This window comes from Shimia biformata (assembly GCF_016888515.1).
Lineage (GTDB): Bacteria > Pseudomonadota > Alphaproteobacteria > Rhodobacterales > Rhodobacteraceae > Shimia_A > Shimia_A biformata.
In genome coordinates this window covers 1304626-1362028 of record NZ_JAFEJK010000001.1, presented here as the reverse complement: position 1 = coordinate 1362028, position 57403 = coordinate 1304626, and the positions used below count along the sequence as shown (strand labels likewise).

Sequence of the window (57403 nt, the reverse complement as noted above, 5' to 3'; positions counted from 1 at the left end):
ATCATCATGATCGGTGAGATCGGTGGTTCGGCGGAAGAAGAAGCCGCTGAATTCCTGGCGAACGAGCGCAAGAAGGGCCGCTGGAAGCCGACCGCTGGCTTTATCGCGGGCCGCACAGCGCCTCCGGGCCGCCGCATGGGTCACGCAGGCGCGATTGTTGCCGGTGGCAAAGGTGGCGCCGAAGACAAGATCGCCGCGATGAAAGAAGCCGGCATCGTCGTCGCCGACAGCCCCGCCACGCTGGGCGAAGCGGTCCAGAAAGCGATTGAGCTGGGCTGATGAAACTGAACCGACCCGTCACAGGCGCTGAGGGCAGCGCCGGACCCGAGGGGGGGCGTGAAGCGCCCGCCCTGGGGGGCGGGTCGGGCGCTGCCCGGCGTTGCCGCCGGGCGGTGATCAAAACCAATTGCTGCCCTCTCAATTCTGACGACAACGGTTGACCTGAATTTTTCGGGATCGGGAGTCCGCCATGACCGACCAAAGCCCCAACGACATCTTCCACGCCTCGTCCTTCATGCAGGGCCACAACGCGGAATACCTCGAACAGATGTATGCCCGCTATGCTGCCGACCCGGGTGCGGTCGATGCGGCGTGGCAGGAGTTCTTCCGCCAGCTTGGTGATGCCGAGCTTGACGTGAAGGCCGAGGCCACCGGCCCCAGTTGGCTGCGCAATGACTGGCCGCCGCAACCCGCCGATGACTGGACCAGCGCCCTGACAGGCGAATGGCCCGCCCCGCCCGAAGAGGCAAAAGGCGCAGCCGACAAGATCAAGGCGAAAGCCGCCGACAAGGGTGTCGAAGTGTCGGACGCGCAGATCCGTACCGCGGTTCTGGACTCGATCCGCGCGCTGATGATCATCCGCGCCTACCGGATCCGGGGCCACCTGATCGCCGACCTCGACCCCCTGGACATGCGCGACAAGACCCCGCATCCCGAGCTGGACCCGGCGTCTTACGGGTTCTCGGGCGCGGACATGGACCGGCCGATCTTTATCGACAAGGTGCTGGGGCTGGAAATCGCCACGATGCGCCAGATCATGGACATCGTGAAGCGCACCTATTGCGGCACGTTTGCGCTGCAATACATGCATATTTCCGATCCCGAGCAGGCTGGCTGGCTGAAAGAGCGGATCGAGGGCTATGGCAAGGAAATCGCCTTCACCCGCGAGGGCCGCAAGGCGATCCTGAACAAGCTGGTCGAGGCCGAAGGTTTCGAGAAGTTCCTGCATGTGAAATACATGGGCACCAAACGGTTCGGCCTTGACGGTGGCGAAGCGCTGATCCCGGCGATGGAACAGATCATCAAGCGCGGCGGCGCGCTGGGTCTGAAGGAAATCGTCATCGGCATGCCCCACCGGGGCCGCCTTTCGGTTCTGGCCAACGTGATGGCAAAACCCTATCGCGCGATCTTCAACGAATTCCAGGGCGGCAGCTTCAAACCCGAGGATGTCGACGGCTCGGGCGACGTGAAATACCACCTCGGCGCCTCGTCCGACCGCGAGTTTGACGGCAACACCGTCCACCTGTCGCTGACGGCGAACCCTTCGCACCTTGAGGCGGTGAACCCGGTGGTGCTGGGCAAGGTGCGCGCCAAGCAGGACCAGTTGGGCGACAAGGAACGCACCGCCGTTCTGCCGATCCTTCTGCACGGCGACGCGGCCTTTGCCGGTCAGGGTGTCGTGGCCGAGTGTTTTGCACTTTCCGGCCTGCGCGGTCACCGCACCGGCGGCACGATCCACATCGTGGTGAACAACCAGATCGGCTTTACCACCGCGCCGCACTTCTCGCGCTCGTCGCCCTACCCGACCGATAACGCGCTGGTGGTCGAGGCCCCGATCTTCCACGTCAATGGTGACGACCCGGAAGCGGTTGTCCATGCCGCCAAGGTCGCCACCGAGTTCCGCCAGAAATTCGGCAAGGACGTGGTGATCGATATGTTCTGCTATCGCCGCTTTGGTCACAACGAGGGTGATGAACCGATGTTCACCAACCCGATCATGTACAAGCGGATTAAGAAACACAAAACCACGCTGACGCTCTACACGGAGCGCCTCGTCAAGGACGGGCTGATCCCCGAAGGCGAGATCGAGGACATGAAGGCCGCGTTCCAGGCCCACCTAAACGAAGAGTTCGAGGCCGGCAAGGAATACAAGCCCAACAAGGCCGACTGGCTGGATGGTCGCTGGAAGCACCTCGACAAGGAAGATGGCGAATACCAGCGCGGCCAGACTGCGATCAAGGAAGAGACCCTGCAAGAGGTCGGTAAATCCCTGTCGTCGGTCCCCGAGGGCTACCCGATCCACAAGACGGTTGCGCGGCTTCTGGAAAGCAAGGCCGAGATGTTCAAGTCCGGTCAGGGGTTTGACTGGGCCACCGCCGAAGCCCTGGCTTTCGGCAGCCTTCTGACCGAAGGCTACCCGGTCCGCCTGTCCGGGCAGGACGCCACGCGCGGCACCTTCTCGCAGCGCCATTCCGGGATCGTGAACCAGGACACGGAAGAGCGGTACTATCCGCTGAACCACATCCGCAATGGTCAGGCCCAGTACGAGGTGATCGACTCGGCGCTGTCGGAATACGCGGTGTCCGGCTTTGAATACGGCTATTCGCTGGCGGAACCCAACGCGCTGACCCTGTGGGAAGCGCAGTTCGGTGACTTTGCCAACGGCGCGCAGATCATGTTCGACCAGTTCATCAGTTCCGGTGAATCGAAATGGCTGCGGATGTCCGGCCTTGTCTGCCTGCTGCCGCACGGGTTCGAGGGCCAGGGCCCGGAACACTCGTCGGCACGGCTGGAACGGTTCCTGCAGATGTGCGGCGGTGACAACTGGATCGTGGCAAACTGCACGACCCCGGCAAACTATTTCCACATCCTGCGGCGCCAGATCCACCGTTCGTTCCGCAAACCGCTGATCCTGATGACGCCGAAATCGCTTCTGCGGCACAAGCTGTGCATCTCGAATGCAGAAGATTTCACCACCGGGTCGAGCTTCCACAGGGTTCTGTGGGACGACGCCCAGAAGGGTCACTCGGAAACCAAGCTCAAGGCGGATGACAAGATCAAGCGCGTCGTCATGTGTTCCGGCAAGGTCTATTTCGACCTGCTGGAAGAGCGCGACAAGCGCGGGATCGACGACATCTACCTGCTGCGGTTCGAACAGTTCTATCCCTTCCCGGCGCTTGCGGCGGTGAAGGAACTGGAACGGTTCAAAAACGCCGAGATGGTCTGGTGCCAGGAAGAGCCCAAGAACCAGGGGGCCTGGACCTTCATCGAACCCAATATCGAATGGGTGCTGCAGCGCATTGGCGCCAAGCATACCCGCCCTGTCTATGCCGGTCGTCCGGCTTCGGCGTCGCCGGCCACGGGTCTGGCAAGCCAACACAAAGCTCAACAAGAGGCGCTGGTCGATGCCGCGCTGACCATGGAAGGAAAATAAGCGATGACGACCGAAGTTCGCGTCCCCACCCTTGGCGAATCCGTCACCGAAGCGACCGTGGCCACATGGTTCAAGAAGCCCGGCGATGCCGTCGCGGTGGATGAAATGCTGTGCGAGTTGGAAACCGACAAGGTGACCGTGGAAGTGCCCGCGCCCGCCGCTGGCGTCATGGGATCCATCGTTGCCGCCGAAGGTGAAACGGTTGGTGTCGACGCGCTGCTTGCCACCATTGAGGCCGGCGAAGGCGCCGCCCCTGCCCCCGCCGCATCCGAGGCCAAACCCGCTGCGGCCCCCGCCGCGTCGGGTGACGACAGCGTTGATGTGATGGTGCCCACCCTTGGCGAAAGCGTCACCGAAGCCACCGTCTCGACCTGGTTCAAGGCCGTTGGCGACAGCGTCTCGCAGGACGAGATGCTGTGCGAGCTGGAAACCGACAAAGTCTCGGTCGAGGTGCCTGCGCCCGCATCCGGCGTGCTGGCCGAAATCACCGCGCCGGAAGGCACCACGGTGGATGCCAGCGCCAAGCTTGCCGTGATCTCGGCATCGGGTGCGGTTGCTGCCGCCCCCGCCGCTGCCGCCGCAGCACCTGCTGCCGCGACCACGGGCAAAGACGTGGAAAACGCACCCTCGGCCAACAAGCTGATGGCGGAAAAGGGCATCGACCCGGCTTCGGTACAGGGATCGGGCCGTGACGGGCGCGTCATGAAGGAAGACGTGCTGAAAGCCGCGATTGCCCCGGCCCAGCCCGCCGCCGCCGCGCCTGCCCCGGCTGCCGCACCCCGCGCGCCTGTCGCCGCCGAGGATGCCGCGCGTGAGGAGCGGGTCAAGATGACCCGCCTGCGCCAGACCATCGCCAAGCGCCTGAAGGACGCCCAGAACACCGCCGCGATCCTGACCACCTACAACGAGGTGGACATGACCGAGGTCATGGCGATCCGCAACCAGTACAAGGACCAGTTCGAGAAGAAGCACGGCGTCCGCATGGGCTTCATGTCCTTCTTCACCAAGGCCTGCTGCCATGCGCTGAAAGAGGTGCCCGAGGTCAACGCCGAGATCGACGGGAACGAGATCGTCTACAAGAACTTCGTCCACATGGGCGTCGCGGCTGGCACGCCGCAGGGTCTTGTGGTGCCGGTCATCCGCGATGCCGACAAGATGTCCTTTGCCGAGATCGAGAAAGCGATTGGCGAAAAAGGCCGCCGTGCCCGCGATGGCAAACTGTCGATGGCGGAAATGCAGGGCGGCACCTTCACCATCTCGAACGGTGGCGTCTATGGCTCACTGATGTCCTCGCCGATCCTGAACCCGCCGCAATCGGGTATCCTCGGCATGCACAAGATCCAGGAACGTCCCATGGTCATCAACGGCGAGATCAAGATTCGCCCGATGATGTACCTGGCGCTGTCCTATGACCACCGCATCGTCGACGGCAAAGGCGCCGTGACCTTCCTTGTCCGCGTCAAGGAAGCACTGGAAGACCCGCGCCGGTTGCTGATGGATCTGTAAGGCGTCATGCGCGCGGCTTTCCAAATCACGGAAAAGGGGCGCGCGGCCGATGGCCGCCGCCTCGCATCGCGCGCCGTTCTTGTCCAACTGATCCTTCTCTGGGTGCTTTTGGCTTTTGCAGGGGCGATTGAAATCAATGCAGGGCGGAATTTTGAACAAGCCACCCAAACCGCAGTGCTAACGGCCGTACTGTATTTGTTCATACTTTACGCCTTGGCACGCGAATGGATCATCGTTTGCGGAACCTACTGCCTCTTCGTTGTCTTCGACCTCGTGTTTGGCCAAAGCTTGTTTTCCAACGGAGCCTTCTCGATTCTGGTTGGCTTTTTGTCGAAAATTCTCGGATTTGTTTCGATCTGCGGCATTGTGATTTGGTTGCGCAACAGGAAGCTTCCTTCACCGGTGGTCGAGTAGTTCTGATATGAAGATTGCAGCGGCCAGCCAAATACCACACCCCAAAACCGCCCTCGTGGCGTCGATGCGGAACGAGGGTATCTTCATTCTCGAATGGGTGGCCTATCACCTTGAGATCGGTTTCGACCGCGTGGTGATCTGCTCCAACAATTGCACCGACGGATCGGACAGGTTGCTGGACGCGCTGGACGCAGCCGGGTTTGTCACCCATCTGCGCGCTGATCCCGCATCGGGTCAATCGCCGCAGGATGCGGGCATGGCTGCGGCGATGGAGTTTCTGGCGGAAACCGACACCGAATGGCTGTGTCATCTCGACAGTGACGAGTTTCTGCACGTCCGCATGGGTGGCGGCCATGTCGACGACCTGCTGGACCGCGCCGGAGAGGGCGACGTGATCGCTCTGGCATGGCGGAATTTCGGCGATAGTGGCCAGTTGGAATGGGCCGGCGCGGTGCTGCCGGTTTTCACCCAATGCGAGGGCCACCCCGACCCCGAGACGGTCAAGTTCAAGTCGATGTTCCGCTTTCGCAAGTTCGAACATGCCAATGAACACATGCCCCTGCGCCCGAAGGTTGACGACATCGCCGTCCTGAATGCCGTGGGCAACGCACTGACCTCGCGCGGCATCACCGGCCCCAGACGCAGCCGCTATGTCCCGGTTGGCCGCGCTATGAAGCCGAACCGCGCCTGCATCAACCACTATGCGGTGAAATCGGTTGACGTCTTTCTGATGAAAAACGACCGGGGTGATGGACAGGGCAAGACCTCGGACAAATACCACCTCGGCTCGTCATGGCATCACCGCGCGAACCGGAACGATGTCGAGAATCGCAGGATCTTGCGCCACTGGAATGGCACAGAGGCCCGGATCGCAGCGATGCGACAAAACCCGGACATCGCCCGCACCGAACAGGATTGCATCACCTGGTTCCGCACCCGCCGCGAGGCGGTTCTGACCGACAAGAACCTTGCCGCATGGACGGCAAAATAACGAAACAGCATACGTTTGACGAAAATACCGACGCCTCCTCGTCGAAACCCGAAAAGGAACTGAAACATGGCACAATATGACGTCATCATCATCGGAGCAGGCCCCGGCGGGTATGTCTCTGCCATCCGCTGCGCGCAACTGGGTCTGAAGACGGCTGTTGTCGAAGGCCGCGAGACGCTGGGCGGCACCTGCCTGAACGTTGGCTGTATCCCGTCGAAAGCGCTGCTGCATGCCAGCCACATGCTGCACGAGGCGGAACACAATTTTGCGTCGATGGGGCTGAAGGGCAAGGCGCCCTCGGTCGACTGGAAGCAGATGAAATCCTACAAGGATGACGTCATCGGCCAGAACACCAGCGGCATCGAGTTCCTGTTCAAGAAAAACAAGATCGACTGGATCAAGGGCTGGGCCACCATTCCCGCCGCGGGCAAGGTGCAGGTTGGCGACGAAACCCACGACGCCAAGAATATCGTGATCGCGTCCGGGTCCGTTGCATCCTCCATTCCAGGTGTCGAGGTCGACAATGACGGCAAGGTCGTGGTCGACTCGACCGGTGCGCTGGACCTGCCGAAAGTGCCGAAGAAGCTGGTGGTCATCGGCGCCGGTGTGATCGGGCTGGAACTGGGCTCGGTCTATGCCCGTCTGGGCTCCGAGGTCACGGTGGTCGAATACATGGACGCTGTCTGCCCCGGCATGGATGCCGACGTGCAGCGCAGCTTCAAGCGCATCCTTGAAAAGCAGGGGCTGAACATCATCACCGGCGCGGCCGTGAAAGGCGTCGAGGCGACCAAATCAAAGGCCAAGGTCAGCTATGCGCTGAACAAGAAACCCGACGATGTCGAGGTTCTGGACGCCGATGTGGTGCTGGTCGCCACCGGCCGCAAACCATTCACCGACGGGCTGGGGCTTGAGGCGCTGGGGGTCCAGATGACCCAGCGCGGTCAGATCGCCACCGATGCCCACTGGAAGACCTCGGTCGACGGCATCTATGCCATCGGCGACGTGATCGAAGGCCCGATGCTGGCGCATAAGGCGGAAGACGAAGGCATGGCCGTGGCCGAAGTGATCGCGGGCAAGCATGGCCACGTGAACTATGGCGTGATCCCCGGTGTGGTCTACACCACCCCCGAGGTCGCGACCGTTGGCCAGACCGAGGCCGCGCTAAAGGCCGAAGGCCGCAAGATCAAGACCGGCAAGTTCATGTTCATGGGCAACGCCCGTGCCAAAGCCGTGCATCAGGCCGAAGGCGGCTTTGTCAAGCTGATCGTCGATGCCGAAACCGACCGCATCCTTGGCGCAGCGATCATCGGCCCGGCGGCAGGCGACATGATCCACGAGATCTGTGTGAGCATGGAGTTCGGCGCGTCGGCGCAGGACATCGCCCTGACCTGCCACGCCCACCCGACCTATTCCGAAGCCGTGCGCGAAGCGGCGCTGGCCTGTGGCGACGGTCCGATCCACAGCTGATCCAGCCTTGCTCAGAACGGCAAAGGGCGGCTTCTCGGCCGCCCTTTTTTCTTTGCTCGGCCTGTGAAACAGTGCCCCGACAATCGAGGGAGACAAGCTATGCGCATTCTTTTCACCGGAGGTTCGGGCAAGGCCGGGCGTCATGTCTGCCGTTACCTGCGCGATCAGGGGCATCGGGTGGTGAATGTCGATCTGACCCCGCTGGATGAACCCGGCATCGACAACCTGACCGCCGACATCACTGACTCTGGTGCAATGTTCAACGTCCTGACCAGCTATGCCAATTTCGACGAGTTGGAACCGGGAACCGGTGTGCCGTCATTTGACGCCGTGGTGCATTTCGCCGCTGTCCCGCGCATCCTGATCCAGCCGGATCACGAAACCTTCCGCGTGAATACGGTTGGCACCTACAACGTGATCGAGGCTGCGACCAAGCTGGGTATCGGCAAGATCATCTTTGCTTCGTCCGAGACCACCTATGGCGTCTGTTTCGCCGATGGTGAGGTGATGCCCGACTATCTGCCGGTGGACGAGGATCACGACACCAACCCGATGGATTCCTACGGGCTGTCCAAGGTGGTGAACGAAAAGACAGGCCGGGCGTTTCAGCGTCGGTCGGGTGCGGATATCTACGGGCTGAGGATCGGCAACGTGATCGAACCGGATGAATATGACCGTTTCCCCGGATTCTTTACCGACCCCAAGACACGGCTGCGCAATATCTTCTGCTATATCGACGCACGCGATCTGGGCCAGATCGTCGATCTATGTCTGAAAACCGACAGTCTGGGCTATCAGGTGTTCAACGCGGGAAATGACACCAATTCAGTAGACCTGCCGAATGATGAAATCATCAGGCGGTTCTATTCCGGCGTGCCTGTCACTCGTGAACTTGAGCCGCAAGAGGCACTGTTTTCAAACCGCAAGATCCGCGAGGTTCTGGGGTTCAAGGAACAGCACAACTGGCGCAACTACGTCCGCCAGTAACCCCTACCACATGGAGTTTCTGGCCCGTTCCAGCCAGTCCGCGTCATAGGTCGCGCCGCCTTCTTCGCCATCGGTCAGAGCGGCCAGAAACTCACCCGCTGTCGGCAATCCGGCGCTTTCGTCGCCCGAAGTCCACAGGCGCGCCCGCATCGGAGCGCGGGCACATTGGAAATAGACTTCTCCGATGCGGATCACGATGACCGAGCGGGGCGGTTTGCCATCGGTGGCGAAGCTGTCGCAAAGCGCCGGGTCTGTCGTGACCCGCGCAAAACCGTTCACCCGCACCACGGTATTGGACCCCGGCACCATGAAAAGAAGCGATATCCGCCCATCGGCGACGATATTGCGCAACGTGTCCATGCGGTTGTTGCCGCGCCAGTCAGGCATGGCCAGCGTCTGCGGGTCCAGTTCCCGCACCACCGGGCCATCGTCCCCGCGCGGGCTGCCGTCTGTCCCGTCCGGCCCGACGGTCGAGACGACGCAGAAACGTGAGGCCATGATCCAGCGGCGATACTCGGGCGTCAGTTCCTGCGCCACCTTGCGCAGGGATGCCGCGCCGGGTGTGCCATAAGCCGCCTCAAGCGCGGCAATATCAGTGATGAACTCCATCCGGATCGAACCCCGCTTCGCGCATCAGCGCCTTGGATTGCCCTTCGACCACCTCTTCCAGTCTGGCCATGAAGGGTTTTTGCTGAAGTCCGGGTTCGATCGGGTCAAGAAACTCGACCACGGCCAGCCCGGGCCGGCGATAGATGCCGTGACGCGGCCAGAACACCCCGACATTGGTGGCGGCAGGGATACAGGTCTGACCAGTCTCGCGATAAAGGACGAATGTGCCGACCTTGTAGGGTTTCCTGGCATCCCATGCGACGCGGGTGCCCTGCGGATAGATAATCAGCTGCCCGGCAGGGGCCGAACCGTCATTCACGTCGGCCACCATCTTGCGGATCGCGCGGGCACGGTCACCGCGATTGACCGGAACGCAGCCCAGCCGCAGCGCATACCAGCCCAGGATTGGCGCAAAACGTAACGAGCTTTTCATGATGAATTTCGGCTTCGGCACCGCGCTGACGATCAGGATGATGTCGAAAAAACTCTGGTGTTTGGCCGCGATCAGAACTTCGTCGGTTGGCACGGCGCCGCGGATCTCGGACCGCAACCCGACCAGCCACCGCGCCGAGAACCGCACCCAGCGGCAATAGGTGTGGACCGCGTTATAGACGGCCTGCCGACTGAAGATGGCAAACGGGGTGAAGATGATCGCCAGAACCAGCATCGCCAGGTACATCTGGACGATGAAGATCAGCGACAGAACCCATTGCACGGCGTATCGCATCACGGCAACTCCGAAAGAACGCGGTTGGCGGCGGTGCGCGTGGCAAGGAAGGCCACCAGCGCGGCAAGTGGCGGGATCACGAAGGGCACCAGCCACCCCGCCCCGGTAAAGCCCAGCCCGGTCAGGAAGCCGCCAGCATCCTGTGCCGGCGGCAGCAGAAGGACCGCACCGAGCCCCAACACCATGCCTGCTGCGGCGCCGGACAAGGCCCGCAGGGTAAATCGGCGCACGAAGGCGCGGGCGATGTAACCGTCCTGCGCGCCGACCAGCCGCAGCACCTGGATCACCTGCGCATTCGCCGCCAGCGCCGCATTTGCCGCCAGCGTGATGATCGCGGCGGTGGTCGCGGCAATCAACGCGATTGCCACCCACCCCAACAGCCGCAACCGCCCTGCCGCCTGTTCCAACGGCTTGCGCCAGCGGGTGTGGTCATCCAGAACGGCACCCGGAACCTCGGCCTGAAGCCGCAGTCTGAGGCCCGCTCCATCGTAACCCTCTTCCGTCTCGACGATCTCGATCAATTGCGGCACGGGTAGGCTGTCAATCGGCAGGTCAGGCCCGAACCACGGGGCCAGAAGCGCCTTTTGCTCGTCCGCGGTCAGCGCCCGCGCCAGCGCGACGCCCGGTGTCGTATCCAGAACCCGCAGCGCGGTCTGGACCTGCTCGGCCATCTGCTCGGCCGGAGCCGAGATGCGCAGGGTCGAACTATGCGCCAGCTCGTCCCCCCAACGCGACGCCAACCGTCCCGAAGCCAGCGACAGCGCCAAGGCAAAAACCGTCAGGAAGGCCATCGCCCCCGAAGCAAACACGGTCAGCCGCGCAGTAAAACCCGACGGCGGCACCACCCGGTCGGACTGGTTGTCACTGCTGAACAGGGATTTGAAAAGAATGGCCAAATTGCTCACAGGTCCGCCCCCGCCAGTTGCAACCGCCGCCCGGCGATGCGCAAAACCCGCGCCTGGACCTGGCTTTTTGCCGTGCGGATCAGGTTCAGATCGTGGGTCGCGATCATGATGGTCTTGCCCATGCGATTCAACTCGATCAGCAATTGCAACAGGCGCTGTGACATGTCCCAGTCCACGTTGCCTGTCGGTTCATCCGCCAGGACAACATCGGGCGACATGATCACCGCCCGCGCCAGCGCTGCTCGCTGCCGCTCGCCGCCCGAAAGCTCCGGGGGATAGGCGCTGGCGCGCTTGCCAAGCCCGACCCAGTCCAGCAATTCCTTCAGGTTCGCAACCTCTTCCAGGCTGTCGCGGCCCGAAACGGTCAGCGGAAGGGCGACGTTGTCGGCGATCGGCAGATGGTCCAGAAACTGGCAGTCCTGATGCACCACCCCGATCCGTCGCCGCGTCATCGCCATGTCGTCGCGGCTCATGTGGCGCACGTCCTGATCGAACAGCCGCGCATGGCCCGCCGTTGGTTGCAGCGCGCCGTAGCACAGCTTGAGAAACGTGGTCTTCCCCGAGCCCGACGGTCCGGTCAGAAAATGGAACGATCCCGGCGCCAGCTTGAGTGAAATGTCACTCAGCATTTCACCTTCGCCATAACTGAAACCAAGGTTTTCAAGTTCGATCACGGTCCCGTCCCTCGTGGTTTGCCCTGTTGTGCCCAAAGCGCGCCACTTGTGCAATCCGCCTCGGCAAGGCTTTGCTCTTTATCGACAGAATGTTACAGCCTATGCTTGACACCGAAGGATGGGGCTTACGAGGTCAGGGGAACAAAAAATGAGGCTGAATTGCCCGAATTGCGGTGCCCAGTACGAGGTTCCGGATGACGTCATCCCAAAAGCGGGACGGGACGTGGAATGCTCCAACTGCGGCAACACATGGTTTCAGGTTCATCCTGACGAGGATGTGGAACTGGCAACCGAAGTCGGCGGATCGATCCCCGATGACGGTTGGGTGCCGGATGCCGGTCAGGACGAACACGTCGCGGATACCGACGACGGCAGTGACGAAGGCGACCAATTCGAGGACGGGCTGGACGAAATCGTTGCCGCGGGTCATGCAGCAACCTTCAGTCGGTCCGAATATCCGGAACCGCAGGCAGCGCCCCCGCAGGTCGCGGACGACCATGGCCAGGAAGCTGACGCGGACGACGTCGATACGGACGAAGATCACCAATCCGAAGAGCGGCTGCCCGAAGACCACTGGCCCGAAGACCGCAGCGAAGACCCTGCGCCGGAAACCAGCGACGACGACCACTGGCCCGAGGATGACGCCGCCCCCGACGAGCCGGACCATGACGATGACCGCGACGATTGGAATGACGGCACCGGCGAAGACGAGGACAAGGAACTTTCCGACGCACCGGCCGCTCAGCCCCGACGCCGGTCACTTGACCCGGCAATTGCCGAGTTGCTCCGTCAGGAAGCCCAGCACGAGGCCGAAGCACGCAAGGCGGAAAGCAGTGACCTTGAGACTCAGCCCGATCTCGGGTTGGAAGGCGGGATCGCCGCTGCCGCAGCGCCACACAGTCGCGAGACACGTGTCGCACAACTGCGCGGACAAGAGGGCGAAGCGCAATCCTCTGCACGCCCCAACACCGCGTCCGGCGCACGGTCGGAAACCCGGCGTGAACTGTTGCCCGACATCGAGGACATCAACGCCACGCTTCGATCCGCCGAGGACCGCCAACCCGAAGAGCGGGTCGGTGTCGGCCCTTCGAACATGGAGAAGCGGCGGCGCGGCTTCCGGTTGGGCTTTGGCCTGGTCTTTCTGACAGCTGCACTCGGGCTGCTGGTCTACCTCTACCACGCCAGGATTTCCGCCCAGGTGCCGCAGGCCGCCCCATATGTCGAGGCATACATGGCCTGGATCAATGACACGCGGCTGTGGCTGGATTCCAAAGTGACCGAGATGATGCTGTATCTCGACAATATGGCCAATCAGGAACCGCCTGCCGACAGCTAAACGTGGCCCGGATCAGAAACGGTCCAACAATCGTTTGAGATAGTCCAACTCGGCCTCGGGCCGTTCGCCCTCACCTGCGCGGCGGCGGATTTCGTCCAGCAGTCGGCGGGCCTGGCGATAGACGTCCTCACCCTGAAGCAGGTCTTCCTCTGTGCCGGTTGCGCCGCGTCCGCCTTGGCTGCGACCCAACGGATCGCGGTTTTGGGCACGGTCGTTCTGCGCTGTCCCCTGCTGGCCGTCGCGCTGTTGCTGGGTCATCGCTTCGCCCAGGTTTCGCATGCCTTCACGCAGGGCTTCGATGGCCTCGGCCTGACGATCAATCGCTTCTGCCAGATCGTCCTCGCGCAGCGCGTCTTCGGCTTGATCCATGGCACGCCCAGCCCGGCCCAGCGCATCGCGGGCGGCGTCGCCTTCGGGTGTGCCCTGCCCCGGCAGCGCGTTTTCCTGCCGTTGCAACTCGTCTCTCAACGCCTGTTGCCGGTCGGCCAGTTCGCCGGGGGTCTGACCGGATTGCCCGTCCTGACCGTCTTCGCCGGTTCCCTGCCCGGTGCCGTCATGGGCCTGCCCGCGCCCCTCGCCGCCGCTGAAGCCTTCGTTGCCCTGGCTTTGCCCGGCATTGGCGCCCGGATTGAACTGTTCCTGCAGTTCCCGGAAGGCCTGATCGGAAAGGCCTTGCTGATTGCGCAGGGTTTCAGCAAGCCCTTCCATCGCCTGATCCCCCTCGGACGGGCTACCTTGCCCTTGGCCTTGGGTGACCTGCATGTTCTCCATCATTTGTTGAAGTTCCTGCAACGCCTGCTGCGCTTCGGCCATGCGGCCCTGTTCCATCAGTTCCTGAATACGGTCCATCATCCGCTGCAGATCGTCCTGCGTCATCTGCATCGAGTTTTCGGCCATTTGCTGGTCGGCGCCGTCCTGACCGTTTTCGCGGTTCTGCTGGGCCAGTTGACGCATGTAATCCTGCGTTGCGTCCCGCAATTCCTGCATCAGCTGTGCAATCTCGGCATCACTGGCGCCGTTCTTCATCGCCTCGGCCAGCCGTTCCTGCGCCCGTCGCAACCGTTCCAGCGCATCGCCCAGATCACCTTCTTCCAACTCGATCGCCAGAGACCAGAGCGCCTCGGCCAGTTCGTCACGCCGCGTGTCTTCCAGCCCGATGCGGTTCGCCGCCTCAAGCCGGCGCAGGATCGTGCGCAGACGAAGATAATGAGTTTCCTTCTGGAACAACCCTTCCTCGGGCCGATGAGAGATCGCGCGGATCATCTGCGCCACACGCGGCCCATTGGCCTTGGACCAAAGAAGGTCTCGGCGCTGCTCGATCAACGCCGCCGCCAGCGGGTCAAAGAAGCGGCGGGCCGGAAGCGGCATGCTCTCGGGCACCGATTGCCCGGTCTGACCGGCGGCGTCCTCGGCCGAAAGGGTGACGATCACGGGAAGATGCGCCCAGACGTGTTTGGAATAGTCTTCGATCAGGGTTTCCTGGAACGCACTACGGTCCCCCGAGATCGGCAGGGGAAGATCGGCGGACAATTCGGCACGTGGGTCAGGGTCGATCGCCAGACCATGCCGCCGGTCCAGCCCCCCCAGATCCAACGCAATCACCGCCTGCCCACCGATAATCCCGTAGTCGTCGCTGGCCTCGAACGGCAGACTCATCTCACCCCGCCCCGAGACATCCGGCACCCCGCTCAAGGCAATCTGGGGGGCGTTGTCGGGGATTGCGGTGATCCGCCACGACCGCCCGCCGGGGCCACCGATTTCAATCGTGCCATCCTGAGAAAGCTTGAATTCCTGCTCGGGATCTGTGGCGGGTGGAATATCACCGACACGCCCCGACACGGTTTCCGCCACCGTCAGCGCGCCCACCTCGCCATAAAGCCGCAGCACGACGCGGCTGTTGACCGGCAGCGACACGGCGCCCTCGGCCAGGTCATTGAGATAGATCGCAGGCTTGCCAGTATAGGCCGGCGGTTCGATCCAACCTTCCCAGCTGGGTCCGGTCATCGGGGTCGCCGTGGTTCCGGCGGCAACGTCGGTCACGCTTGTCATCCGTGCAAACGAGCCAAACAAAAGTGCGACCGCGAGGAGCAGGACCGCGATGTAGCGCAGGCCAAAGGGGTCCAGCCGCGCGATCTTCAGATCCGGCGGCACGCGCCGCGCCTGTGCGACGGCCTTGGCCATGCGGGACTGATGAACCTGCCAGATCGCTTCGGATGCGGCGTCGCCTGCGCCGATGGCGGGATGATCCTGCAGGGTTTCGATCGGACGCCCCGGCAGGGTCGCGTCCAACCGATTCAGGGCATCCTGACGGGACGGCAGGTGGAATCGCCGCGCGCCGCGGACAATGAACCAAAGTGACAATGAGGCAAAAGTCAGGGTCGCAAACCAGAACGCTTCCAGGGGCAGCGTGTCCTGCACCCCGAACATCAACACCGCGACAACCGCAAAAACCAGCGACCACAGCGGCCAGAAGGCACGGGTCACCTGCTCGGCGATCATGCCAAGCCGGGTCAGCGTGATGACAAGCCTCAGACGATCCAGAACGCCCTCAGCGGAAGGTGGGTGCGACCCCATGCAAATCTCCGACAGCGCCTGACGCGAAATGCGTCAGAGCCACGGGGGAATGGTATCCCGATTTATCATTTCGTCAAAGGTCGGGCGTCGGCGGATAACCGCGAATTGATCGCCATTGACCAGCACTTCGGGGATCAGGGGGCGCGAGTTGTATTCGCTGGCCATCACCGCACCATAGGCCCCGGCGGAGCGGAAGGCGATCAGGTCGCTTGCCTCGAGCGGCGGCAGATCGCGTTGACGGGCGAATGTGTCGCCGGTTTCGCAGACCGGACCAACGATGTCATATCGCGCCTGCTCGATCCCGGCGGTGGGTTCGACCACCGGCACGATGTCGTGATGGGCCTCGTACATGGCGGGTCGGATCAGGTCGTTCATTGCCGCGTCCACGATCAGGAAATCACGTCCCTCACCGGATTTCACATAGATGACCTGGCTGACCAGGACGCCCGCGTTCCCGGCAATCAGGCGTCCCGGCTCGATCTCGATCTCGCAGCCCAGATGCCCCAGCGTTTCCTTGATCAACGCGCCGTATTCAATCGGCAGCGGCGGGGCGCTGTTGGACCGCTCATAGGGAATGCCAAGCCCACCGCCCAGATCAAGCCGGCGGATGTCATGGCCGTCTGCACGCAGGGTCTCAGTCAAGTCGGCAACCTTCTGATAGGCAAGGCGGAAGGGTTCCAATTCGGTCAGCTGGCTGCCGATATGGACATCGATGCCAATGACCTTCAGCCCCGGCAGAGACGCGGCATGGGCGTAAACCTCGCGGGCGCGGGAAATCGGGATGCCAAACTTGTTCTCGGATTTGCCAGTGGCGATCTTGGCATGGGTCTTGGCATCGACATCGGGGTTCACCCGCACCGTGATCGGCGCCACGACGCCGAGCGATTGCGCCACCTCGTCGATCACCGCCATCTCGGGTTCGCTCTCGACGTTGAACTGGCGGATACCGCCAACCAGCGCCGCACGGATTTCCTCATGCGTCTTGCCGACGCCCGAGAACACGATCCGGTCCCCCGGAACACCCGCCGCCACCGCGCGGGCATATTCCCCGCCCGATACCACGTCCATCCCCGCGCCCAGATCGGCCAGCGTCTTCAGGATCGCCTGGTTCGACGCCGCCTTCATCGCGTAGCAGACAAGGTGGTCCATGCCATCAAGCGCCTCGTCGAACAGCCGGAAATGGCGTGTCAGCGTCGCGGTCGAATAACAATAAAACGGAGTGCCGACCTGTGCCGCGATCTCGGTCAGGGCAACATCTTCGGCGTGAAGCACACCGTCACGGTAGAGAAAGTGGTCCATCGGTGACTCCTGAAAATATCCGCCGCGCCCCTCATAGCCATTGCATCGCGGCGGTTCAATCGAACAGTCGCACTTCCAATCAATGTCACCGTCGGTTTCACGGGTTGCGCAGGGGGTATTTGTGACCAGCAAAAAGCCACAGGCCATCGCCGCCTTTTTTCTGGTCGGAAATACCCCGGGGTGAAGGTTGGAAATCCCTGGGATTTCCGACCGAGGGGCAGCGCCCCTAACCGGTTTCGTGGCGGCGATGGACCTCGATCATCCACCCCAGCATGATCGCGTTCAACACGTGCCACAGAAAATGGGTCCCCAAGGGGAAACCGGCGCAAACGGTTTCGTCCAGACTGCGGAAGACCAGCGACACCACCAGAATTGCCGCCCCGATCGCCAATCCGCGCGCGACATCGGGCAGGCGGCGGCGCAGCAGGGCCGCATAGATCAGGATCAGGGCTGGCACCGGCGCGTATCCTGCAGAAGGCCCGATACCGGGGATCAGTTGAAACAGCGGCAGGGTCGCGGCGGTGAAGGGAAAGAACAATGCCGTTGCGCCCAGCGCAGGCCACGGCGACAGCCCCCAGAAGCTGCGGTTGGCGGTGTAGATATAAAGCAGGACAAAGCACAGGATCGGCAGCGTGTCGGCGATGGCGGCCCAGACCTGTCCGTGGGTGTGAAACAGGAAGCTGCCAAGGCCGATCACACCAAGGATGACTGCCAGCGCCCGCGCCAGTGGCAGCTTTTCACCGCCGATCCTCTGCCAGATCACCAGCGCAGCTACCAGAAAGGCCAGATTTGTCAGCGCATTGACCGGTTCGGACCAGTATTCCGGCCCCGTTCTTTCGCAATAGCTGTCAATGGCGCGTGTCAGGTCCATGAAACTCTTTTCCAAATCTGTTACCGTGTTAGGCTTCCTCAAACATGACATCAGATAGGGAGGTTGCCATGAAAATCATATGGCTGGGGCATGGATCGTTTCGGATCGAGACCGGGGACAAGGTGCTGCTGATCGACCCCTGGCTAACCGGCAACCCGGTATTGCCGGAAGACCGGCACGACGAGGCCGTCCAGGGCGGCACTCATCTGATCCTGACCCATGCCCATTTTGACCATGTCGCCGACATGCTGCCGCTGGCGCGCAAGCTGAAGATCCCGGCGGTCGGCCAGTATGACCTGATGGGCTATTGGGCCGAGCATGAACACATTCAGACCATCGGGTTCAACAAGGGCGGCACGGTGGATTTTGGCGGCGTGACGCTGTCGATGGTGCCAGCTTCGCATAGTTCCTCTTTCGGCACGCCCGATGGCCCCAAGGTGGCGGGGACCGAGGTTGGCTATATGCTGCGCGCGGAAGGCCACACCGTCTATATCTCGGGCGACACCGACATCATGGCCGACATGGACTGGATGGGAGACTATTACAAACCCGATATCGGTATCCTGTCGGCGGGCGGGCACTTCACCATGGACATGAAAGGCGCGGCCTACGCGGCAAAACGCTATTTCAACTTCAAGACGGTGATCCCCTGTCATTACGGGACCTTCCCGATCCTCGAACAATCGGCCGAGGCGCTGAAAGCTGGTTTGCCCGGCGTCGATGTGATCGAACCCCAGTTGTTGCAGGCGATCGAGCTTTAAAAAGGAAGCCATCGTGGCCGGTTCCATGCCCTCTGTTCCGTTGAATGCACCCGCGTCCCGCCCCGGTGCGCGGGTCCGACGGTTGGCGGCACGGTGCGACCGGTCTCGACCGCAAGCAGCGTCATGACCGGTGTGCGTCCCTCGCCCGAGTTGCTGGCCGTGGCGCGGCGCTGGATCGACGCTATCCCGAACCATCGCCCGAATGATCTGCGCAACCTCATGACCGAAGAAGGCCACCTGCAATTCGTCGGCACCGCAGATGATGAGCTGTGGACCGGTCAGCAAGTGCGCGAGGGCGTTGCAGCGTTCTTCGATGTTATTCCGGAGCTTCTGAAACATGAAGAAACCTTTGCCGAGGCTTATGAACACGAAGGCACTGGCTGGGCCTGCCTGAACCATCAGCTGATTTTCGCCAACCAGCCGGGCCGCCTGTTCAATGTACGCACGACACTGATCTTTGTTCTGGAGGACGGCGCATGGAAAATCGTGCATCGGCACGGATCGGTCCCGATCCCGAATATCGAAATGACCGGCACGGAACAAACTGCCATCGCCGATCTGGTTGCCGCTGCACGAAGCGGCCTGAGTTTTGATCAGCACGAGGGGTTCGCATCGGTGATGTTCACCGACATCGTCAATTCGTCGGGAATGGCGGCGGTGATGGGCGACAGGCTCTGGTCCTCAGAGGTGACGCGCCATTTTGCCCAGCTGCGCGACAAGATCGAAGCAAATGGCGGTCAATTCGTGAAATCTCTGGGCGATGGCACAATGTCCAGCTTCGCATCCCCTGCCGATGCCCTGTCTGCGGCCCGGGCCATCCTTCGCGCGCTGAACACGCCCGGCGGCCCAGCTATCGCGCTTCGCATTGGGGTGCATACAGGGGACGTCATCTGTTCCGACGACGATTTCTTTGGCAGCGTCGTCAACAAGGCGGCGCGGATCACAGACACCGCCGAACCGGGGCAGATCAGGGTGTCCGGCGCGACGCAAGCCATGCTGTCCGACAGATCAGAAATCAGTTTTGCGGGGCCGATGATTCTAGCCCTGAAAGGCTTTGAAAACCCCGAACCGGTTTATGTGGTAACGGAAGCCTAACTCCGCCGGTCGGCAAAAAACGACTTCAACAGTGCCTCGGCCTGATCCGCGCCAATTCCGTCATAGACGTCCGGCACATGATGGCTTTGTGGATGGCTGAAGACACGCGGGCCTTGGGCGATACCGCCGGATTTCGGATCGGCAGCGCCATAGTAGAGCCGGGCGATCCGGGCCTGGCTGATTACGCTGGCGCACATCGGACAGGGTTCCAGGGTCACGTAAAGATCGTGCCCCGGCAGGCGTTCCGACCCCAGCGCGGCACAGGCGGCGCGGATGGCCAGGATCTCGGCATGGGCCGTCGGGTCACTCAGTTCGCGGGTGCGATTTCCGGCTTGCGCGACCACCTCACCCGATGGCGACACGATCACCGCGCCCACCGGCACTTCGCCGCGACCCGCCGCGGCACGCGCCTCGGCCAGCGCGGTTTCCATATGCGATCTGAACACCATGCCCCCTGCTTGCCCTGCCGATTACCCTTTCGCAATCCCCCAATCGCCGCTAGACGTGCGGATATGAGCAACGAGACCCCCAAAGGCGACCGCATCGCCAAGGTTCTGGCCCGTGCCGGCATCGCCAGCCGCCGCGAGGCAGAGCGCGTGATCGAAGCTGGCCGCGTCGCGGTGAACGGCAAGCAAATCGACAGCCCGGCCCTGAACGTGACGGCCAAGGACCGGATCACCGTCGACGGCAAACCGCTTGGCGAGCCTGACCCGGAACGGCTGTGGCTATACCACAAGCCGACTGGACTAGTGACGACGCACAAGGATGAGCAGGGACGCGAGACGATCTTCGACAGGCTGCCCGAAACCATGCCAAGGGTGATGAGTGTCGGGCGGCTTGACCTCAATTCCGAAGGGTTGCTGCTGCTGACCAATGACGGGGCGATCAAGCGCAGGCTTGAGCTGCCCTCGACCGGCTGGCTACGCAAATACCGCGTGCGTGTACATGGCCGGGCCGAAGACGCGACGTTTGAGCCGCTGCGCAAAGGGGTCACTGTCGAGGGTGAGCGGTTCCAGCCGATGATTGTCCAGTTCGACCGGCAACAGGGGGCCAATGCCTGGGTGACGGTGTCGCTGCGCGAGGGCAAGAACCGCGAAATTCGCCGCGCGATGGAGTCGGTCGGCCTGTCCGTGACCCGGCTGATCCGGGTGTCCTATGGCCCGTTCCAGCTGGGCAACCTCAAGCCCGGCGAGGTCGAAGAGGTCCGCCGCAAGGTGATGCGCGACCAACTGGGGCTGGACGCCGCTTCCGATGACGAGGCTCGGACAAGCGGCAAACCCGGTGGCAAATCAGGTCGCAAGTTCGGTCAAAAACCGGGGCAAAAGCCGGGGCGCAGACCAGCCGGGAAAAGCGCCGGTTCACAGGCCGATGCGCCATGGGGCAATCAGGCGGGCAAACCGGCTGGCAAGATGGTTGCGCGATCTTCGGGAAAACCGGCAGGTGCGCAGGGCCGCAAACATGGCGCCAAGCCCGGTGGCAAGCCGTCGCGCGCATCGGCCGACAACGCGGCTCGCAAACCGGTCCGCAAAGGCAATCTCGCAGGAAACCGCGGGAAAAGTCCGGGCAATGGACCGAAACGCGGCTGATTGCCCCTGACGTCTGCAAATGCCTCTGGATTGCGCAAGCCCCGGCCCGTGACGCAGCCCCGACGATCTTCCCCCTAGCAAGCGGTCGCAAAACTACCTAAGTTTCCCGTAGACTTAGCGCGTTTCGGAGGGCGGCATGAGCAATGCGGGGATGCAGAAACTGGCCTACGGGCTGTTGGTCATCCTGATGGTCTATGTCGGTATCTGGGGGGGCGTCTGATCATGGCACAGCGCTATGGCGGCAAGTTCAGCCCCGACGGATCACCGGACAATGCCGGTGGCAAACCGACCAATGGCGGCTTCAAGGGCGCCACCCGCAGTCGCGTCGGCGGACGGGTCAACCTGTTGTTCTTCCTGCCGCTTCTTCTGCTTTTCCGCACGTTCGGGAACGGTGCGGCGAATATGGCGATGACCCTTGTCGCGCTTGGCATGCTGCTGCTGGCGGCCTTCATGACGCGCGAGGGGCTTTTGGCAGAAGAAGCCTATGACGCGCGAAAAGTCGCGCGGCGGCCTGCGTTTCCGCGCAAAATGCTGGGCAGCGTCCTGACCGGCGCAGGACTGGCGCTGGCTGCATTTTCGGCAACCGGCGAGGTGATCTCGCCCGCGATCATCGGTATTGTCGGCACCGTGTTGCACGGCATGGCCTTCGGTCTGGACCCGATGCGCGACAAGGGCATGGAAGGTATTGACCAGTTCCAGACCGACCGCGTCGCCCGCGCCGTGGACGAGGCCGAAAAGCACCTTGCGGCGATGACGGATGCGATCAAGCGCGCCAGCGACCGGACGCTGGAAACCCGTGTCGAGCGCTTCCAGACCACCGCCCGCGACCTGTTTCGCACGGTCGAGAACGATCCGCGCGACCTGACAGCGGCGCGCAAGTATCTGGGCGTTTACCTGCTGGGCGCGCGCGATGCGACGGTCAAGTTCGCCGATATCTATGGCCGCAGCCGCGACGCCAAGGCACGCACCGATTACGAGGCGCTTCTGGATGACCTCGAAAAGAATTTCGACAGCCGCAACCGCAAGCTTCTGCTCGATGACAACTCGGACCTGACGGTCGAGATCGAAGTCCTGCGCGAACGGCTGCAACGTGAAGGTGTTCGCGACGACGCCCTTTGAATTCATCCCAAACCCTTGAAAGGGGAGATTTCCAATGTCTGATACTGTCCGCAAGAAAGCCGAGGCAACGCTGGCCGAGGTCGAAGAGGTGAACGCCGTGATCCTGCCCGAACCAACCGAGGCCACGGCCATCGTGTCGCTGGAAGAGGCCGACGCACCGCTCAGCGCCGAAATCACCCGGCGCATGGGCGAGCTGGACATGTCCGACACAAACTCGATCGTGACCTTCGGGTCCGGTGCGCAGGCCGAACTGCAGGAAATCAGCCAGGCCATGCTTCAGGACGTGCGCAACAAGGATGTCGGCCCGGCCGGGGACAGCCTGCGGGACATCGTGACCACCATCCGGGGCTTTTCGGTCAGTGAGCTGGATGTGCGGCGCGAACGGTCGTTCTGGGAAAAACTGCTGGGCCGCGCTGCGCCCTTTGCCAAGTTCACTGCCCGTTTCGAAGAGGTTCAGGGCCAGATCGACAGGATCACCGACAATCTTCTGACCCACGAACACAAGCTCATGAAGGACATCAAGTCGCTTGATATTCTCTATGACAAAACCTTGAATTTCTACGACGAACTGGCGCTTTACATCGCCGCCGGGGAAGCCAAGATCAAGGCGCTGGATACAGATGACATCCCAGCCAAGGAAGCCGAGGTTCAGGCCGCGCCGGAAGGCGAACAGGTGATGAAGGCGCAGGAGTTGCGTGACCTGCGCGCCGCCCGCGACGACCTTGAACGCCGGGTGCATGACCTGAAACTGACCCGGCAGGTGACGATGCAGTCCCTGCCCTCGATCCGGCTGGTGCAGGAAAACGACAAAAGCCTCGTGACCAAGATCAACTCGACGCTGGTCAACACCGTGCCGCTTTGGGAAACCCAGCTGGCGCAGGCGGTGACCATCCAGCGGTCTGCCGAAGCCGCCGCCGCGGTACGTGACGCAAATGACCTCACGAATGAGCTTCTGACGGCCAATGCCAAGAACCTGCGGGAAAGCAACAAGATGATCCGCGAGGAAATGGAACGGGGCGTCTTTGACATCGAGGCGGTGAAACAGGCCAATGCCGACCTGATCGGCACCATTCAGGAATCGCTTCAGATCGCCGACGAGGGCAAGGCCAAGCGCGCCGCCGCGGAGGAAGACCTGAAGAAGATGGAAGCCGAACTGCGCGACACGCTTGCCGCAGCCAAGGCGAAACAGACAGGGCTTGGCGACACCGCATCAACCTCGGTGCCAAACGCGTGACACGGACCTGGGTGGCAAAGGCGGCGGCGCTGGGGCTGGGCCTGTTGGCACTGGCTGCGTGCGACCTTCCGACCGGTGCAAACCGGCCGGAGCCGCCCTCGGTCACCCCTCCGACCGTGTCCGAGAAATCTCAATCGCTGCGCAATTACTATGCCGCCTTGCAAGCCGACGAACTTGCCCGAGGTCTGCTGCGCACGGACGGCGGCGGGCCGGACACGCCCTATACCGCCGACATGCTGGCCCGCAACTTCGAGCGGATCGCCTTCTACGGCGAATATGCCGAAGGTGCGAACCTGCAAAAACCCGGCGGGCAATCAGGTGGGTTGAGACGCTGGGCCAAACCGGTGCGCTTTCACGCAGAGTTCGGGGCGTCGGTGCCAGATGCAATGCGTACTCAAGACCTTGCCGACATACGCGCCTATGCCAGTCGGTTGGCCGCTGCGACAGGGCATTCGATTAGCTATTCGGGGATCGGGGCAAATTTCCATGTTCTGGTTATGAGCGAGGACGACAAGGACCAGCTGACCACCCGAATCCGTCAATTGGTGCCGAATGCCGATCCGCGCTCGGCAGCGTTGCTGCGTGACCTGCCCCGGTCGATCCAATGTATCGTGATGACGACTTCTGATCCCGCGAACCCCTATGAATATACGGCCGCCGTCGCCGTGGTGCGCGCCGAGCATCCCGACCTCTTGCGCAAATCCTGCTATCACGAGGAAATGGCACAGGGTCTTGGGCTGGCAAATGACAGCCCAAACGCCCGCCCCTCGATCTTCAATGACGACGACGAGTTTGCATTGCTGACCACGCATGATGAGGCACTTCTGGCCATGCTCTATGACCCGCGCCTGTCCATTGGCATGCCACTGGATCAGGCCCGCCCCATCCTTTCCATCCTCGCCCGCGAACAGACCGGGCAGGCTTTCTGATTACGACGAAGGAGACCCGACATGGGCATTTTCGATTTTCTTTCCGGCGAATTCATCGACGTCATCCACTGGGTGGACGATACCCGCGACACCATGGTCTGGCGGTTCGAGCGTGAAGGCCACGAGATCAAGTATGGCGCCAAGCTGACCGTGCGCGAAGGTCAGGCCGCAGTTTTTGTGCATGAGGGACAATTGGCGGATGTGTTCACGCCCGGGCTCTACATGCTCGAGACCAACAACATGCCGATCATGACCACGCTTCAGCACTGGGATCACGGGTTCAAGAGCCCGTTCAAATCCGAGGTCTATTTCGTCAACACCACCCGGTTCAACGACCTGAAATGGGGCACCAAGAACCCGATCATGGCGCGCGACCCGGAATTCGGCCCGGTCCGCCTGCGCGCCTATGGCACCTATTCGATCCGCGTCAGCGACCCGGCGCGTTTCCTGACCGAGGTCGTCGGGACGGATGGCGAATTCACCATGGACGAGATCTCTTACCAGATCCGCAATATCATCGTGCAAGAGTTCAGCCGCGTGATCGCGGGCTGCGGCATTCCGGTTCTGGACATGGCCGCCAATACTGCCGATCTGGGCAAGCTGGTGGCGGCGGAAATCACCCCGACGCTGGCGGAATACGGGCTGTCGATGCCCGAACTTTATGTCGAGAACATCTCACTTCCCCCCGCCGTCGAACAGGCCATGGACAAGCGCACCTCGATGGGGATCGTCGGTGACCTTGGCCGCTATACCCAGTTCTCGGCCGCCGAAGCCATGACCGCGGCGGCGCAGACCCCGAATTCCGGCATGGCCGCCGGACTGGGGGCCGGCATGGGCATGGCGATGGCGCAGCAGATGGCGCAGCCCGGACCCTGGGGCGCGCGCCCAGCCGCACCCCAACCCGCCGCGGCGGTTCCCCCACCACCACCTCCGGTCGAACATGTCTGGCACATCGCCGAAAACGGGCAGACGCGTGGCCCCTTCTCGAAGGCCGCGATGGGGCGCATGGCGACCGCCGGCGAAATCACCCGCGAGACCCATGTCTGGACAGCCGGTCAGGATGGCTGGAAACGGGCCGAGGACGTTGCGGAGCTGGCTCAGCTGTTCACCATCCTGCCGCCTCCGCCGCCGGGAAGCTGATTACATTCTGGCGCGCGCGGCCCAGGCGCGGGCGGTCAACCGTACCGCCCCGCCGCGATCCAGCTGTGCCGCAAGTGCCTGACGCAGGGCCGCCTGCCCGTCCAGGGGCAGCGACGCCAAGTAACCCGGCGCGGGGCCAGCGCCCAGGGTGAAAGGAGAAAAGAAGTCTTCGAAACTGTCAAATACCGTTTCGACTTCAAGCGCGGTCACTTCGGCCTTTATCCCTGCCTCCCTGCACAGGGCAGCAATGCCATCCCTTGTGCAGAACGGAAAACGCACCGCCTCGTCCAGTTCCGCCGCCGCCGGATCAAGCGCGGCCGCCGCCTTCCAGAAAGCATCTATGAACCCCATGCCACCGCCAGGGTAATCCCAGACATAGAAGCCCAACAGCCTGCCGGGACGCAGCACGCGCCGCATTTCGCCCAGCGCCTTCACCCGGTCCGGCACAAAGTTCAGAACCAGGGCCGAGGCCGCCACGTCGCAGCTCGCGTCAGGCAGCGGCAGCGCCTCGGCACCGCCTTCGCAAAACCGCGCCCTGTCATCCGGTGTCAGCGCCCTTGCATGGGCGACAAACCCAGGCGAGGGTTCGATACCGACAACCGATGCAGGGTTGGTCCGGGCAAGGATCGTCCGGCTCAGCGCCCCGGTGCCACACCCGACATCAATCCAGTCCGCGCCCTTGGGCGGGGCAAGCCAATCCAGGAATGTTTCGGCAATCCGGGCGCTCCAGCGGCCCATGTAGGTCTCATAGCTTTGCCCGGCATCCCAGGCGTCGTGTCGTTGTTTTTCGGTCATTGCGTTTGTCCCGAAATGGCGGATGATGCTTACCGTTGCAGAATGAGTGTATCACAATGGCCTATGACCGCGAACTGATCTCGAACGGCAACCCGATGGAGGCGGTTGTCGGCTTCAGCCGGGCTGTTCGGGTGGGCCCATTCATCAGTATCGGCGGCACTGCACCGGTCGGACCGGATGGCAAGACCGTCGGCATCGGAGACGTTGCCGCCCAAACCCGGCAGTGTATCGAGATCATCAAGGCAGCACTCGAACAGGCGGGATCCGGCCTGCACGACGTGGTGCGTACCCGCGTAATCCTGACCAATATCGACAACTGGAAAGCCGCGATCGACGCGCGCAAGGAATATTTCCGCGATGTCCGGCCCGTGGACACAATCATGGCGGTGGATCGTTTCGTAAACCCCGAATGGCTGGTCGAACTTGAGGCCGATGCCGTCATCGCGGGCTGGACACCGTGACCAGCTGCCGCCTTTCAACCGCTTTGACCGATACCATCCAACAGCTTCTTTCTTGACAAAAATACTCTCGCCGAAGGCGCCTTTTGCATGACCGACACACCCCCACCCGCCCCCGAGCAGACCTACCGCTTTCCCTGCGCGCAATGCGGTGCGGACTACCGGTTTGCGCCCGGAACAGGGCAGTTGATCTGCGACCATTGCGGGCATGAAACCACAGTGGCTGAACAGGGCAAAGTGACGCCCATCCGGGAACTGGATTTCAAACAGGCGATGGCGAACCTCCTGCCGCTGCAGGAGATCGAGGAAACGCGGATATCGAAATGCCCCAACTGCGCTGCCGAGGTTTCCTTTGACGCCGACAGCCACGCCACCGAATGCCCGTTTTGCGCAACCCCTGTGGTGGTTGATTCCGGCACCCACCGCCATATCAAGCCGCGCGCCGTCCTGCCTTTTGCGCTGCCCGAACGTGCCGCGCACAAGGCCATGACCGACTGGTTGGGGCGGCTCTGGTTCGCGCCAAACGGGTTGCGGGAATATGCCCGCAAGGGGCGGAAAATGAATGGTATCTATGTCCCTTACTGGACCTATGACGCAGACACGAAATCGCGTTACTCGGGCGAACGGGGCACGGTCTATTACGTGACCCGGACCGTGATGCGGGACGGCAAGCCGGTTCAGCAACAGGTGCAGAAGGTCCGCTGGACCCCGGCCTCGGGCCGGGTCAAACGGTTCTTTGACGACATCCTTGTTCTTGCATCCAGATCGCTGCCAAAGACCTATACCGATGCGCTTCAGCCGTGGGACTTGTCCGCACTTCAGCCCTATCGCCCCGAGTTCCTGGCCGGGTTCGATGCCGAAGGCTATCAGGTCGATCTCGACGCAGGCTTTGACGAAGCGCGCCAGATCATGGACCGGGTGATCGAGCGGGACGTGCGCATGGCCATCGGTGGCGATCGCCAACGTATCCACGATATCGATACCGCGCTCAGCGACATCACCTTCAAGCACATCCTGCTTCCGGTATGGGTGGCGGCCTACAAATATCGCGGAAAGACCTATCGCTTCGTCGTCAATGGCCAGACCGGGCGGGTGCAGGGCGAACGCCCCTATTCGGCGTGGAAGATCGCCATTGCCCTGGTCCTTGGGGCTGCGATTGCGGCCGGGCTGGGTTATGTGATGGCGCAGGGCCAGTAAGGAAAACACCCGTCGCAACGGGACGAAAACGGGACACGCGCAATGAGCAATAGCGACGATACCGCCCAAGAAACCCTGCGGGGTCTTCTTCACGCCCGCCACTCCTGCCGAGCTTTCCGGCCTGACCCGGTGCCGCGCGCCGTGGTCGAACAGATACTGGAGGACGCCTGCCGCGCCCCAAGCTGGTGCAATGCCCAGCCGTGGCAGGTTGTTGTGACCTCGGGAGATGAGACAGAAGCCTTTCGGCAGGCCATGCTGAACGCCTTTGATACCGGCCACCCCAACCCCGACTTCCCTTTCCCGACCGGCTATTCCGGCCCATACAAAGAGCGGCGTTTCACCTGTGGTATGCAGCTTTATGAAGCGGTGGGGATCGAGCGGGGAGACAAGGATGGCCGCGTGCGCCAAATGCGCGAGAACTATCGTTTTTTCGGGGCACCGCATGTTGCGATGATCTCGACCGCGCGCGAATTGGGACCTTATGGCGCGCTGGATTGTGGCGGGTTCATCACCGCCTTCTGCCTGGCGGCGCAGGCGCAGGGGATCGCGACCGTTCCACAGGCGGCGATCGCCTTTTATTCAGATGTTGTGCGCGAACACTTTGACCTTGGCGATGACCGCATGGTGCTATGTGCTATCTCATTTGGCTATGCCGACGACACCCATCCCGCCAACCAGTTCCGCACGTCACGTGCGACGCTGAGTCAGGTGGTGGACTGGCGCGACTGAGCCCAGACCAGATCGCCGGCCAGCCGCCCCCGGAAAGGTCCGTTCTCGACGTGGTCACGAGCCGTGGGGTGGATTGACTCGGACCGGTCCCGCAGGATGACGCGCGGCCGCCGGATCAGGAACATCTTGGCCCAGGCCTGCCAGGTGCCGACCGAAGGCGCATCGACATTGGTCACAAACCGCGCCCGCCAGCCATCGGGCAAAGGCAGTTCACAGCCTTCGGCCCGGTCCAGCATCCAGACCAGCGGGATATTGGCCAATGGCCGCGCCGCGTCGAACCCGCCCAGCTGACCGCCGATGTCGCCGTGGGTTCCGCGGAACCAGACCTGTTCGGCGCGGCCCGACCAGTCGTCGGGGCAAGACCAAAGCACAGGCTCGAAAACCTCTCGGGTCTCGTCCAGCGCCAGCGCGTGAAACCCGTGCCGTATCGACGGGCCAAGGTTGTGGTTGTGAAACCGATGCCGTTCTTCGGTCAACCGCCACAAAAGTGGCAACCGCAGGCCGAGCGCCTTGACCGTGTCAAAGACCCCAACCATTTCGATCTCGACCGCGTCGTGACAGAAAGCGCGCGCAAAGACACGGGCGGCATCGCTGTCCGGCGCGCCCTCGTAATGGCGGTATAGCTGGCGCACATTGCGTTCCGTGGCGTGGCTGGCCTTCAACAAACCGACCTGGTCAATGGCTCCGGCCAATGATCGCACCGCAAAAGCACCACGCGAATAGCCGATGAGGAAAATCCGGTCGCCGGGCCGGTAACGCGAGGCAAGAAACCCATAGGCGCGCCGGATCTGGCGGTTGATCCCCCGCCCCATCATCACATCCGGGGTCGAGCGCCAGTCGTGCCACTGCACACCGCCTTCATACCACAGGGACAACCCGCCGACTTCTTGCAGAAGGCGATAGATAAGACCTGCGTTGGTTTCTTCGCCCGGAGCAAGCGAGGACATGGTCCCATCAAGGATGATCACGTGGGTCTGCGGCCCGCGTCCCCGCGCAGCCGGGCTGTGATCAGACTTGAGCGTTCGTCCGAGCCAGCCAAAAACCTTCTTAGTGATCCGTGTCAGCGACACCTTGCAACAAACTCCAGACTTTCATCGGGGTGAACGGCATATCCGCCTGACGCACCCCTTTGTCCCACAACGCATCCTGCACTGCATTGGCGACGGATGCCATGGACCCGACCGTCCCGGCCTCTCCACAGCCCTTCATGCCCATCGGGTTCATGGTCGAGGGCACGGCCTCGGTCGTGAACCTGAACATAGGCATATCCGACGCCCTTGGCACCGCATAGTCCATGAAACTTGCCGTGAGCAGCTGCCCCTCATCGTCATGAACCACATGTTCCATCAGCGCCTGACCCGCCCCCTGCGCAATCCCGCCATGAACCTGTCCCTCGGCCAGCAAGGGATTGATCAGGTTGCCGAAATCATCGACCACCGTATAGCGATCCAGCCGGACCTGCCCGGTCTCGGGGTCGATCTCGACTTCGGCGACGTGGCCGCCATTGGGGAAGGACCGCCCCGGCAGGGTTGCGCGGGCTTCATGGGTCAGAAGGTCCATCCGCCCATCGGCACGTGCCATGTCCGCCGCCTCGGACAATGTCGGAGTCAGGTTTGACCCCTCGGCGCGAAACCGCTCGGCATCAAACGTCACTGCACTTTCCGCGACCCCCATCTTGTCCGCCAGATAAGGGGTGAAGGCCGCGATCATCGTCTCGACCGTGGCCAGCGTCGCATGTGTCTGCGTCGTGACCGAGCGGGACCCGCCCGTGCCGCCACCCTTGGCAATCAGGTCACTGTCGCCCTGCACCACACGGATCATGTCAGCCGGAATGCCGGTCTGGTCCGACAGGAACTGGGCATAGACGGTTTCATGCCCCTGACCGTTCGACTGGGTGCCGACAAAGATCGTGGCGCCGCCATCTTCTTCCAGCACGACTCGCGCGCCTTCGGAAGGATCACCCAGAATGCTTTCGATATAGTAACAAAGCCCGATCCCGCGCAGATAGCCCGCCTTTTCACTGGCCGCCCTGCGCGCCTCGAAACCCGCGACATCGGCAAATTCCTCAAGACGATCCAGTACCCGGTGGAAATCACCGACGTCATAGGTCTCGCCCACCTGCGTCTTGTAGGGGAAGGCATCGGCGGGGATGAAGTTGCGGCGGCGCAAGTCCCAGCCGCTGACGCCCAATTCGCGCGCGGCGCGGTCCATGACCCGTTCCAGCACATAGATCGCCTCGGGCCGCCCCGCCCCGCGATAGGCATCGACCTGCGTGGTGTTGGTATAGATACCGATATGGTTCATCCAAAGGGTGCGGATGTCATAAGTGCCCGGCATCACCCGCGAAAACAGCTGGGTCTGGATACCCTGCCCGAACTGCGAGTTGTAAGCCCCCAGATTGACATGCGATTTCACCCGATAGGCGGTTATCCTGAGATCCGCATCAAAAGCCAGTTCCGCATGGGAATAGAGGTCACGCGCAGCATGGTCGGCCAATGTCGCCTCGGTCCGTTCGCAGATCCAACGCACCGGGCGGCCAAGCACACGCGCTGCCTGTGCCACGGCAAGGGTTTCGGGGTGGACGATGGCCTTCAGGCCAAAGCCTCCGCCGACATCCGGGTTGGTGACATGCACCTTGTCCTCGGGCAGGTTCAGCGCCGTGGCAATCTGGCCTTTTGGCACCCAGACGCCCTGGGCATTGACCGTCACATGAACCCGGTCCCCGTCCCAATCGGCAAAACAACCGCGCGGCTCCAGCGGGCTGGGCAGAACGCGGTTGTCGGCCACGTCAAGGCGCACCACATGGGCGGCCTCGGAAAAGGCTGCGTCGGTCGCAGCCTCGTCCCCGATGCCCCAGTCAAAGGCAACATTGCCAGGCGCCTCGGAATGAATCTCGGGACCACCCGGCGCCACCGCCAGCGAGACCGGCAGTTCCTCATAGTCAAACTCGATCAGCTCGGCGGCATCACGCGCCTGTTCCAGCGTCTCGGCCACCACAAGGGCCACCGGATCACCGACGAACCGTACCCGGTCACGCGCCAGAATCGGACGCACGGGCGCTGCGGCCTTGGTGCCGTCGCGATTGTCGACAAGAATGGCGAACATGGCGACATTCATGCCCGCCGCCTCAAGATCCGCGCAGGTCAAGACCGCGTGAACCCCGTCTGCGGCGCGGGCCTCGGTCACGTCCAGCCCGCTGATCCGGGCATGGGCCACGGGCGAACGGAACACAACCGCATGCAGCGCACCACGCGGCGCAATGTCGTCCACATACCGCCCTGCCCCGGTCAGAAATCGCCGATCTTCGACCCGCGTGACCGGCTGGCTTTTGCCGAATTTCTCCAAAACCCCGCCCCTTCTGTCCGTGAAACTTCATCGCAACAGGGGCAGAGATTAGCGGCCCGGTCGCCCTTGTCCAGCGAAGGCAGCGTTAAAGTTGGTCGACGGTCACGACCTCTTGCGTGCCATAGCCGTTGAACCGCGTCGAAATCGCGGCGGAATAGGCCCCGGCCCCGGCAAACAGCAGGTGGTCACCTTCTTCAATGCCGTTTGGCAGGGGCACCGGGTCCGGCAAGCGGTCGATGCTGTCACAGGTTGGGCCAAAAACCACACGCGGCGTCATTGCCCCGCCTTTCTCGCTTCCATCCGCGCCAATGACCCGAACACGGTCCGTCAACCCGATATCGCGCAGCTCGGTCAGGGCACCATAGACCCCATCATTGAGGAACACCGCACCATCGCGCCGCACGGTTTTGACCCGCAGCGCCAGCGTAAATGCCTCGGCCACCATCGCACGACCGGGTTCACAAACCAGTTCTGGCCGTGCTGCGCCGAACGCGCGCGTGGTTTCCTGATCGATACGGTCAAAAATCGCCTCAAGATCCGGCGCTTCTCCATTGCGATGCGAGGCAAACCCGCCACCGACATTGAGCCGCGCCAGTTGCACACCGGCGCGCCGCGCAACCTCGGCCGCCTCGACGATATAGACCGCCCAGGCCTGCGGGTCCGCGCATTGCGTGCCCGGGTGAAAGGTGATCGACGGGGTGAAGCCCATCGCCGCCGCCTCGCGCAGCAGGTCAACCGCCTGGTCCGGGTCAGCGCCGAATTTGGCGCCGAAATCATAGGCGGCCCCGCTGACCGGCAAGCGCAGGCGCACTGAGACTTCGGTTCTCTGGACATCGGTCAGCTTGCCCAATTCGCGCGGACAATCCACCGACCAGCTTTGAATGCCGTAACCGGCGGCAATCGCGACTTCGTCCCGCGACCGGACCGGGTTGTGATAATGCAGCACCGCCGAAGGCTGAACCCGGCGCATCGCCGCCATTTCGTGTGGCGAGGCAACGTCAAAGGCGGACATGCCCGCACCAACCAAGTTGTCCAGTACAACCGGCAAATCATTGGCCTTTACCGCATAGGTGACAAGGCCGGGAAAGCCGCGCTGAAACCGCGTCGCCGTCGCCTGAAGCACTCTGGGCGAAAAGAAAAGAACGGGATTGTCCGGGCGAAAACGCTCGACATAGCCAAGGGAAGACGGCCAAAGGGGGGGCTGGTGTTGCATCGCGATACCTCAAGTCCTGTTTCCCCCAGAATCCGGCATTTTCGCGTCGATTTATCAGGTCATCATGCTAGTATTGACCAATCTAGCAAACATATCGACGAGATGACCATACAGTTAGACGATACCGACCGCGCATTGATCAGCCTGCTCAGCGAAAACGCCAGAACGCCTGTGTCGCTTCTGGCACGGCGTCTGAAACTGGCGCGCACCACCGTGCAAGCGCGGATTGAGCGGCTTGAATCCTCGGGCGCCATTTCAGGCTACACCTTGCGCCTTGGCGAAATCGCCCGCCCCCGCATCCGCGCAACCGCGCTTGTGTCGATCGAACTGAGAACAGGACCCACCGTGCTGGCACGGCTCAAGTCCCTGCCGGCGGTCGAGGCGGTGCATACGGTGTCCGGGCGGTTCGACCTTCTGGTGCAGATCGCCGCCGACACCACCGCCGAGCTTGACGACACGCTCGACAGGATCGGCGAAGCGAAAGGCGTGAAAAGTTCAGAAAGCCTGATCCACCTGTCCACCAAGCTGGATCGCGTCAGACCGTGACCAACGCGCATGTGGGTGACGTCGGGAATTGGGTATTTTGGACCAGCAAAAAGGCCATTGACCGGATGCGCCCCCGCCTTGCCCGTCCATCCTCAAAGGGACACTCATGACATGGGCGGGGGCGGCTTTTCACTGGTGCGGTCATCGGCTCCCCAGCCTGTACCGCGAGATCAGGATGGCGTGATTCCGATTAACAAAAGGTTCCGCACTTTTTTCTGGTCAGAAATACCCAAGGCGCACCCGTTCCGCCCGCGCGACGCGGCTTGAAAAAACCGTGCACTCTGCCTTTCCCTTTGCCGCCGCTTTCGGTAATTCATGCCGCGACCGGAAAAGGGATCTGACGACATGGCGATGGAAAAGACCTTCAACGCAGCCGAGGCAGAAAGCCGCCTTTATGACGCCTGGGAAAAGGCGGGCTGTTTCACGGCCGGGGCCAATGCCAAGCCCGGCGCTTCGACCTATTGCATCATGATCCCGCCGCCGAACGTGACCGGCGTGCTGCACATGGGGCATGCCTTCAACAACACGTTGCAGGACATCCTGATCCGCTGGAAGCGGATGCAGGGGTTCGACACGCTCTGGCAGCCGGGCACTGACCATGCCGGGATCGCCACGCAAATGGTGGTCGAGCGCAAGCTGGCCGAGACCCAGCAGCCCTCGCGCCGGGAACTGGGCCGCGAGGCATTCCTTGAGAAGGTCTGGGAATGGAAAGAGCAATCTGGCGGCACCATCGTCAACCAGCTGAAGCGTCTCGGTGCCTCCTGTGACTGGGACCGCACGGCGTTCACGATGTCCGGCGCCCCCGGCGCGCCCGAGGCCGAGCGCCACGGCAATTTCCATGATGCCGTGATCAAGGTTTTTGTCGACATGTACAACAAGGGCCTGATCTATCGCGGCAAGCGGTTGGTGAACTGGGACCCGCATTTCGAGACCGCAATCTCGGACCTGGAAGTCGAGAATATCGAGGTTGCCGGCCATATGTGGCATTTCAAATACCCGCTGGCAGGGGGCGAGACCTATACCTTTGTCGAGAAAGACGAGGACGGAAATGTCGTTCTTGAGGAAGAGCGTGATTACATCTCGATCGCCACGACCCGCCCCGAAACCATGCTGGGCGACGGCGCGGTGGCGGTTCATCCATCGGATGAACGTTACGCGCCAATTGTCGGCAAACTTTGCGAAATCCCGGTTGGCCCGAAAGAACACCGCCGCCTGATCCCGATCATCACCGATGAATACCCCGATCCCGATTTCGGCTCGGGCGCGGTGAAGATCACCGGTGCGCATGACTTCAACGACTATCAGGTCGCCAAGCGTGGTGGCATCCCGATGTACCGATTGATGGATACCAAGGGTGCGATGCGCGAGGACGGCGCGCCTTATGCCGAGGCTGCCGCCATCGCAATGCAGGCCGCCAAGGGTGAGGTTTCGCTGTCGGAAACCGAAGCGGACGCCATCAACCTGGTCCCCGACGATCTGCGCGGCCTTGACCGGTTCGAGGCCCGGTCGCGCGTGGTGGACCAGATCACGGCAGAAGGGCTGGCGGTGATGGTTGCAAACCCCGAGGCCGGTGCCGAAGGTGAGCCCGAGTTCATCCCTTACGTCGAGAAAAAGCCGATCATGCAGCCTTTCGGCGACCGCTCGAAAGTGGTGATCGAGCCGATGCTGACCGACCAGTGGTTTGTCGACACCGACAAGATCGTCGGACCAGCGCTGGACGCGGTGCGCGACGGCACAGTGAAGATCCTGCCCGAGTCAGGCGAGAAGACCTATTATCACTGGCTTGAGAACATTGAGCCTTGGTGCATCAGCCGCCAACTGTGGTGGGGCCACCAGATCCCGGTCTGGTACGGGCTGAACCTGTCCGGCGAAGGCTATGTCGATGACGAGAATGACGGCGCGCTGGATCTTGTCGAGATGGGCCGCCTGTTGTCGTCGCAATCGCTGTTGCCGGGGGACGAGCTGCACCATTGCGCCGCCGATTTCGACAGCGTCGTGTCGAAGTTCAAGGACGACGAGGCCGGATTGCCGGTTCCGCTGAACCACGCCCGCGTGGTCGAGGTTGCGGACCGCGCCGAGGCGCTGGAAACCCTTGCCGCGTCGCTGGCGCAGTATGAGACCACGCAGGACCCGACCCAGCTGATCTATCCTGTCTGGCGTGACCCGGACGTTCTGGACACCTGGTTCTCGTCCGGGCTGTGGCCGATCGGCACGCTGGGCTGGCCTCAGGAGACCGAGGCGCTGGCCAAGTATTTCCCCACATCGACGCTGGTGACCGGACAGGACATCCTGTTTTTCTGGGTCGCGCGGATGATGATGATGCAGCTTGCGGTGGTCGATCAGATCCCATTCGACACGGTCTATCTGCACGGGCTTGTCCGCGACGCCAAGGGCAAGAAGATGTCGAAATCCACCGGCAACGTGATGGACCCCTTGGACATCATCGACGAATACGGCGCGGATGCGCTGCGGTTCTCGTCGGCGGCGATGGCGGCGCTGGGGGGTGTCCTGAAGCTCGATATGGAGCGGATCAAGGGCTATCGCAACTTCGGCACCAAGATCTGGAACGCCGTGCGCTTTGCCGAGATGAACGGCGTTTACGAGGGCGGCGCGCCGTCGGCGGCGATCCCCGAGGCCACAGCGACCGTGAACAAGTGGATCATCGGCGAGACCGGCAAGGTCCGCGTTGCGGTGGACGAGGCGCTGGAAGGGTTCCGATTCAATGACGCGGCATCGGCGCTTTACGCCTTTGTCTGGGGCAAGGTCTGTGACTGGTATGTCGAGTTTTCCAAGCCGCTGTTGAACAGTGACGATGCAGCGGTTCAGGCCGAGACCCGCGCCACGATGGGCTGGGTCATGGACCAATGCCTGACCATGCTGCACCCGATCATGCCTTTCATCACCGAAGAGCTGTGGGGCGAAACTGGCGCGCGGGCCAAGATGCTGGTCCATGCCGACTGGCCGTCCTATGGCGCGGAACTGGTCGATGAGGCGGCGGACCGCGAAACCAACTGGGTGATTTCGCTGATCGAGGCGATCCGTTCGGCGCGCAGCCAGATGCATGTGCCTGCTGGCCTGAAACTGCCGATGCTGGTGAGCGAGTTGGACGAAGCGGGCCGCGCCGCTTGGGACAGGAACGAAGCACTGATCCTGAAACTTGCGCGGATCGAAAGCCTTGCCGAAGTGGATGCCTTCCCGAAAGGCTGTGTTTCGATCACCGTCGAGGGCGGCAGCTTTGGCCTGCCGCTGGCGGATGTGATCGATGTGGCCGAAGAAAAGGGGCGGTTGGAGAAAGCGCTTGGCAAGCTTGAGAAAGAGGCCGGGGGTCTGCGGGGCCGCCTGAACAACCCGAATTTTGTCGCCTCGGCCCCGGAAGAAGTCGTCGAGGAAGCCCGCGAAAACCTTGCCGCGCGCGAGGATGAGATCGGGCGGGTCAAGACTGCACTGGCGCGACTGGCCGAAATGGAGGCCTGAGGGGGCGCCGCCCCCTTGCTTGAAAACACCTTGTTTTCAAGCTTCACCCCCGAGGTATTTTGAGCAAGAGGAAGGGCGGTTCTGGCAAGGGCCGCCCTTCGTGCCTATCTTGAGGGTATGATACGCGACCTCAGAAACCTGATTGAACGGCAGATCCTCAAGGCAGAGGCCGAGGGGCAGTTGTCGGGGCTGGAAGGGAAGGCAAGCCCTTGCCGCGCCGCCATGACCTTGAGGACCCCGCGATTGCGGCGGGGCACCGGATCATGGCCGAGGCCGGGGTCCTGCCGCGTGAATTTGCGCTGAAACGGCAGCTAGACGATGCGCGCGCGGCGTGGCGGGCGGAAAGTGATCCTGCGGCGAAGAAGGTGTTGATGGCCAAGATCGCCGAGTTGGAGATGGCCTATGACATCGAGCGCGAAGCCTATCGCAAGTTCCTGAAGTAACTTACTTAAACACCGGCGCGCGCTTCTGCATGTTGGCCGCGATCACTTCCATCTGATGCGGGCGGCCGATCAGCCCAGCCTGTTCGCGGCTTTCTTCTAGAAGAACGGCGGCAGGGTCCTGGCTGTTGGTTTCTGCAAAGCCGATCAGGCGTTTTGCGGCGCGGATCGCCGAGGGGCTTTTTCTTGCAATCTCGGTCGCCAGTGCCATGGCTGCGGCCTCGGGGTCTTCGGCCAGTTCCGTGATCAGCCCCCAGTCCGCCCCCTGTTCGGCGGTGATCGGCGCGGCGGTAAAGGTCAGCTTGCGCAAAACATCCGAGCGGCAAAGTGTCGGCAGAAGCGCCATGCCGCCCATGTCCGGTATCAGCCCCCATTTCATTTCCATCACCGCCAGCTTGGTGCCCGGCGCCGCGATGCGGATATCGGCGCCCACCGCGATCTGCAGGCCGCCGCCAAAGGCGACACCTTTCAGCGCCGCGATCACCGGGACCGGGATGTCGCGCCAGACCATGGCGACGCGCTGGAACCGGTTGCTTTGACCATGGGTGCGCGGCATCAGGTGCTGTTCCGGGTCGCCGCCCGCCAGCGCGCCGAAACTGGCCACATCCAGCCCGGCACAGAAGGCCGCGCCTTGGCCTGACAGCACCACGGCGCGGATGTCATCGCGCTCCAACAGCCCCTCGCCCGCCTCGATGATGGCATCGATCATCGCCGGGTCGAGCGCATTCATCTTGTCGCCCCTGGTCAGGGTGACACGGGCGATATGATTCTCGATCTCGACGGAAACGCGGGACATGGGACTCTCCATTTCAGGTTGGGCGCAGTTTCACCGCGACGGGCGACAAAATCCACAGTGACGTGAGGGCATAAGCGCTTGCCCAGCGCCGCGCCCAAGGGCATTCTCCGCGCCATGACCGGACCCAGATACACACCGCTTGCCCAATCCCTGCCCGCCACCGTGCCCTTTGTCGGCCCCGAAGCGCAGGAGCGTGCCATGGGTCGCGCGTTTGATGCGCGGCTTGGCGCGAACGAGAACATCTTTGGCCCATCGCCCAATGCGATCGCAGCGATGCAAGACGCGGCGGCGGATATCTGGATGTATGGCGATCCCGAAAGCCATGATCTGCGCCACGCGCTGGCGGCATTCCACGGCATCGCCCTATCCAACATCGTGGTGGGCGAAGGAATCGACGGATTGCTGGGATATCTCGTGCGGCTTCTGGTCGGGCCCGGTGACACCGTGGTCACGTCGGACGGGGCCTATCCGACCTTCAACTATCACGTCGCCGGATTTGGTGGTGTCCTGCACAAGGTCCCCTATCGCGACGACGCCGAGGACCTGCCCGCGCTGATTGCAAAGGCTGCCGAGGTTGACGCCAAGCTGATCTATTTCGCCAATCCCGACAACCCGATGGGCAGTTGGGTCAGTGGCGACACAATCATGTCTGCGCTGGAGACGCTGCCGGAAGGCTGCCTTCTGGTGGTGGACGAAGCCTATGTCGAACTTGCCCCGGCGGGGACGGCGGTCAGCTGCGACATCGAAGACCCGCGCCTGATCCGCATGCGCACCTTTTCGAAAGGCTATGGCATGGCAGGGGCAAGGGTCGGATACGCCATGGGTGCGACCGACCTGATCCGCAGCTTCGAGAAGATCCGCAACCATTTCGGCATGAACCGCGCGGCGCAGGCCGGGGCGCTGGCGGCGCTGGCGGATGATGACTGGCTGGTTTCAACCCGACGGCAGGTCGCTGCCGCGCGGGCCCGGATAGCCGCCATCGTGGAAGAGAACGGCCTGACCGCGCTGCCCTCGGCGACGAATTTCGTCGCTGTCGACTGCGGCCGTGACGGGGCCTATGCCAAGGCGGTGCTGGACGGGCTGGTGGCGCGGGGCGTTTTTGTCCGCATGCCGTTCGTTGCCCCTCAGAACAGATGCATCCGCATCAGCTGTGGCCCCGATGCGGTGCTTGCGCATTTTGCAAACGCCTTGCCGCAGGTTTTGGCGGAACTTGGCTGATCCGGGTCGCTCTCGTCACTGTGACCTGACAGGATGACAAAACGCGCTACGCTCTTGCCGCAAGGAGGGTTGGGTCATGGCGCGCAATGTCAAACCTGTGGAAAACTACACCAATACCTGTCTTGTCCTTGGACTGGTGAACCTGGTCTGGGTGCTGATCGCGATATGGGCCTTCTTGGGGTACGCCTTTGCTCTGCTGACGGCGCTTGGCCTGAATGCCTGGGTCAATCGGCTGGCTGCGCGCAAACGGGCCTGAGCCTTAACGGGTTGCCCCGGCAATCACCGTGGATGCGGCCTCGATCCCGCCGCGTCCATGCGGGATGCCCAGCGCCACCATTCCGGTCTGCACCGTTGCCAGAAGTCCCATGATCATCTGCGCATTGACATGCCCCATGTGACCAAAACGGAAGAAACCGTCCCCGTCCGGGTCTTCTGCCGTGGACATGCCAAGGCCGATGCCAAGGGTCAGCCCCGCCTGATCCTGACACCAGCGCCGCAGGCGGGTGCCGTGTTCGGCGCCGATTGCCAATGAGGTCACGGCATGGCTGCGGTTCTTTTCCTCTGCCACGTTCAGGCGGATCGGACCACCCTGCCCCCAGGCGTCCACGGCGGCCCAGATTGCACGGGCCAGAACCTCGTGCCGAGACCAGACATGTTCGATCCCCTCGTCGTGGATCAGGTCCAGAGCGGCGCGCAGGCCATACAGGTGATGGGTCGGCGCAGTGCCGCAGAAATACTGGTAATAGCGTTCAGGATTGATGCGCGGCTCCCAATCCCAATAGCGGCTGACACGCGGCATCGCGGCGCGGCGCGCGCGGGCTTTGTCATTGAGAAAGACAAAGCCGATCCCCGGCGGCACCATCAATCCCTTCTGGCTGGCGGCAATGGCTATGTCGATGCCGTTCCTGTCCATCTCGAACCGGTCGCACCCCATCGAAGCGATGCAGTCGGCCAGCAAAAGGGCGGGATGACCGGCCGCGTCCAGCGCCCGTCGCAACATCGCCATATCGGTCTTGATCGAGGACGAGGTATCGACGTGGGTGCCCAGAACCGCCTTGATCCGGTGGCCCTTGTCCGCCTGCAGCGCGTCGGCCACTTGGTCCGGGTCGATCGGGTTGCTGGTTCCAAAGTCGATCACCTGCGCCTCGGCGCCCAGTCCGGTGGCAACGTCAGCCCACCCGTGGCCGAAAGACCCGGTTGCGGGCACAAGCACCACGTCCCCCGGTCCGACAATATTGGCCAGCGCCGCCTCCCAGATCGCGTGGCCATTGCCGATATAGATCGCCACGTGACCATCGGTGCGCGCAACCTTTTTCAGGTCGGGAAACAGGCTTTCGGTCAGGGCGATCAACTCACCTTCGTAAATATTCGGCGCGGCGCGATGCATGGCGCGCAGGACCGACTCGGGCATGACCGAGGGACCGGGAATGGCAAGGTAGGAACGTCCATTGGCAAGGGACATGAGCGACTCCGAAAGCTGAACACCGCGACACTACTGGCGTGATCGGCAGGGTCAATCGCCTGCGGGCAACAAAGACACCTGCTGCCCAAACATTGGGAGAATTGCAAATTCGGGAATTTCCCCCGGACAACCTTCCGCGCTATGGTTCCCATGACCGGATCGGGCTGATATGTCCGGTCAAGGACAAACGGATACGTGAAAAAGCCAGACCATGACCCCGTCACGCGGAACTCAGTCGAAATCAAAGGCGGACGCCGCGTGACCAATACGCCGGTTCCCACCGACAAGACCGCCAAGGCACCCGCGCCCGATCAGTCGCGCGGGCTGGTGCTGTGGCTGTGGCGCAATTATCTGAACAGATACATCTGGCTATTGCTGTTGGCGCTTCTGTTCATGTCGATCGAGGGCTCGATGCTGGGTGCGCTCAGCTGGATGATGCAGCCGATGTTCGACAATGTCTTCCTGGCTGGGGACCTTTCGGCCCTGTGGTCGGTCGGGCTGATGATTATGGCGATCTTCATTGGCCGGGCGCTGTCGTCGATTGCACAGAAAGTGATCCTGACCAGCATCTCGCAACGCACTGCCGCTCAGATCCGCACGGACCTTCTGGATCGATTGATGCGGCAGGATAATGCCTTCCATCAGACCCACCCGCCCGGATACCTGATCCAGCGGGTGCAGACGGATGTTCAGCAGGTAAACAACGTCTGGAACACGGTCATCACCGGCGCGGGGCGCGATTCCGTCTCGCTGGTGGTGCTGCTGGGGGTGGCGGTCAGTGTGGACTGGCGATGGACAGTGGTGGCGATGATCGGCATCCCGGTGCTGGTGTTGCCCTCGCTCATAGCGCAGCGCTTCGTGCGCCGCCGCGCGCGGGAAGCCCGCGACCTGGGGGCAAAACTGGCCACCCGGCTTGATGAGGTGTTCCACGGCATCGTTCCGATCAAGCTGAACCGGCTGGAAAACTATCAGTCGCGCCAATACCGCGACCTCACCGGCAAACTTGTGCGCACCGAGGTCCGCGCCGCGCTTGGGACTGCGAGCATACCCGGCCTGATCGACATCATGTCCGGGCTCGGTTTCCTGGGCGTGTTGATCTATGGCGGCGGTGAGATCATCGCGGGCGAGAAAACCGTCGGCCAGTTCATGACTTTTTTCACCGCCATGGGTTTTGCGTTTGAACCTTTGCGCCGGCTTGGGGCGGTCAGTGGCCTGTGGCAGGTCGCCGCCGCGTCGATTGAACGGATCAAGGAGCTGCTGGAAGCACAGCCCACGCTGGTTTCACCGAAAAACCCGGTGGCGGCGCCCAAAGGGGTGCCCGACGTTGCGTTGCAGGATGTCTTCCTTGCCTATGGCGACGCCAAGGTTTTGCGCGGCACCACCTTCGTCGCCGAAGCGGGCAAGACCACCGCGATTGTCGGATCCTCAGGTGCGGGCAAATCAACCGTGTTCAACGTGCTGACCCGCCTTGTCGATCCCGACCGGGGAGAGGTTCTGATTGGCGGCATCCGCACGGACGCCATGGCGCTTGGGGATCTGCGCGATCTTTTCTCGGTCGTGTCGCAGGACGCGCTATTGTTTGACGAAACATTGCGCGAGAACATCCTTTTGGGGCGCACGGATGTCAGCGACGCCGCGCTGAAGAAGGTACTGGATGCCGCACATGTATCTGATTTCCTGGCGAAGCTGCCAAAAGGTCTTGAAACCCCCGTCGGACCGCGTGGTTCGAACCTCTCGGGCGGACAGCGTCAGCGAGTGGTAATCGCGCGTGCCCTGCTGCGCGACACCCCGATCCTGCTTCTGGACGAAGCCACCAGCGCGCTGGACACCAAATCCGAAAAGGTGGTGCAGCAGGCGCTGGACCGCCTGTCCAAGGGCCGCACCACGCTGGTGATCGCCCACCGCCTGTCCACCGTACGCGAGGCCGATCGCATCGTGGTGATGGACAAGGGCAAGGTCGCCGATCAAGGCACGCATGACGAACTGCTTGATCGCGGCGGCATCTATGCCGATCTCTACAACCTTCAGTTCAATACCCCGGGTCTTTCGACCGAGGAAATGGCCCAGCGCCGGGCCTTGGCAAGAACGACAACCGCCGACCAGAAAGTGAAACAGAAAAAGGGGCTTGTCGCCAAGCTTCTGTCGCGGTTGCCGCGCATCTAGCTGCTTTTGCGGTAGCTCTTGCTCAGGCGTTCGGGTGAAACCCCGGCAAAATACCGCGCCAGCGTCCAAAGGTTCCGCGCCCCGCGCCAGAGCCAGCCTTCGGCCTGATAGCGTTCGGCCCGTGTGATGACAGTTGCAGGCAACAGGACCGGGCGCTGATCCAGCCTGCGCACCAGTGCCACGTCCTCCATCAGCGGAATGTCAGGGAAGCCCCCGGCCCGCTCATAGATGCGGCGTGGTAACAAGAGCGCCTGATCCCCATAGGGCAACCCGAACAGGCGGCTGCGCAGGTTGGCCCAGCCTGCCACGCACCGTCCGGCCCAGCCACCGCCATCGAATGACAGGCGGAAACAGGCGGCGCGGCGGCTTGGCAGGTGTCCGATCACCGCTTCGGACCAGCCCTCGGGCAGGATCGTGTCGGCATGCAGAAAAAGGAACCACTCGCCACGCGCCGCCATTGCCCCGGCCCGCAGTTGCCCCCCTCGCGACGGTGGCGCCGTCAGAAGCGTGGCCCCGGCGTCATCGGCAAACTGGACCGTTGCATCTGTCGATCCGCCGTCCACCACGATCAGCTCACCGATCAGACCGGCCTGCATGCCTTCCCACAGCGCACCAAGACACCGCGGCAGGGTTTCGCCCGCATTCAATGTCGGGATCACCACCGTGAGAGGCGCGCGCATTTCCATCTCCTGTCCTGTTGCGTCCGCTGCTTGGACCTATATTAATCTCGTCAGGAATGACAGGGGCCGGACATGAGCGAACGCAAGACCTTCCTGATCACCGGAATGGACGCCGAGGATTTCCTTCAGGGTCTGATCACAAATGACATCAAGAAACTGGACGCCGGCATGGTCTATGCCGCGATCCTGACGCCGCAAGGCAAGTTCCTTGCCGATTTCTTCCTGTCTCGGCGCGGCGACGCCATCCTGATGGATGTCGACGCCACCGTTGCCGACGGGCTGGTGCAGCGGCTGTCAATGTACAAGCTGCGCGCCGACGTGCAGATCACCCCGGCGGACCTTTTTGTGCATCGCGGCACCGGAGAGACCCCCGTCGACGGGTTTGCCGATCCCCGCCATCCCGACATGGGCTGGCGGGCCTATCGCGACACGGCGCAATCTGGCGATGATACCGACTGGGATACGATCCGCGTGGCCCGTTGTATCCCGGAGACAGGCACCGAGTTGACCCCGGACAGCTATATTCTGGAGGCCGGATTCGAGCGGCTGAACGGCGTCGATTTCCGCAAAGGCTGTTACGTCGGTCAGGAAGTCACAGCGCGGATGAAGCACAAGACCGAATTGCGCAAGGGGTTCACCACCGTCACCGTTACCGGCGCCGCTGAACCGGGCACGCCAATCACCCGCGAAGGCCGGGAAGTCGGAACCCTGTTCACCCGCTCCGGCGACCGCGCCATTGCCTTCCTGCGCCTTGATCGCACCGGCCCCGGCATGGTGGCGGGCGACGCGAGCGTTACCCTTGACTGACCCGGTCCATCAGACCGTCGAAACCCTGTTGGGGGTCCGCGTGGCCTCGGCCAGACCGCTGCACGGCGGGGACTTGTCGCAGGTACAGCGCCTGACCCTGACCGATGGCCGCCGCATTGTCGCAAAGACCGGCCCGCTGGTTGTCGAAGAAGCGAGGATGCTGCGCGACATCCGCGCTGCCAACGCTCCGGCGCCTCGCGTTCTGGCGGCACGGGACACGGTTCTGGTGATGGAATTCCTGCCCGAAGCACAGGCACATGCCAAGGGCTGGACCGCGCTTGGTGAGGGGTTGCGCCATCTTCATTCCGCATTGGGCGACAGTTTCGGCTGGGACCGGGACTATGCCTTTGGCGATGTCGCGATCCCCAATACCCGCCATCGCAACTGGGCGACCTTCTGGGGCGACACAAGGATCCGCCCGTCGCTTTTCGCTTTGCCAGCGCCGCTTGCCCGCCGCGCCGAGACACTGATTGACGCGCTGCCCGACCTTTTGCCAAAGGCCCCGCCAGCCGCCTTGTTGCACGGTGACCTATGGGCGGGGAACGTATTGTTCACCGCCGACGCAGCATTTCTGATAGACCCGGCCTGCTATCACGGCGACCGCGAGGTCGACCTTGCGATGCTGACCTTGTTTGCCACGCCCCACCCGGCCTTCTGGCAGGCCTATGGCGCGCTTGAGCCGGGATGGGAACGCCGTCGCGCAATCTATCAGCTGTGGCCCGCGCTGGTGCATCTGCGTCTGTTCGGCGGCAGCTATCAGTCCATGGTCGACGCAAAGCTGGACGCGGCCGGGTTCTGACGGCGGACAAAAAAAACCCGCGCCAATGGCACGGGTCTGATCTGTGACTTGTGTCGCGCTCAGTGCGTCCAGGGGCCGCGCCGGTTGGTAGCGAAATTCTCGCCATAGCCGCCGGGCCGGATATTCGGCTTGCGTTTGTGCGGTGCAATCACCGTCGCTTCGATCCCGTGTTCGCGGGCATAATCCAATGCCGCCTCTTTCGATTTGAACCGCAGGCGCACCTGCGAGGTCATATCACTGGACCCGGTCCAGCCCATAAGCGGATCAACCGTGCGCGGCGCGGCCGGGTCATATTCAAGCACCCAATGATGGGTTTTCGCCTGACCCGAGGTCATGGCGTTACGAGCAGGCTGATAGATACGAGCGGTCATGGCGCACCCTCCTTGAACTTGCCGCTTTATCAGGGATTCTGACGGTCCGGGCAAGCGCCGAATTGCCTCAGGGCGCCATCTAGCGCGCGTCCAGACGCCGATCCAGCAGGGGAAGGTCGCAAGCAGCAGTGGCTGCCGTCCAAACCACGGGGAGCGAGGGGTAAAAAATGCGGCCTGCTCGACGACCAAGTTCTGCTGCTTGCTGGTAAATGATAGGAAAGATTTGAATCTTTTTGCAATACGCGCGCGGCACAAAATTACCCAATATTGGGTATTGAGGGCATAAACGTTCAAATTGGACAGCCATTCGCACCAATTCACCCCGCCGACAGCCTGACCTAACGTCAATTTTGACCGAATCTTCAAAATCATTCGAACCCGACAAATATGGTTTGCCATACCTTACTGACAGATCCTGTCAGCAGCGGGGGTTGAACACGACCTTCATAAAGGCACATTGTTTCTTGATCCCGGAGACTGCCATGACCGATATTCAAGACCTTCCAATGATGCAAAACCCCCGCGCCGCCCGACCCAAGCTGGAGGGCGGCAAACGGTTTGTCATGCAGACCGAATTCGCACCCGCCGGGGATCAGCCCACCGCGATCAAGGAGCTTTCAGGTGGCGTATTGTCCGGCGAACGTGACCAGGTGCTTCTGGGCGCGACCGGAACGGGCAAGACATTCACCATGGCAAAGGTGATCGAGGAAACCCAGCGCCCAGCCATTATCCTCGCCCCGAACAAGACCCTCGCCGCCCAGCTTTATGGAGAGTTCAAAGGCTTCTTCCCCGAAAACGCGGTCGAGTATTTCGTCAGTTTCTATGACTACTACCAGCCCGAAGCCTATGTCCCGCGCACCGACACCTATATCGAAAAGGAGTCGATGATCAACGAACAGATCGACCGCATGCGCCACTCGGCGACGCGGGCGCTTCTGGAACGGGATGACGTGATCATCGTGGCCTCGGTTTCCTGCATCTACGGCATCGGGTCGGTCGAAACCTATTCGGCCATGACACAGGACCTGATCGTCGGCAAGGACTATGACCAGCGGCAGGTCATGGCCGACCTCGTCGCCCAGCAATACAAGCGCAACGATCAGGCGTTTCAGCGCGGGTCGTTCCGGGTGCGGGGCGACAGTCTGGAAATCTTCCCCGCTCACCTTGAGGACCGCGCATGGAAGCTGTCCTTTTTCGGCGAGGAGCTGGAATCGATTACCGAGTTCGACCCGCTGACCGGTGAAAAGACCGACACGTTCGAGAAAATCCGCGTCTATGCGAATTCGCACTATGTCACCCCCAAGCCGACGCTGCGGCAGGCGGTGATCTCGATCAAGGAAGAGTTGAAGCTGCGGCTGAACCAGCTGGTCGACGAAGGCAAGCTGCTGGAAGCCCAGCGGCTGGAACAGCGCACCAATTTCGACATCGAGATGCTGGAAGCCACCGGCCATTGCAACGGGATCGAGAACTATTCGCGTTACCTGACAGGGCGCGCGCCCGGTGAACCGCCCCCCACCCTGTTCGAGTTCATCCCCGACAATGCCATTGTATTCGCCGATGAATCCCATGTCAGCGTGCCGCAGATCGGCGGCATGTATCGCGGTGACCACCGGCGCAAGTTCACGCTGGCCGAACACGGGTTCCGCCTGCCCTCCTGCATGGACAACAGACCCCTAAAATTCGAGGAATGGGACGCCATGCGCCCGCAATCGGTCTTTGTATCGGCCACGCCCGGCAACTGGGAGATTGAACGCACCGGCGGCGTCTTTACCGAACAGGTGATCCGTCCCACCGGGCTTCTGGATCCCGAAGTTGAAATCCGCCCCGTGGACATGCAGGTCGACGACCTTCTCGACGAGGTGCGGAAGGTGGCCGACAGGGGCTTCCGCACGCTGGTCACGACACTGACTAAGCGCATGGCCGAAGACCTGACCGAATACATGCACGAACAGGGCATCAAGGTCCGCTACATGCACAGCGACATCGACACGCTGGAACGGATCGAAATCCTGCGCGACCTGCGGCTGGGGGCGTTTGACGTGCTGATCGGCATCAACCTGCTGCGCGAGGGGCTGGATATCCCCGAATGCGGTCTGGTCGCCATTCTGGATGCCGACAAGGAAGGGTTCCTGCGGTCCGAGACCTCGCTGATCCAGACCATCGGCCGTGCCGCCCGGAACGCCGAGGGCCGCGTCATCATGTATGCCGACCGGATTACGGGGTCGATGGAACGGGCGCTGGCGGAAACCGACCGCCGCCGCGCGAAACAGATCGCCTATAACGAGGAACACGGCATCACGCCGGAGACGGTGAAGAAGAACGTCGAGGACGTGCTGGCCGGGCTCTATCAGGGCGACACCGACATGTCCCGCGTCACCGCCACCATCGACAAACCGATGCACGGCGCCAACCTGGAAGCGGTGCTTGAGGGCATGCGGACGGACATGCGCAAGGCCGCCGAGAATTTGGAGTTCGAGGAAGCCGCCCGCCTTCGGGACGAGATCAAGCGCCTGGAAGCGGTCGATCTGGTGGTCTCCGACGACCCCATGGCCCGACAATACGCGGTCGAAGCGGCAGGTGAAAAAGCGAAGTCCCGGTCAACGGCTGGCCGGGCGGGTCAGCGGGGTGGGAATGTGAAGAGGAGAAAAAAATAGGGCAGACTTCTGCCTGCCCTAATGAAGTGAAAAGAATGGCTAGTTTAACCAGTCAAAGCGCTTTCTACTGCTTCTGGGGCAGCATCAATGACTTTCAAAAGGGTGCGCGCGGGACCGTCTGGGAAACGGCGACCCTGCTCCCAATTTCGCAGGCTAGCAAGATTGAAGCCAAAGCGAAGGGCGAACTCGGTTTGGGACAAACCAAGTTTGCGCCTAATCGCAGCGACATCTACATTGTCAGGAACGCGGACTTGGCGAGTTTTTGTGCCATTGTCCGCTCCCTTTGCATGCTCAAGGGCCTGCTCCATTCCCCGAATTATCTCATGCATTTTTCGTTCTCCTTTGCCTCTCTTTCTGACCACCCGAGATTAACTTCGGGCACTGCTCTTAAACGCTCTTCTGGCGTCCTTAATACTGGTCTGAACAAGCTCGGCAGCTAGGCGGTTCATGGTTTCTTCCTCCAGCGAGTCTGGCGAAAACTCTTTCTCACCTTCGTACACCGCCAGAATGTACAAAGGCATGTTCAGGTCGTGAAAAAAGTACACGACCGTCACTTCGCTTTTGCCGCCGACAGTATCGAAAGCAAAAACATTAGTTCTCACTCTCGAGCAATCACCTAGCGGCTCTCCGATGTCTGGCTGAAATGCCAAGCAGTCAACCAATTCATCGCGCTGTTCGTCCCCAAGTAACTCATCAAGCATTTCCGATGCCTGAGGAACCTCAGCAACCGTAATTGGATATTCGGTCGCTTGAAATGGAACTGACTCGACTGGTCTAAGTGTATTCTCCATGTCATCCTCGTTGTATGAAACCTAAACTTCTGCCTCTTGGTTGGTTTCTACCGGCTTCTAGCGTCCGAAATTAGCTGTAGAATACGCCATTGGCGCACATACGTCAATGGCGTACTTGGTTCAGATTGTTCACGGTAGTCTCAACCCACGCGCCCGACCCGAGGGGTGGGTGCGGAACGCGCCCGCCCATGGGGGCGGGTCGGGCGCGTGCATGATGCATGGCATCATGAATTGGTGAGAACGGAGAAACCAACGCGCCCCATAAACCCCGGTCAAGGGCGTCCCTCTCTCGCGCATTACTTTGTAATACTCTGCCGGGCATCGGCGAATGCAAGCAATCGCCTTGGTTGGGCGCGTGTGCAGTGCAGAGCATTTCGCAGAGGCGTGCCAATATTTCGCGTGATCGTTCACACTATCAGGCAAGGGCTCACGTCATAGGTGGCACGGTCCTGACGCCCGCCCGACCCAAAGAGCCATCCAACCGCCCCCTGCCCCCTCAACCTTCTGCGGTGTCGTAAACCCGCAGCACATTGCCGGCGAGGTCGGTGTCGCAGGCCCAGGGTGCCGTGGCGCCGCCCACGGCCAGTTCGACGCTGGTGCCGTCGGTCATCGGGGTCGCTCCGATCAGGCTGACGTCAGCGTTTCGGGTGGCATCCGCCACGGCAGAGATGCAGTTGTTCGTGGCCATTGCGATCTCGGGCGGGGTGCCCTTGCCCGCGATGTATTCATCGCAGCCCGACAGGGACATTCCGGCAATCATCGCGGCGGGGAGGGCAATCAATCGGAGGTTCATCGGTCTACCTTTCGAAGAATCATGGACACGGGTTTCTATTCCACGGACTGCCCCCGCTGTCCGTTGCACCCGATGCTACGGTTTACGCAGAAAGGATCAACCCCCGGCTGTCAGAACCTGACCTTGTCCGCCCCCTTCAGCCCCAGCATGGTGCGCGCCTCGTCCGGGGTGGCGACGGTATTGCCCTGACCGTGCAGGATCGAGACCATCTTCTCGACCTGCTGGGCGTTGGATTTTGCCAGAACGCCGCGTTCGATGAAAAGCGAATCCTCAAGTCCAACGCGCACATGTCCACCCATCTGCGCGGCCACAGCGCCAAGTTTCATCTGCTGCGCCCCGGCCCCCAGCACTGACCACTGATAATCCGTGCCAAACAGCCGGTCGGCGGTGCGCTTCATATAGACAAGATGTTCGATCTCGGCCGGAATCCCGCCAAGGATTCCCATGACAAACTGCAGGAAAATCGGCGCCCGGAACATGCCCTGACGCAGGCAATAGGCGAGGTTGTGCAGGTGGCCGACGTCATAACACTCGTGTTCGAACTTGGCGTGGTGCGGATCGCCGCCCAGCGTCTGGGCCACCAGTTTGATATCGGCAAACGAGTTGCGGAAGATCCCCCCCTCGGAGCCTTGGACATAAGGTTCTTCCCAGTCGAATTTCCACGACTGGTAACGCGCTGCCAGCGGGTGGATCGAAAAGTTAATCGACCCCATGTTCAGCGAACACATCTCCGGTGAGAAGGTCGTGGCCGGGGCCAGCCGTTCCTCGACCCCCATCGTGATCGCGCCACCAGTCGAGATATTCACAATCGCGTCGGTCTCAGCCCGGATGCGCGGCAACACGTCCAGAAGATGGTCGGGTGTGACCGATGGCGCGCCGTTTTCCGGGTTGCGGGCATGAAGGTGCAGGATCGCGGCCCCCGCCTTTGCCGCGTCAATGGCCTGGGTCGCGATGTCATCGGGCGTCCACGGCAAAGCGTCGGACATGGTGGGGGTGTGGATCGCGCCGGTGATGGCGCAAGTGATGATGGTTTTCTGCATGGGTGGCCAACCTTACTCCTGAAAAATCGCCACGGCGCGAATGAACCCGGCGCTGGCGCCCTTGATCTTGTAGGGAAAGCACGAAATCTCGAACCCGGTTGGGGGAAGCGTGTCGAGGTTGGTCAGCTTTTCCATGTGGCAATACCCGATCTCCATCGACGCGCGGTGCCCTTCCCAGATAATCGAGGGATCCCCTGAACGGGCATATTCCTGCGCGGTCAGCGGAAAAGGCGCGTCCCAGGACCAGGCATCCGTGCCGGTGACCCGAACGCCTCGTTCCAGCAGGTACATCGTCGCTTCGCGCCCCATTCCACAGCCTTTGACAAGATAGTCGTCGGCGCCATACCGGGCTCCTGCGGCGGTGTTCACCACTACGATGTCCAGCGGTTGAAGGTCATGGCCGATACGCGCAAGCTCGGCCGCGACGTTCTCTGCGCTGACCACGTAACCATCCGGGAAATGGCGGAAATCCAGCTTCACGCCGGGGTTCATGCACCATTCCAGCGGCACCTCGTCGATGGTGATCGCGCGGTCGCCGTTGTTCATGGTGGAATGGTGGTGATAGGGCGCGTCCAGGTGGGTGCCATTGTGGGTCGCGATCTGAAGCCGCTCGATCGCCCAGCCTTCGCCACCCGGCAGATCCTGACGCGTGAGGCCGGGAAAGAACGCCATGACCTGCTCGGCGGTCTGATCATGGGTGAAATAGGTGATCTCGGGCGCCATGACGGGCGGGTCGCTGGCGATACCGGTTTCCAGCGCGACCGAAAGGTCGACGAAACGACGGGGCATGGGGATCCTTTCCGGGGCAATCACAAGTGAGGCAATCCGCCAAAGCTGCCCTCGGCCTGTGTACCGGGTCAAGGAAATCTATCGCTGCACGTGCAAAACCCGAACGGTTGACCCGGGGACGCTTAGGCAGTCCAATGGAAGCATCAGAAAACAAGGCGGAATATGACGCAAGACCGGGACAAACCAAAACCTGGGCGTGGTCGGATCTATGGCGACATCGTCGAAGCCATCGGGGATACGCCGCTGGTGCGCGTTCCGAAACTGACGCGGGAATTTGGGCTGCTCGGTGACCTGTTGTTGAAGCTTGAGCATTTCAACCCCCTGTGCAGCGTCAAGGACCGCACCGCAGTTGGCATGCTGACAGCGCTTGAACAGGCGGGCAAGATCGGACCGGGATCGGTTCTGATCGAGCCGACCTCGGGCAATACCGGCATCGGGCTGGCTTTCGTCGCGGCCCAGCGCGGTTATCGGTTGATCCTGGTGATGCCGGAAACCTTTTCGGTCGAACGCCGCAAGATGTTGCAGTTCCTCGGCGCCGAGGTGATCCTGACCCCGCGCGAGCCGGGGATTTCGGCTTCGATCGCCAAGGTCAAAGAACTTTTGCAGGAAATTCCCGGTTCTGTCTGGCCCAGCCAGTTCGACAATCCGGCGAACCCGGCGATCCATGTGGAAACGACGGCCGAGGAAATCTGGAATGACACCGGGGGGGCAGTCGATGTGATCGTATCAGGGATCGGAACGGGCGGCACCTTTACCGGCTGCGCCCGGGCGCTGAAACCGCGCAGGCCGTCGTTGAAGATGGTGGCGGTGGAACCCGAGAAAAGTCAGGCGCTGAAGGGCGGAACATATCAGGTGCATGCGATACAAGGCATCGGTGGCGGCTTCGTGCCCGATAACCTTGACACGAGCCTGATTGACGAGGTCATCGCCGTCAGCGACGAAGATGCGCTGGACACCTCGCGCCATATAGCCAAAACCGAGGGGATCGCGGTCGGCATATCATCGGGCGCGGCGATCTGGTCTGGAATGCAAATTGCAAAGCGGGACGAGATGGCCGGAAAGACCATCGTCGCGATCGTGCCCTCATTTGCCGAACGCTATATCTCGACCGTGCTGTTTGATGGCTACTGAGACCGCGCGGCCAGCCGGCGGCTCAGCGCCCGCCGCCACACCTCGCGCCAGCCGGATTGCGGAGTGCGCAGGAACCATGACTTGCGGATGTCCCATTCCTTCATCAGCAGGCTGACCGCGTCTGGATCGCTGAAGCGCAAGCAGCCGCTGCCGGGATATGTGGTCAGTTCGTTGAAATAGATCACGCCATCTGCGGCCATGAAATCACAGCGCAGATAATCGACCCCGCGAGACAATCGGCAAGCGGCCTCTACTGCGCGGTGAAAATCACCGCCGGGTATCCAGCCGGGGTCGATTGGCGGGGTTCCGCCCTTGGTCGTGAAGGGCAGCCGCTGCCCGTCTGACGTGAAGAAGCTGAGTTGCCGGGACGTGTCCTTGGAACCGAGGTAGACGCCGACGAAGACGACTTTCCCGTCACAGGCGTGAACATTGATATTGGCCGGTGGCCCGCCATTGCGAGTGGTCAATCGCGCCTCGATCAGGATCTGCGGCCGGATGTGCCAATACCCCCACTCACCCATCCATGTCCCGAAAGTCTCAGACAGCCATGCTGTCAGCTGGGTCTCGATCTCGGGGCGGGTGGGGCTATGCCCGTCATAGAAGATGTTATAGCCCGACCCGTGGTTCGTCTTGATCAGGGCAGGCGCAGCTAGAACTGTGTCAGGAATTGCGGCGGGGTCTGAGCCGCTCCAAAGGATCGGGGCCGAAGGCAGATCCGGGCAGGTTTCGGCCACCCGGTCACGCACCTGCAGCTTGTCGTTGAACACGCGCCAATCGGGGTTGTGGTCAAGGAATTTGCGCCAGAACACCTTGTCATTGTAGCTACTGGGGAAGACAAGGTTTGGCAGGCGGTGCAGGCGGCGAATGAATTTCCAGGTGGCGCGCCAGTATGCCAGCAGGATCAAGGCGGAAGCGATCCTTAGGAACAGGGTATCGGCAATCCCGCGGAACACGGATCCACCGCCACTTTCAGGTCCCGCCAAACGCCCGCCCCCAACAACACTTGCCTGTTTCGACCACTGTGCGTTGGGCAGAGGCGGCCTGTCAAATCGGCCGCCTCAGGTCTCGGCAACCGGGCCACTTGCGGCCCGGTCAAGTTGTCAGATCAAACAAGATCGTCCGGCAGAACGGACCCGGGGATGTTCTGATAGCTGACAGGACGCAGGAAACGCCGGATCGACATGGTGCCGACCGATGTGGCACCGAAGTTGGTCGAAGCGGGGTATGGCCCGCCATGCACCATGGCATCACACACTTCGACCCCGGTCGGGAATCCATTGGCCAGGACCCGCCCGGCCTTGCGTTCCAGAACGGGCATGAGCGCGCGCGCGGCATCGGTGTCACCTTCGTCCATGTGCAGGGTGCAGGTCAGCTGCCCATGCAGGGATTTCGCCACCGCCATGCGTTCGGCATCATCCTCGACCACCACAATCAGACCCAGCGGGCCAAAGACCTCTTCGCCCAGGGTTTCATTTGCCAGCCATTCCTTGCCGCTCGTGGCAAACAGATAGGGTGTGGCATTGCGCAGATCGCAGGTCGAGGTCAGAACTTCCTGCACCCCGGCCGTCGCCGCCACCCGGTCACGTCCCTGATGATAGGCCGACGCGATACCGCCGGTCAGCATGACCTGCGCCCCGATCGGTTCAAGTGCTGCGCGGGCGGCTTCGGTGAAAGCCTCCGCTTCTGGCCCCTTGGTCACGACGGCAATACCGGGGTTGGTGCAGAACTGCCCTGCCCCCATGGTCAGCGATCCGGCCCACCCCGCCGCGATTTCGCCGCCGCGCGCGGCCAGCGCCGCGTCGAGGATGAACATCGGGTTGACCGAACCAAGCTCGCCGAAGAAGGGGATCGGCTCGGGGCGTTGAGCACAAAGGTCAAACAGCGCGCGGCCACCGCCCAGCGAGCCGGTAAAGCCTACGGCCTTGATCAGCGGGTGCTGCACCACGGCCTGACCTACGGCGCGGTTGCCGCCCTGAATCTGGCTGAAGACGCCAGGATGGATGCCGCAGGATTTGATCGCAGCATCGATGGCCTGGGCAACAAGGTCGCTGACGCCCGGATGGGCCGAGTGGCCCTTGACCACCACCGGGCAGCCTGCCGCCAGCGCCGCCGCCGTGTCGCCACCAGCAGTCGAGAAGGCCAGCGGAAAGTTCGACGCGCCAAAGACGGCAACAGGACCGACAGGGCGTTGCATCAGGCGAATATCAGGACGCGGCAGGGGCGCGCGGTCGGGCAACGCCTGATCGTGGCGGCGATCAAGATAGTCGCCGGCCTCGATATGGTCGGCAAACAGTTTCAACTGGCCGGTGGTGCGGCCACGTTCTCCCACCAGACGCGCCTCGGGCAGGCCGGTTTCCTTGACCCCTTGCGCCGTAATCGCGTCGCCACGCGCGTCAATCTCGTCGGCAATGGCCCGCAGGAATGCCGCGCGCTCGGCGCGGGTCGAGTAGCCATAGGACCAGAACGCCTCTTCTGCCGCTTCGCAGGCGCGGTTGACCAGCTCAACCGTACCAACCGAAAACTTGTCGACATCGCCAGAGACCGGTTCGTTGGCAAATGTTTGGTCGGTTCCGACCCATTCACCCGCAATCAGATGTGTGCCTTTCAGCATTTTGATCGTCCTTTCATTCGTGTTTTCCGAAGGGGTCATCCGACCCCGCATTCTGTTGCTCAAGGTGACGCGTTCAGGGTCAGGCCCAGACGTCGGGCGGCTTCGGCGACATGCTGAGCCATAGCCGCCCGCGCACCGCTGGCATCGCCTTGTTCGATGGCCGCAAAGATCGTGCTGTGTTCTGACAGGGACACGTCAAGAAGGTCATCGCCCTGATAGACCTGACCGGTCTGCCGCGTGGTTTCCTTGACCCTTCCCGAGATGTAATCGACGATTGCCGCCAGATAGGTATTGCGACTTGCCGCCCCGATCGCGCGGTGAAAGGCAGCGTCCGCTTCGATACGCGCATCGTCATAGCTGCCTGTGCCTTCCATCTGCTCCATAGCGACACGCATCCGCTCAAGGTCGCCCTTGCTCCGGCGCTCGGCGGCAAGACCCGCGGCTTCAACTTCCAGCGTCCGCCTGAGTTCGAACAGGTCTGACAGGTTGCCCGCCTCGTTGAGTTGCACCGGATCGATGCGGAAAGTTGCGCGTTCACTGGGGGGAAGGATGCAGGCACCCTTGCCCTGTTTGGATTTGATGACCCCATCGGCACGCAACCGGGCGATAGCCTCTCGGACGACGTTGCGGCTGACGCCGAACGCGTCGGCAAGCTGGGTTTCTGTGGGCAGGTAATCACCGGGCTTCAAACGGCCGTCATCAACCTGCGCCATGATTTCGGCGGCAATGCGGTCGGGCAGGTACCCCTCGCGGCGGATATCCGGGAAATCGGTCATGGGTGTCGGGCGCGTCGATTCGTAAATTCTTTGTCACATTGTCCGATTGTTGGACAAATTGCAAAGCCTTCTCTAACGTGACGCCAGTTTCACGGGCCGAGTCGCCCGGGCAAGCCGCAAATCAGGGAGGTTGGGGATGAGCTTTTTCACGGACGCCGAGGTCAATGGCGTGTTTCTGGGCCGGGTCTGGCTGCCGTCAGCGCAAGGCCCTGCCGTCGTCACGCTTCGCGACGGGCGGGTTCTGGATATCACCACAAAAGCCACACCGCTTGTGCGCGATATTTGCGAAATGGATGATCCTGTTCGCTATGTCACAGACGCCGCGGGAACCGATCTTGGACAGATTGACCAGATCGCGGCCAACGCCCCCCACCCCGATCAGGTTCACTTTCTTGCACCCTGCGATTTGCAGGCTGTCAAAGCCTGTGGCGTCACCTTCGCCAGTTCCATGGTGGAACGCGTGATCGAGGAACGCGCGTCGGGCGATCCACAGCTTGCCGAAACCATCCGCGCCCGCGTTGGTGCCACCATCGGCGAGTCGCTGCGCGATATCGAGGCCGGATCGGAGGAAGCCGCGCGCGTCAAGGAAGCGCTGATCAAGGAAGGGCTGTGGTCGCAATATCTTGAGGTCGGAATCGGCCCGGATGCCGAAGTGTTCTCGAAGGCGC

53 protein-coding genes (2 of these 53 running past the window's edge) are annotated in these 57403 nt (G+C 62.1%); 29 read left to right on the top strand and 24 right to left on the bottom strand.

The genetic code is table 11. From position 1 onward, the window contains the following. The 7 genes from sucD to JQ863_RS06615 all read left to right on the top strand — a co-directional run. Positions 1-279, top strand: partial view of a succinate--CoA ligase subunit alpha gene (sucD, locus tag JQ863_RS06645; protein WP_204113516.1) — the 3' portion only. Its footprint begins 609 nt before the window's first position; 279 of the gene's 888 nt are visible here — the last part of the coding sequence; its start codon lies beyond the left edge, outside the window; its stop codon occupies positions 277-279. A gap of 190 nt (positions 280-469) precedes the next feature. Then, positions 470-3433, top strand: coding sequence for a 2-oxoglutarate dehydrogenase E1 component (locus JQ863_RS06640; RefSeq protein ID WP_204113515.1), 2964 nt, complete (start codon positions 470-472; stop codon positions 3431-3433). A 3-nt stretch (positions 3434-3436) separates the two neighbouring features. Continuing rightward, positions 3437-4939: a 2-oxoglutarate dehydrogenase complex dihydrolipoyllysine-residue succinyltransferase gene (gene odhB, locus JQ863_RS06635; protein WP_204113514.1), complete on the top strand. Its 1503-nt coding sequence runs from the start codon at positions 3437-3439 to the stop codon at positions 4937-4939. A 6-nt stretch (positions 4940-4945) separates the two neighbouring features. Further along, entirely contained in the window at positions 4946-5353 is a 408-nt protein-coding gene (locus JQ863_RS06630; RefSeq protein ID WP_204113513.1) for a hypothetical protein, read from the top strand. Positions 5354-5360: 7 nt separating this feature from the next. Then, a complete protein-coding gene (locus tag JQ863_RS06625; RefSeq protein WP_204113512.1) occupies positions 5361-6344 on the top strand; it encodes a glycosyltransferase family 2 protein in 984 nt (327 codons plus the stop codon). 66 nt (positions 6345-6410) lie between these two features. Further along, a complete protein-coding gene (lpdA, locus tag JQ863_RS06620) occupies positions 6411-7811 on the top strand; it encodes a dihydrolipoyl dehydrogenase (protein WP_204113511.1) in 1401 nt (466 codons plus the stop codon). Positions 7812-7910: 99 nt separating this feature from the next. Beyond that, positions 7911-8798, top strand: a complete 888-nt coding sequence (locus JQ863_RS06615; RefSeq protein ID WP_204113510.1) for an NAD-dependent epimerase/dehydratase family protein — start codon at positions 7911-7913, stop codon at positions 8796-8798. Between the two features lie 3 nt (positions 8799-8801). On the opposite strand, the gene JQ863_RS06610 is transcribed toward JQ863_RS06615, so the two are convergent. The 4 genes from JQ863_RS06610 to JQ863_RS06595 are packed head-to-tail and all read right to left on the bottom strand — an operon-like array spanning position 8802 to position 11713. Next, positions 8802-9407 carry a pyridoxamine 5'-phosphate oxidase family protein gene (locus JQ863_RS06610; RefSeq protein ID WP_204113509.1) on the bottom strand — a complete coding sequence of 202 codons (606 nt, stop codon included), beginning with the start codon at positions 9405-9407 and terminating at the stop codon, positions 8802-8804. Further along, positions 9391-10134, bottom strand: coding sequence for a lysophospholipid acyltransferase family protein (locus tag JQ863_RS06605; protein ID WP_204113508.1), 744 nt, complete (start codon positions 10132-10134; stop codon positions 9391-9393). The genes JQ863_RS06610 and JQ863_RS06605 overlap by 17 nt, the downstream gene beginning before the upstream one ends. After that, positions 10134-11030 carry a cell division protein FtsX gene (locus JQ863_RS06600; RefSeq protein WP_239113223.1) on the bottom strand — a complete coding sequence of 299 codons (897 nt, stop codon included), beginning with the start codon at positions 11028-11030 and terminating at the stop codon, positions 10134-10136. The genes JQ863_RS06605 and JQ863_RS06600 overlap by 1 nt, the downstream gene beginning before the upstream one ends. Positions 11031-11035: 5 nt before the next feature. Then, positions 11036-11713, bottom strand: a complete 678-nt coding sequence (locus tag JQ863_RS06595; RefSeq protein WP_204113507.1) for an ATP-binding cassette domain-containing protein — start codon at positions 11711-11713, stop codon at positions 11036-11038. Positions 11714-11861: 148 nt separating this feature from the next. Between JQ863_RS06595 and JQ863_RS06590 the strand changes: the two genes are divergently transcribed. After that, positions 11862-13049: a zinc-ribbon domain-containing protein gene (locus tag JQ863_RS06590; protein WP_204113506.1), complete on the top strand. Its 1188-nt coding sequence runs from the start codon at positions 11862-11864 to the stop codon at positions 13047-13049. A 12-nt stretch (positions 13050-13061) separates the two neighbouring features. On the opposite strand, the gene JQ863_RS06585 is transcribed toward JQ863_RS06590, so the two are convergent. The 3 genes from JQ863_RS06585 to JQ863_RS06575 form a co-directional block, all read right to left on the bottom strand. Beyond that, a complete protein-coding gene (locus tag JQ863_RS06585) occupies positions 13062-15623 on the bottom strand; it encodes a TIGR02302 family protein (protein WP_204113505.1) in 2562 nt (853 codons plus the stop codon). 33 nt (positions 15624-15656) lie between these two features. Continuing rightward, the gene (lysA, locus tag JQ863_RS06580; protein ID WP_204113504.1) at positions 15657-16922 is read right to left on the bottom strand and encodes a diaminopimelate decarboxylase; all 1266 of its coding nucleotides are present in this window, start codon (positions 16920-16922) and stop codon (positions 15657-15659) included. 226 nt (positions 16923-17148) lie between these two features. Then, the gene (locus JQ863_RS06575) at positions 17149-17793 is read right to left on the bottom strand and encodes a ceramidase domain-containing protein (protein ID WP_204113503.1); all 645 of its coding nucleotides are present in this window, start codon (positions 17791-17793) and stop codon (positions 17149-17151) included. Between the two features lie 68 nt (positions 17794-17861). Here JQ863_RS06575 and JQ863_RS06570 point away from each other — a divergent pair, with 68 nt between their 5' ends. Together JQ863_RS06570 and JQ863_RS06565 are read left to right on the top strand one after the other, a co-directional pair. Continuing rightward, entirely contained in the window at positions 17862-18554 is a 693-nt protein-coding gene (locus JQ863_RS06570; RefSeq protein ID WP_204113502.1) for a metal-dependent hydrolase, read from the top strand. 123 nt (positions 18555-18677) lie between these two features. Further along, entirely contained in the window at positions 18678-19649 is a 972-nt protein-coding gene (locus JQ863_RS06565; protein WP_204113501.1) for an adenylate/guanylate cyclase domain-containing protein, read from the top strand. Here JQ863_RS06565 and JQ863_RS06560 read toward each other — a convergent pair. Beyond that, complete coding sequence (locus JQ863_RS06560) at positions 19646-20098, bottom strand: nucleoside deaminase (protein ID WP_204113500.1); 453 nt, start codon at positions 20096-20098, stop codon at positions 19646-19648. The two genes, JQ863_RS06565 and JQ863_RS06560, sit on opposite strands and share 4 nt — an antisense overlap. Before the next feature lie 63 nt (positions 20099-20161). Here JQ863_RS06560 and JQ863_RS06555 point away from each other — a divergent pair, with 63 nt between their 5' ends. The 5 genes from JQ863_RS06555 to JQ863_RS06535 all read left to right on the top strand — a co-directional run bounded on the left by JQ863_RS06555 (position 20162) and on the right by JQ863_RS06535 (position 25657). Beyond that, on the top strand, positions 20162-21235 hold the full coding sequence (locus tag JQ863_RS06555) for a pseudouridine synthase (RefSeq protein WP_204113499.1): 1074 nt from the start codon (positions 20162-20164) through the stop codon (positions 21233-21235). A 222-nt stretch (positions 21236-21457) separates the two neighbouring features. Then, positions 21458-22354: a 5-bromo-4-chloroindolyl phosphate hydrolysis family protein gene (locus JQ863_RS06550; RefSeq protein WP_204113498.1), complete on the top strand. Its 897-nt coding sequence runs from the start codon at positions 21458-21460 to the stop codon at positions 22352-22354. A 34-nt stretch (positions 22355-22388) separates the two neighbouring features. Next, on the top strand, positions 22389-23588 hold the full coding sequence (locus tag JQ863_RS06545) for a toxic anion resistance protein (protein WP_204113497.1): 1200 nt from the start codon (positions 22389-22391) through the stop codon (positions 23586-23588). After that, on the top strand, positions 23585-24517 hold the full coding sequence (locus JQ863_RS06540) for a DUF2927 domain-containing protein (RefSeq protein WP_338055496.1): 933 nt from the start codon (positions 23585-23587) through the stop codon (positions 24515-24517). Before JQ863_RS06545 ends, JQ863_RS06540 begins: the two co-directional genes overlap by 4 nt. Positions 24518-24538: 21 nt before the next feature. Then, a complete protein-coding gene (locus JQ863_RS06535) occupies positions 24539-25657 on the top strand; it encodes an SPFH domain-containing protein (protein ID WP_204113496.1) in 1119 nt (372 codons plus the stop codon). On the opposite strand, the gene JQ863_RS06530 is transcribed toward JQ863_RS06535, so the two are convergent. Continuing rightward, on the bottom strand, positions 25658-26452 hold the full coding sequence (locus tag JQ863_RS06530) for a class I SAM-dependent methyltransferase (protein WP_204113495.1): 795 nt from the start codon (positions 26450-26452) through the stop codon (positions 25658-25660). Positions 26453-26508: 56 nt separating this feature from the next. Here JQ863_RS06530 and JQ863_RS06525 point away from each other — a divergent pair, with 56 nt between their 5' ends. The 3 genes from JQ863_RS06525 to JQ863_RS06515 all read left to right on the top strand — a co-directional run bounded on the left by JQ863_RS06525 (position 26509) and on the right by JQ863_RS06515 (position 28836). Then, complete coding sequence (locus tag JQ863_RS06525) at positions 26509-26913, top strand: RidA family protein (RefSeq protein WP_239113222.1); 405 nt, start codon at positions 26509-26511, stop codon at positions 26911-26913. Positions 26914-27000: 87 nt separating this feature from the next. After that, on the top strand, positions 27001-28107 hold the full coding sequence (locus JQ863_RS06520; RefSeq protein ID WP_204113494.1) for a TFIIB-type zinc finger domain-containing protein: 1107 nt from the start codon (positions 27001-27003) through the stop codon (positions 28105-28107). A 42-nt stretch (positions 28108-28149) separates the two neighbouring features. Then, a complete protein-coding gene (locus JQ863_RS06515; protein WP_204113493.1) occupies positions 28150-28836 on the top strand; it encodes a nitroreductase in 687 nt (228 codons plus the stop codon). On the opposite strand, the gene JQ863_RS06510 is transcribed toward JQ863_RS06515, so the two are convergent. The 3 genes from JQ863_RS06510 to JQ863_RS06500 form a co-directional block, all read right to left on the bottom strand. Further along, positions 28812-29906, bottom strand: a complete 1095-nt coding sequence (locus JQ863_RS06510; protein WP_204113492.1) for a phospholipase effector Tle1 domain-containing protein — start codon at positions 29904-29906, stop codon at positions 28812-28814. The two genes, JQ863_RS06515 and JQ863_RS06510, sit on opposite strands and share 25 nt — an antisense overlap. After that, positions 29884-32181: a xanthine dehydrogenase family protein molybdopterin-binding subunit gene (locus tag JQ863_RS06505; RefSeq protein ID WP_204113491.1), complete on the bottom strand. Its 2298-nt coding sequence runs from the start codon at positions 32179-32181 to the stop codon at positions 29884-29886. The genes JQ863_RS06510 and JQ863_RS06505 overlap by 23 nt, the downstream gene beginning before the upstream one ends. An 85-nt stretch (positions 32182-32266) precedes the next feature. Then, positions 32267-33394: a type III PLP-dependent enzyme gene (locus JQ863_RS06500; RefSeq protein ID WP_204113490.1), complete on the bottom strand. Its 1128-nt coding sequence runs from the start codon at positions 33392-33394 to the stop codon at positions 32267-32269. A gap of 108 nt (positions 33395-33502) precedes the next feature. Here JQ863_RS06500 and JQ863_RS06495 point away from each other — a divergent pair, with 108 nt between their 5' ends. The 3 genes from JQ863_RS06495 (at position 33503) to JQ863_RS06485 (ending at position 37857) form a co-directional block, all read left to right on the top strand. Then, positions 33503-33940, top strand: coding sequence for an AsnC family transcriptional regulator (locus JQ863_RS06495; RefSeq protein WP_204115075.1), 438 nt, complete (start codon positions 33503-33505; stop codon positions 33938-33940). A 345-nt stretch (positions 33941-34285) separates the two neighbouring features. After that, positions 34286-37414: a valine--tRNA ligase gene (locus tag JQ863_RS06490; RefSeq protein WP_204115074.1), complete on the top strand. Its 3129-nt coding sequence runs from the start codon at positions 34286-34288 to the stop codon at positions 37412-37414. 209 nt (positions 37415-37623) lie between these two features. Beyond that, positions 37624-37857 (top strand): hypothetical protein, encoded by a 234-nt coding sequence (locus JQ863_RS06485; protein ID WP_338055495.1) that lies wholly within the window; start codon positions 37624-37626, stop codon positions 37855-37857. A 1-nt stretch (position 37858) separates the two neighbouring features. Here JQ863_RS06485 and JQ863_RS06480 read toward each other — a convergent pair whose 3' ends face one another. Then, on the bottom strand, positions 37859-38650 hold the full coding sequence (locus JQ863_RS06480) for a crotonase/enoyl-CoA hydratase family protein (protein WP_204113489.1): 792 nt from the start codon (positions 38648-38650) through the stop codon (positions 37859-37861). Positions 38651-38764: 114 nt separating this feature from the next. On the opposite strand from JQ863_RS06480, the gene JQ863_RS06475 reads away from it, so the two are divergent. Continuing rightward, a complete protein-coding gene (locus JQ863_RS06475; protein ID WP_204113488.1) occupies positions 38765-39868 on the top strand; it encodes a pyridoxal phosphate-dependent aminotransferase in 1104 nt (367 codons plus the stop codon). Positions 39869-39944: 76 nt separating this feature from the next. Next, positions 39945-40124 (top strand): hypothetical protein, encoded by a 180-nt coding sequence (locus tag JQ863_RS06470; protein ID WP_204113487.1) that lies wholly within the window; start codon positions 39945-39947, stop codon positions 40122-40124. Positions 40125-40127: 3 nt separating this feature from the next. On the opposite strand, the gene JQ863_RS06465 is transcribed toward JQ863_RS06470, so the two are convergent. Beyond that, the gene (locus JQ863_RS06465; RefSeq protein ID WP_204113486.1) at positions 40128-41330 is read right to left on the bottom strand and encodes a pyridoxal-phosphate-dependent aminotransferase family protein; all 1203 of its coding nucleotides are present in this window, start codon (positions 41328-41330) and stop codon (positions 40128-40130) included. A 258-nt stretch (positions 41331-41588) separates the two neighbouring features. Here JQ863_RS06465 and JQ863_RS06460 point away from each other — a divergent pair, with 258 nt between their 5' ends. Next, positions 41589-43493 carry an ABC transporter transmembrane domain-containing protein gene (locus tag JQ863_RS06460; protein ID WP_204115073.1) on the top strand — a complete coding sequence of 635 codons (1905 nt, stop codon included), beginning with the start codon at positions 41589-41591 and terminating at the stop codon, positions 43491-43493. Here the strand turns inward: JQ863_RS06460 and JQ863_RS06455 are convergent. Further along, positions 43490-44173 carry a TIGR04283 family arsenosugar biosynthesis glycosyltransferase gene (locus JQ863_RS06455; protein WP_204113485.1) on the bottom strand — a complete coding sequence of 228 codons (684 nt, stop codon included), beginning with the start codon at positions 44171-44173 and terminating at the stop codon, positions 43490-43492. The two genes, JQ863_RS06460 and JQ863_RS06455, sit on opposite strands and share 4 nt — an antisense overlap. Before the next feature lie 72 nt (positions 44174-44245). Here JQ863_RS06455 and ygfZ point away from each other — a divergent pair, with 72 nt between their 5' ends. Both ygfZ and JQ863_RS06445 read left to right on the top strand, forming a co-directional pair. Further along, a complete protein-coding gene (gene ygfZ, locus JQ863_RS06450) occupies positions 44246-44980 on the top strand; it encodes a CAF17-like 4Fe-4S cluster assembly/insertion protein YgfZ (protein WP_204113484.1) in 735 nt (244 codons plus the stop codon). Then, complete coding sequence (locus tag JQ863_RS06445; RefSeq protein ID WP_204113483.1) at positions 44973-45779, top strand: fructosamine kinase family protein; 807 nt, start codon at positions 44973-44975, stop codon at positions 45777-45779. Before ygfZ ends, JQ863_RS06445 begins: the two co-directional genes overlap by 8 nt. A 59-nt stretch (positions 45780-45838) precedes the next feature. Here JQ863_RS06445 and JQ863_RS06440 read toward each other — a convergent pair whose 3' ends face one another. Then, positions 45839-46150, bottom strand: a complete 312-nt coding sequence (locus JQ863_RS06440) for an ETC complex I subunit (protein ID WP_204113482.1) — start codon at positions 46148-46150, stop codon at positions 45839-45841. Between the two features lie 482 nt (positions 46151-46632). Here JQ863_RS06440 and uvrB point away from each other — a divergent pair, with 482 nt between their 5' ends. Continuing rightward, positions 46633-48804 carry an excinuclease ABC subunit UvrB gene (uvrB, locus tag JQ863_RS06435; protein WP_275411513.1) on the top strand — a complete coding sequence of 724 codons (2172 nt, stop codon included), beginning with the start codon at positions 46633-46635 and terminating at the stop codon, positions 48802-48804. A gap of 44 nt (positions 48805-48848) precedes the next feature. On the opposite strand, the gene JQ863_RS06430 is transcribed toward uvrB, so the two are convergent. The 5 genes from JQ863_RS06430 to JQ863_RS06410 form a co-directional block, all read right to left on the bottom strand. Continuing rightward, positions 48849-49133 carry a helix-turn-helix domain-containing protein gene (locus JQ863_RS06430; protein ID WP_204113481.1) on the bottom strand — a complete coding sequence of 95 codons (285 nt, stop codon included), beginning with the start codon at positions 49131-49133 and terminating at the stop codon, positions 48849-48851. A 39-nt stretch (positions 49134-49172) separates the two neighbouring features. After that, entirely contained in the window at positions 49173-49595 is a 423-nt protein-coding gene (locus JQ863_RS06425; protein ID WP_204113480.1) for a hypothetical protein, read from the bottom strand. Between the two features lie 496 nt (positions 49596-50091). Then, positions 50092-50388 carry a hypothetical protein gene (locus JQ863_RS06420; protein ID WP_204113479.1) on the bottom strand — a complete coding sequence of 99 codons (297 nt, stop codon included), beginning with the start codon at positions 50386-50388 and terminating at the stop codon, positions 50092-50094. A gap of 110 nt (positions 50389-50498) precedes the next feature. After that, entirely contained in the window at positions 50499-51428 is a 930-nt protein-coding gene (gene kce / locus JQ863_RS06415; protein WP_204113478.1) for a 3,5-dioxohexanoate:acetyl-CoA acetone transferase, read from the bottom strand. A 12-nt stretch (positions 51429-51440) separates the two neighbouring features. Beyond that, positions 51441-52217 (bottom strand): cyclase family protein, encoded by a 777-nt coding sequence (locus JQ863_RS06410; protein ID WP_204113477.1) that lies wholly within the window; start codon positions 52215-52217, stop codon positions 51441-51443. A 162-nt stretch (positions 52218-52379) separates the two neighbouring features. Here JQ863_RS06410 and cysK point away from each other — a divergent pair, with 162 nt between their 5' ends. Further along, positions 52380-53348, top strand: a complete 969-nt coding sequence (gene cysK / locus JQ863_RS06405; RefSeq protein WP_204113476.1) for a cysteine synthase A — start codon at positions 52380-52382, stop codon at positions 53346-53348. On the opposite strand, the gene JQ863_RS06400 is transcribed toward cysK, so the two are convergent. The 3 genes from JQ863_RS06400 to JQ863_RS06390 all read right to left on the bottom strand — a co-directional run bounded on the left by JQ863_RS06400 (position 53342) and on the right by JQ863_RS06390 (position 56735). Next, entirely contained in the window at positions 53342-54253 is a 912-nt protein-coding gene (locus JQ863_RS06400) for an ATP-grasp fold amidoligase family protein (protein ID WP_204113475.1), read from the bottom strand. The genes cysK and JQ863_RS06400 overlap by 7 nt on opposite strands. A gap of 200 nt (positions 54254-54453) precedes the next feature. Continuing rightward, positions 54454-55959 carry an aldehyde dehydrogenase (NADP(+)) gene (locus JQ863_RS06395; protein WP_204113474.1) on the bottom strand — a complete coding sequence of 502 codons (1506 nt, stop codon included), beginning with the start codon at positions 55957-55959 and terminating at the stop codon, positions 54454-54456. A 59-nt stretch (positions 55960-56018) separates the two neighbouring features. Beyond that, a complete protein-coding gene (locus JQ863_RS06390) occupies positions 56019-56735 on the bottom strand; it encodes a FadR/GntR family transcriptional regulator (RefSeq protein WP_204113473.1) in 717 nt (238 codons plus the stop codon). Positions 56736-56871: 136 nt separating this feature from the next. Between JQ863_RS06390 and JQ863_RS06385 the strand changes: the two genes are divergently transcribed. Continuing rightward, positions 56872-57403, top strand: partial view of a fumarylacetoacetate hydrolase family protein gene (locus tag JQ863_RS06385; RefSeq protein ID WP_204113472.1) — the 5' portion only. 614 nt of this gene lie beyond the right edge of the window; the window shows 532 of its 1146 coding nt (coding positions 1-532); its start codon is at positions 56872-56874; its stop codon lies beyond the right edge, outside the window.

Bases quoted from the DNA above. Each gene is read 5' to 3' on its own strand.
- JQ863_RS06525 (WP_239113222.1), top strand. From the start codon at position 26,509: ATGGCCTATGACCGCGAACTGATCTCGAACGGCAACCCGATGGAGGCG.
- JQ863_RS06585 (WP_204113505.1), bottom strand. From the start codon at position 15,623: ATGGGGTCGCACCCACCTTCCGCTGAGGGCGTTCTGGATCGTCTGAGG.
- JQ863_RS06480 (WP_204113489.1), bottom strand. From the start codon at position 38,650: ATGTCCCGCGTTTCCGTCGAGATCGAGAATCATATCGCCCGTGTCACC.
- JQ863_RS06550 (WP_204113498.1), top strand. From the start codon at position 21,458: ATGGCACAGCGCTATGGCGGCAAGTTCAGCCCCGACGGATCACCGGAC.
- JQ863_RS06500 (WP_204113490.1), bottom strand. From the start codon at position 33,394: ATGCAACACCAGCCCCCCCTTTGGCCGTCTTCCCTTGGCTATGTCGAG.
- JQ863_RS06605 (WP_204113508.1), bottom strand. From the start codon at position 10,134: ATGCGATACGCCGTGCAATGGGTTCTGTCGCTGATCTTCATCGTCCAG.
- JQ863_RS06440 (WP_204113482.1), bottom strand. From the start codon at position 46,150: ATGACCGCTCGTATCTATCAGCCTGCTCGTAACGCCATGACCTCGGGT.
- JQ863_RS06465 (WP_204113486.1), bottom strand. From the start codon at position 41,330: ATGTCCCTTGCCAATGGACGTTCCTACCTTGCCATTCCCGGTCCCTCG.
- JQ863_RS06530 (WP_204113495.1), bottom strand. From the start codon at position 26,452: ATGACCGAAAAACAACGACACGACGCCTGGGATGCCGGGCAAAGCTAT.
- JQ863_RS06590 (WP_204113506.1), top strand. From the start codon at position 11,862: ATGAGGCTGAATTGCCCGAATTGCGGTGCCCAGTACGAGGTTCCGGAT.
- JQ863_RS06615 (WP_204113510.1), top strand. From the start codon at position 7,911: ATGCGCATTCTTTTCACCGGAGGTTCGGGCAAGGCCGGGCGTCATGTC.
- ygfZ (WP_204113484.1), top strand. From the start codon at position 44,246: ATGAGCGAACGCAAGACCTTCCTGATCACCGGAATGGACGCCGAGGAT.
- JQ863_RS06640 (WP_204113515.1), top strand. From the start codon at position 470: ATGACCGACCAAAGCCCCAACGACATCTTCCACGCCTCGTCCTTCATG.
- JQ863_RS06545 (WP_204113497.1), top strand. From the start codon at position 22,389: ATGTCTGATACTGTCCGCAAGAAAGCCGAGGCAACGCTGGCCGAGGTC.
- odhB (WP_204113514.1), top strand. From the start codon at position 3,437: ATGACGACCGAAGTTCGCGTCCCCACCCTTGGCGAATCCGTCACCGAA.
- JQ863_RS06410 (WP_204113477.1), bottom strand. From the start codon at position 52,217: ATGCCCCGTCGTTTCGTCGACCTTTCGGTCGCGCTGGAAACCGGTATC.
- JQ863_RS06420 (WP_204113479.1), bottom strand. From the start codon at position 50,388: ATGAACCTCCGATTGATTGCCCTCCCCGCCGCGATGATTGCCGGAATG.
- JQ863_RS06555 (WP_204113499.1), top strand. From the start codon at position 20,162: ATGAGCAACGAGACCCCCAAAGGCGACCGCATCGCCAAGGTTCTGGCC.
- JQ863_RS06570 (WP_204113502.1), top strand. From the start codon at position 17,862: ATGAAAATCATATGGCTGGGGCATGGATCGTTTCGGATCGAGACCGGG.
- JQ863_RS06610 (WP_204113509.1), bottom strand. From the start codon at position 9,407: ATGGAGTTCATCACTGATATTGCCGCGCTTGAGGCGGCTTATGGCACA.
- JQ863_RS06430 (WP_204113481.1), bottom strand. From the start codon at position 49,133: ATGCATGAGATAATTCGGGGAATGGAGCAGGCCCTTGAGCATGCAAAG.
- JQ863_RS06625 (WP_204113512.1), top strand. From the start codon at position 5,361: ATGAAGATTGCAGCGGCCAGCCAAATACCACACCCCAAAACCGCCCTC.
- JQ863_RS06455 (WP_204113485.1), bottom strand. From the start codon at position 44,173: ATGCGCGCGCCTCTCACGGTGGTGATCCCGACATTGAATGCGGGCGAA.
- JQ863_RS06395 (WP_204113474.1), bottom strand. From the start codon at position 55,959: ATGCTGAAAGGCACACATCTGATTGCGGGTGAATGGGTCGGAACCGAC.
- JQ863_RS06470 (WP_204113487.1), top strand. From the start codon at position 39,945: ATGGCGCGCAATGTCAAACCTGTGGAAAACTACACCAATACCTGTCTT.
- JQ863_RS06425 (WP_204113480.1), bottom strand. From the start codon at position 49,595: ATGGAGAATACACTTAGACCAGTCGAGTCAGTTCCATTTCAAGCGACC.
- JQ863_RS06515 (WP_204113493.1), top strand. From the start codon at position 28,150: ATGAGCAATAGCGACGATACCGCCCAAGAAACCCTGCGGGGTCTTCTT.
- JQ863_RS06390 (WP_204113473.1), bottom strand. From the start codon at position 56,735: ATGACCGATTTCCCGGATATCCGCCGCGAGGGGTACCTGCCCGACCGC.
- JQ863_RS06475 (WP_204113488.1), top strand. From the start codon at position 38,765: ATGACCGGACCCAGATACACACCGCTTGCCCAATCCCTGCCCGCCACC.
- JQ863_RS06565 (WP_204113501.1), top strand. From the start codon at position 18,678: ATGACCGGTGTGCGTCCCTCGCCCGAGTTGCTGGCCGTGGCGCGGCGC.
- kce (WP_204113478.1), bottom strand. From the start codon at position 51,428: ATGCAGAAAACCATCATCACTTGCGCCATCACCGGCGCGATCCACACC.
- lpdA (WP_204113511.1), top strand. From the start codon at position 6,411: ATGGCACAATATGACGTCATCATCATCGGAGCAGGCCCCGGCGGGTAT.
- JQ863_RS06560 (WP_204113500.1), bottom strand. From the start codon at position 20,098: ATGGTGTTCAGATCGCATATGGAAACCGCGCTGGCCGAGGCGCGTGCC.
- JQ863_RS06520 (WP_204113494.1), top strand. From the start codon at position 27,001: ATGACCGACACACCCCCACCCGCCCCCGAGCAGACCTACCGCTTTCCC.
- cysK (WP_204113476.1), top strand. From the start codon at position 52,380: ATGACGCAAGACCGGGACAAACCAAAACCTGGGCGTGGTCGGATCTAT.
- uvrB (WP_275411513.1), top strand. From the start codon at position 46,633: ATGACCGATATTCAAGACCTTCCAATGATGCAAAACCCCCGCGCCGCC.
- JQ863_RS06575 (WP_204113503.1), bottom strand. From the start codon at position 17,793: ATGGACCTGACACGCGCCATTGACAGCTATTGCGAAAGAACGGGGCCG.
- JQ863_RS06630 (WP_204113513.1), top strand. From the start codon at position 4,946: ATGCGCGCGGCTTTCCAAATCACGGAAAAGGGGCGCGCGGCCGATGGC.
- JQ863_RS06535 (WP_204113496.1), top strand. From the start codon at position 24,539: ATGGGCATTTTCGATTTTCTTTCCGGCGAATTCATCGACGTCATCCAC.
- JQ863_RS06490 (WP_204115074.1), top strand. From the start codon at position 34,286: ATGGCGATGGAAAAGACCTTCAACGCAGCCGAGGCAGAAAGCCGCCTT.
- lysA (WP_204113504.1), bottom strand. From the start codon at position 16,922: ATGGACCACTTTCTCTACCGTGACGGTGTGCTTCACGCCGAAGATGTT.